Source organism: Bacillus salacetis, from assembly GCF_049177075.1.
GTDB lineage: Bacteria > Bacillota > Bacilli > Bacillales > Bacillaceae_B > Rossellomorea > Rossellomorea salacetis_A.
In genome coordinates this window covers 849,042-906,304 of the sequence record NZ_CP185377.1, presented here as the reverse complement: position 1 = coordinate 906,304, position 57,263 = coordinate 849,042, and the positions used below count along the sequence as shown (strand labels likewise).

Here is a 57,263-nt window from a genome sequence, read left to right as displayed (position 1 = left end):
TCTATTATCAATTGATGAAAATCCACGTAACACAATGAAATCATATGACAGCTGGTATTTTTGTGATAATGAGCCGGATGCCAATGAATTGGCGGAGTTGGTGTTACAAGGTAAAAAAAGGGGAACAGCTTCTCTTTACCAGCTTTTTGGTCTACAAAACGAAGATGTGCCGCAGGAAGGCTGGCTCAGCATTATCACAAATTGGGCTGGGGAAGCTCAGTGTATCATTGAAACCATAAAAGTGGATATTGTACCGTTTAAAGAGGTAACACCTGAGTTCGCAGCGATTGAAGGAGAAGGAGACAAGTCTCTCCAATATTGGAGAGATGCCCATTGGCGGTTCTTCAGCAGGGAATTGGCCGAGAGGGAATTAACACCTTCAGAAGATATGCTTGTGGTTTGTGAACAATTCAGGGTCGTTCATCATTAATATCTGCTTTGCAATAGAAAGCTCAAGCTAATGCTAACGGGTTCTGTTTTCGAGTGAAAACCATTAAAAATCACATAACAAAAGGAGTGCCAAATCGCATCGATTATGTCACTCCTTTTTTATAAACAAACCGGCAATGATTAGATTGGAACGGAAGGTGCGTGACCTCCTGCGGGATTAGCGTGACAGGTGAGACCCCGCAATCCAGCTCCAGCGGCCAACGCCTAGCAGATTTCGGTCTTCCTCCTTGCGATAAGTCGTCATCGAATCGCTAACGCTCTTCGTGATTCCTTTATCTCATGCGGGAGCCCTCCAATCTGTACGGCGCTGAACTGCCGCTTGCGCTTTTTAGTCAGGCGAAGCCGAGGAGGCTCACCGCACGCCCCGCGGAGTCACGCACCTGGAGTGGAAATCAACCTACTTTATTCATAAAGAACCAATCTGAATGATAAGTTCCTTCTTTAAAGGACACCCGAAAACAGCCTTGCAAAAGATTCCTTCGACCTTTCCACTATCCCTCTTTTGTAATACTCAACCGGCCGCACCCTGACACTGTCCTTCATATCTTCTTCATAATGTGCGGACAGATCGCGGATGGAACTGTTACCCATCAGGAAAACATTGACTTCAAAATTCAAGTGGAAACTTCTCATATCCATATTGGCTGTTCCGACCGAAGCAAGATTTCCATCAACTATGATGATTTTTTGATGCATGAACCCTTTTTTGTAAGAGTAAATCTCGACGCCGCAGCGGATCAGCTCCGAGAAATAAGACCTCGTAGCATATTGAGTCAGGAATCCATCATTGATCTCGGGAACCATGATCCTCACTTCAATCCCCTTGGAAGCCGCCACACGAAGAGCGGTTCTAATGGATTCAGTCGGTACAAAATAAGGCGTCGCAATCCAGATTGATTTCGTTGCGGACGCTATCAGGGAGTAGTAAAGATCACTCATGATCCCCAGCTGTGTATCCGGGCCGCTTGCTACCACCTGTACGGCGCCGTCCAATTCCTCAGCTTGAATTTCCGGATGGTCCTGGTATTTTTCCAGAACCATTTCGCCCGATACGTATTCCCAATCGAGCAGGAAAACAGTGTGGAGGGTAAAGACAGATCCTCCCTCAAGCATCATATGAGTGTCGCGCCAAAAACCGAACCTTTCATCTTCGCCCAGATACTCTATCCCAACGTTCAATCCGCCTACAAACCCCACGATACCATCAATGACAATGATTTTCCTGTGATTTCGAAAATTGAATTTCTGATTGAAAAATCCATATTTCAACGGAAGGAATGGCTGAACCTGGATACCAGCTTCCTGCATGGCATGGACATCCTTTGAGGAAAGATGCATACTGCCGACCGCATCAAAGATGAACAAAACCTCCACACCCTCTTCAGCCTTTTCAATCAGGATGCTGATAAGCTCTTTTCCAAGCCGGTCCGACCTGAAGATGTAATATTCCATATGAATATACTTCTTGGCCTTCTTCAGTTTTTCTTTTATCTCTGTAAATGTTTCATCGCCATTCTTTAATATTTTCGTCGTTGAAGAAGTACTGATAGGCGACCAGGCCACTTTATTGGCAAATCTCGCAAAACTCCTCTGATTATCCTGAAGGAAGGATAAATCCGGTGAGTTCTCTCGTTTAAGAAGCTTTTGCCATTCTTCCCTGTCATTTTTCCGCTTACTTTTGAAAAGGTATCCTTTTAAATACAACTGCCCCGAATATAAATAAAAGAAATATCCAAAAACCGGAAAACAGACCAAAACGTATATCCACAGCAATGTGTGCTGGGCAGATCTGTTTTCCAAGATAAGCGAAAAGACGCTGATCAGAATGATAAGGATATATACGGCGGCTGCAGCTGCTTTTATATATGTAGGAAACTCCGTAAAAAGGAAGATATATACACAAGCAATCAGTATGATGACAAATAAAAATTCCAGCCTTCTTTTTTTCATATGACCAGTCCCTCAAGTTTCAGAAGTGCTTACCTAACCTACCCTCTAGTGTTTCACAATTCTTGATAAGTACGCTGAGTAAATATGTTTATGTTGAACAAGAAAGTTTTATAATCTATTCCCCGAAACCTGCAAAGGCTAACCTTTATTTTTTTGTTTAACCCATCCCAAGGAAGGAAAAAGAATAAATAACATGAACGAAAGGGTGATGATTGGATGAGTAAAGATAATGGTATGAAAGATAAGTTAAAAGGTGCAGCTAAAAAAGCTGAGGGAGAAGTAAAAGAAAAAACTGGACGAGCAACTGACAATCCTGAAATGCAGCATGAAGGCAGAAAGGATAGAGGCGAAGGCGAACTTCACGAAACAATCGGGGAAGCGAAGGATGACCACCGCCGATAAGGACAGACCTATCTAGAAAAAGCACCCTGAAATGTTCGGGGTGCTTTTTCTATTGTACCTGCGGACCTATCCCGGCACTTATCAATCTTCTATGATTTTCCCGCCATGCAGACGTTTCTTTGCTGCCTTTAGATTCAACTCGGCGGCCATTTTTTCCAAGAAACTTTCCTCTCTTTTTGTAACAATGGAAAGGACTGTACCTGAAGCTCCCATCCGGCCGGTTCTGCCTGAACGGTGGATATATTGCTTTGTATCCGTTGGAAACTCAAAATGGATGACATGTGTGACCCCGCTGATATCGAGGCCTCTTGCTGCCACGTCAGTGGTGAGCAGCATCGGGACTTTGCCTGCCCTGAATTTATCCAGTGAGTGCTTTCTCTCCATTTTCTTGGATTCTCCTGCAAGAACTTCCAGAGAAGCCTTTTGGTATTTAAGTTTCTCTTCCATTTCCGATAACTTTTCCAGGCTGTTAAAGAAGACCAATGCTTTGATGCCTTCCACGTTTGACAGCTTCCGAAGCACTTCAATCTTATCCCTTTGTTCTGACAACAGATATCCGTGTTCAACCTTCGTTGAGGAAACCTCACCTTGATTGATCCGGATCACTTCATAGTCCTCCATAAGCTCCGATGCCACTTTGTCTGTAACTTCTGAAAGTGTAGCTGAAAAGAACAAGAGCTGCCTATCCGCCATTGTGGATTTAATAATTTGACGGACATTGTTGATATGTTCATTGCCGATCATAAGATCAAACTCATCGACAACGATCGTTTTTACTTCATGCATTTTCAGCTTCTTCATTTTGATTAATTCTGTAATCCGGCCGGTTGTTCCAACAACAATTTTGGGCTTCTTTTTAAGTTTTTCAATCTGATTTTTTACATTCGCCCCGCCGATAAGGGCTATGCTGTTAATTCCCGATCCCTTCGTCCACTTCTGGATTTCCTGATGGATTTGCATGACCAATTCATGGGAAGGGGCAAGGATCAAGACTTGAGCCTGCATTCTCTTTTCATCAATGCTATTAAGGGTCGGCAATAGGTAGGCCAATGTTTTACCTGTTCCGGTAGGAGATTCACAGACAAGGTTCTTCCCTTCTAAAATTTCGGGAATGGATTTTTGCTGCACTTCGGTTAGTTCCTCAAATTCAGCATTTTTCCATGCCTCCTGTAAAAAAGGCTTTAGATTTGATAGATAGCTCATTTGTTAATTCCTCTCTCTATTAAAGATGCTGTAGTTCATTTTACACGAAGTCGGAAAGAAAAACATCAAGACTGCGGCAAGGAAATCGTAACGACGGTACCTTCACCCTTTTCACTTTGATAGGTGATTTCGCCCTGATGGCGTTCTATGATTTTCTTGCAAACGGCAAGCCCGAGACCCGTCCCTTTTTCTTTTGTTGAATAAAACGGCTCGCCAAGATGGTCTATTCTTTCCTGGTCCATCCCAATCCCATTATCTTGTATCGTGATGACAGCCCGGTTTTCATCTTTGAATGTTTCCACTTTTACTGTACCGGAGCCTTCAATGGCTTCCACCGCATTTTTTATCAGGTTGATCAGTACTTGTTTCAATTGGTTTTGATCTGCATTCACATATAATGGCCCCGCTTCAACAGGAATGAATTTTATTTTGACATTATCCAGGTTTGCTTGTGCTTCCATCAGGACAAGGACCTGTTCAATAATATCATTTACCTCTTCCCGGGCGAATGCAATGTCCGGCTGCCTGCCAAGGATGAGCATCTCGCCTGATATCAGATTGATTCTTTCAATCTCAGACAGCATAATGGAAAGATGCTTCTCCTCTACCCTTTTGGTTACCTGCATTAATTGGACAAACCCTTTTAATGACGTGAGCGGATTCCGTATTTCATGGGCGACAGCGGCAGCTAATTGGCCGATGACAGACAATTTCTCAGAGGCTATCATCATTTCTTCATTTTTTCTGTAATGAGTGATATCCCGGGCTATCCCGAATACACCGATGATTTTTCCCTCTACAACAATTGGCAGCAAGGAACATCGAAGCAGCCTGTCCTGGTTGAACTTGGTGCTGATTTTCATCTCAAAGCGTGAAGCATTCCCTTTGAGTGTTTCAATAAACAGCTGCTCTACCTGTTCCCTGTCTTCCGGGTGAATTAGAAATTGAAGAGGCTTCCCATTAAGTTCACGGACAGTATATCCAACCATTTCTTCCCCTCTGGGATTCAGAGCGGATAAGTTCCCTTCTCGTGTCATTTCAAATACGGCATCCGGATTATGATTGAATAATGATTGATAATGCTGGTTGCTCTTCTGAAGCTGCTTTTCTTTATCTTTCAACTTTCCGGTCGTTTCCACCAATTTGGATGCGCGTTGAAAGACAAGCAGATAAATTAAAGCTCCTGTGATCAATATAAAAAACCAGCCTTTGTACTGTTGAAAGAAAATGAATAACCGCATTTCGTCATGGGCCAAGATTAATGACAGCCTGTCTGAAAAGATTACCCACAATGCACCTACTATTACATAAACGACCGCTATTTTCCCTGCAATTTTCCTCGATTCCTTCATATATGAATTCCCCTGCTGTTTCTGTCAATTTACACCTATAATACCTCACTTCAGTCAATTTATGTTAATCTGTTCACTTTTCATAACGTTTCAATTAAAACACCGGCGGATAATTAATGATTAAGAGAGGTGAAAACGATGTGGCAAAAGTATAGGTGCAAGGACTTCAGCAAGACCGGGAACGTAACATTGCCTAATCAATGGAGACAGCAGTTCGGGCTCTTACCGGGGAGACAGGCAGAGATATGTTTCGATCAGGATGCCATCGTCATAAAGAGGCCTGAACAAAACAGCACAAACAATAAGCGGTATATTTCAGAAAAGGGTGCCATCCATATCCCAAAAGAGATCCGGGACATCAGCGGCATTCAACCACATCAGGAATTCTGCCTGTTTGTTGATGAACAGGATAAATGCTTTATTTTAAAAGTCATTTAAACTCACTTTTTTGCATTAGAAGTGCAGCAAAAAAAGTGAAGCTGCAAAATCGCTCCACTTGAACACAGCTATCATACATTTGTTGAAATTTTAATGACCTTTACTCCATGAGCTTCTAATTCATCAATCTGGGCAGCAGTCGTTTCTTCATCCGTTAGAATGATATCGAGCTTTTTAAGAGGGTACATGCTAGTGAATAAATCGACACCCACTTTTGTATGTTCTGCAAGTGTGATGATCCGCCGCGAGTTGTCAAACACTTTTTCATGAAACAGGGCCACTTCAGGAGTCGAAGTGCTCAATCCCTTCCCTGTCAGACCGCCGCCAGTTGCAAAACACAGGTCATAGTTGAAACGATCGGCAAATTGTGCAGCCAGCGGGTCCGTGATATTTCCGGAAGATTTCATTCTTCCGCCAATTAAATACGTGTGGATATTCTCATATTCTCTCAGTTGATAGGCAATCTCAACAGAGTTTGTCACAACTGTAAAAGAAAAGTCCCTTGGCAGGTAAGGAATCATGGCATAATGAATGGATGCCCCTCCAATAAATACAGTCTGGTCAGGGTTGATGTAGGCAGCTGCACGCTCTGCGATCTGTTTCTGATAAGTCGTGCTTTCACCGAATCTTTCTTCATTTTCTCTCGGCATCGACCTGACCGCCGGCAGGGGTATGGCACCTCCATGCGTCCTTTGCAGCAGCTGTTCACCTTCCATGATGGATAAATCCCTGCGTATTGAGTCTATCGAGACATCAAACTGTTCCGCCAGCTCTTTCACAAGGACCCTTCCCTTTTTATCAAGAATTTCATGGATTTTCTTCCTTCTTTCTTCAGAGAACATTCTTTCCCCACCCTTCAAATGCTTACTATATTCCTATTATTGCTGTTTTGTTCTTGTTTTGTCAATTATATTTTCGGTTTTGTTCGTTTTGTTATTTGCAACCTTAAAAAAACCAGCATATCGAATGCTGGTTTTTTAGGTCATATTTCAATCCTGTAAGAACTTCCGACCCGCCTGACCACCCGTGAATCGTTCAATTTGACGAGGATGTCTTCGAAGCTTTTTTGAGAAGCCTTATGGGTGACAAGGACAATTTCCGAGATGCTTCCCCTTTTGGGATTCTGCCAGATCTTTTCTACACTGATGCCCTCTTGAGAGAATAGTGAAGTCACCTCAGCAAGTGTTCCGACCTCATCCTCGACTACAAGTCTGAGGAAGTACTTTTTGAAAACCTCATCCGCTCTTTTCAACTTTTTTGGAAACTGCGGAACAACAGCGCTGTGCCCGTTCACTCCAAGTCTCATGTTTCTCATGACGCCTGCAAGATCAGATACGACCGCAGTGGCTGTAGGGAGGCTGCCTGCTCCAGGTCCGTAGAACATGGTTTCCCCTACCGCATCTCCGTACACATATACCGCATTGTTTTCATTTTTGACTGCGGCAAGCGGATGGGAACTGGATATCAATGCCGGCTGCACAGTGACATCAATGCTATCTCCTTCTCTTTCAGCTGTTCCTATCAGCTTCATCGTATACCCCAGCTGCCTCCCGTACTCTATATCCTCTTGAGAGACACTTGTAATCCCTTTAAATCGGACGTCTCCAAGACCGACATTCATTGAAAACCCCAATGTTGACAGGATTGCCATCTTTCTTGCTGCATCCGTCCCTTCTACATCCGCTTCCGGGTCAGCCTCTGCAAATCCAAGGTCCTGTGCTTCCTTTAGCGCTTCCCCATATGATTTCCCTTCATCACTCATTTTGGTGAGGATATAGTTGGTCGTCCCGTTCACGATCCCGATGATCTTATGAATGCGGTCAGACGCAAAACCATCGACTACACTCCTAAGAATCGGTATTCCTCCCGCAACACTCGCTTCGTAAAACAAGTCGCACCCATTTTTTGAGGCCGCCTCTAAAAGCTCAGGACCGTGAAGAGCCATTAAGTCCTTATTGGCGGTTACAATATGTTTTTTATTTCCCAGCGCTTTCAGCAGAAGTTTTCTTGTCTCTTCGATTCCTCCCATCACTTCCACAATCACATCAATGGTTGGATCATCTATTATTTCTAAAGGATTTGTTGTGATTAAAGTAGTGTCTACTTCGACATCCCTCTCCTTTGAAAGGTCCTGAACCAGTATCTTCTTTATCTGGACAGCACAGCCGACTCCATGCACCAGTTTATCCTGATGGTTCCGTATCACCTTTACAACCCCTGAGCCCACTGTCCCCAAACCTAATAAACCTATTGATATTTTTTCCAATTAACAGCCTCCTGTCCGGTTTCCCTCTTTGATATTTTAAAAATGTATTCACCAAGATTTCATCTATTCCTGCAAGAACTCATATTTATTTTTCTCTTTTTGCATGTTGCAGAAAGATTGATTGTATGATAGATATGTAATGTACGATAATTTCATAATTTTTCACAACACTAGGGGTGCGTTTAAGCTGAGAGAGACATTTCTATGTCTTAACCCTGACTACCTGATCTAGGTAATACTAGCGAAGGGAAGTGGCGGACATATGTATGCAATGGCAGACAGTAGGACACTACTGCCTGTATTTCTCTTTACATATTAGGATTGCACCTGGCCACTTTCTATTTGGAAAGTGGTTTTTTTGTTGTCATTTAAGGGGGGGTCACATTTTAGAATCGCCAAAGGACTTTATTTCACTAATCAGTATTTAAAGGAGGAAGCATGATGCAGTTCACTGACCGTTTATACGAGAAGGTAAGACCGATCTGGCAGAAAAATCACCAGCATCCTTTTGTACAGGGAATTGGCCATGGAACGCTGGACCAGGAAAAATTCCGTTTTTACATGGTACAGGATTATGTCTATTTAATAGATTTTGCCAAACTTTTTGCTTTAGGTGCCGTCAAAGCTAAAGATCCAAAGACAATGGGTGAGTTTGCAAAGCTGCTTGATTCCACACTGAATGAAGAAATGTCACTTCATCGCCAGTATGCTGAGCGGTTCGGTATCTCACCAGATGAATTGGAAAACGCCCACCCTTCTCCTGTGACATTGGCTTATACACATTACATGCTTCATGTCTCAGAAAATGGAACACTAGCAGAATTGGTCTGCGCCCTTCTTCCCTGCATGTGGAGCTATTGGGAAATCGGGAAAGATTTGAGCAGGATAGAAGGATCAATAAGCCATAAGTTCTACGGTGAATGGGTCTCGATGTATTCCTCGGATGAATTCGGTTCCTTATCGAAATGGCTGATTGATTTACTCAATGAGATAACAGCCGGCAAAAGTGAGGAAGAGTTGAAGCGCCTGGAAGAGATTTTCCTGAACACCAGCCGCTTCGAGTATATGTTTTGGGACATGGCCTATCACGAAGAAATGTGGCCGATAGATGAATAGCCTTCTGCTTGAAAATGTATCTTTTTCTTACCAGCAAAGGAAGAGCCAGCAGACCGTTCATGTGCTCAATGGGCTCTCTTTTTCGATTCAACCGGGTGAATTTGTTTCTATCATCGGACCAAGCGGTTCGGGGAAAAGCACATTATTCCGTTTGATAACCGGCCTTGAACAACCTGCGAAGGGCAGGATTCTTTTTAAAGGAAAAGAAATCAGAAATCGACTTGGACATGTTGGATATATGCCCCAGCAGGATCTTTTGATGCCCTGGAGGACCGTTATGGAGAATGCCATCCTTCCCCTTCAGCTGCAAGGAATGAAAAAAGAAAAAGCTGAAGAACAGGTCCGCGGGCTGCTGGAGGAATTTGGCCTGAAAGGATATGAAGATCGATATCCACACAATTTATCCGGAGGTATGCGGCAAAGAGTATCTTTTTTAAGAGCTGTTTCAAGCGGGAATGACCTCTTGGTCCTCGATGAACCTTTCAGTGCATTGGATGCCATTACGAGACTTTCCATGCAGGAATGGCTGCTGGATCAATGGCGGAAGCAAAGAAAGACGATTTTATTCATCACTCATGATGTCGAAGAAGCCTTATTCCTATCTGATCGTATCTTGATGTTCAGCCAAATGCCTGTGTCATCACTGAGGGAAATCACGGTTCCTCTCCCCCGTCCGCGAAAGTTCGAGGATTTGTCAGATTCACAATTACAAAGGATGAAAGCGGAACTGATCTCGGTGTTAAGAAAAATGGTGACGCTCACATGAAGAACTGGACATATTACACCACTTCCAGCCTCGTCGTTTTTTCTTTGATAATTGCATGGCAAATCGGGGCTGGGTTATACAATAAACCCTTCATTCTGCCGACACCCGGAGGTATTCTTTCTGAACTTTGGGAATTAAAAGGGGTTCTGATCACTAAGCATCTGCCTGCCACTCTGCTGATCATATTTATAGGATTAGCTATGTCAATCATCTTGGGAATATTCCTTGCAGTCTCGATGAACTTCAATAAAACCATTGAACGTGCATTTTATCCGATCTTGATTGCATCACAGACCATTCCGATCATCGCGTTGGCACCGATATTTGTCCTGTGGTTTGGCTATTCCATCTGGAGCAAGGTGGTGGTCACGGTCCTTATCACATTCTTCCCGATCACCGTCAGCACCTTTGATGGATTGAAATCGGTCAGCAAGGATCTAAAGGAATTGATGCTGACCATGGGGGCACGGAAATGGCACATCTTCAGGGACTTGAGCATCCCCTCGGCACTTCCCTATTTTTTCTCAGGCCTGAAAGTGGCGGTCACTCTGAGTGTGATTGGAGCAGCTATCGGGGAATGGCTCGGAGCGGAAGCCGGACTGGGTTACTTCAGCCGCAGGATGATGACCCAATTCAATGGTGCAGCTGTGTTTGCACCGATTGTAATGTTATCCATTGCAGGCATTCTATTATTTCTAATTGTTACATGGCTTGAAAATTTATTTTTAAAATGGAGGAAATCCCTATGAAAAAAGCACTTATGCTCTTGGTAAGTCTGTTTCTTATCTTACTGAGCGGCTGTTCTCAAAGTGAAAATGCTTCGGCAACCAAAGAAAAGGAATTAGAAAAAATGACAATCATGCTGGACTGGTACCCCAATGCGGTACACAGCTATCTTTATGCAGCAATAGAAAAAGGGTACTTTAAGGAAGAGGGGCTTGATGTAGAAATCAAATTCCCTGCAAATCCAACTGATCCCATCAATCTCGCAGCTGCCGGCAAGATTGATCTCGGCATCTCTTACCAGCCCGATGTCATTATCGCAAGAGCCAATGAAGGAATTCCTGTCAAATCTGTTGCTGCGATTGTCCGGTCTCCTTTGAACCATGTCGTCTTCTTGGAAGACAGCCCGATACAATCACCTAAGGACCTGGAAGGAAAGAAAGTCGGGTACCCAGGGATTCCGTTGAACGAAGCCCTTCTTGATACAATGGTAAAAGCGGACGGCGGGGATCCTGGCAAAGTGAATACCATTGATGTCGGATTTGAACTTGGTTCCTCCATCGTCAGTAAAAAAGCTGATGCGGTAATCGGAGCCTTTATTAACCATGAAGTTCCTGTTCTTGAACATGAAGGCTATAACACTCGTAATTTTAATCCCGTTGATTATGGCGTTCCTAATTTTTACGAGCTTGTATTCGTTACAAACGATGACACATGGGATAAAAAAGAAAAAAACATCCGTGCGTTCTGGCGAGCGGCTGCAAAGGGCTATGAATTCATGAAGGAAAATCCTGATGAAGCATTGCAGACCCTGATGACAAACCAGGATGAAGCGAACTTCCCTCTTGTCGAAGAAGTGGAAAAACAGAGTATAGAAATCCTTCTGCCGAAAATGGAATCTGAAGGCGAGGCGTTCGGAAGCCAAAGCGAGGAATCCTGGCAGGAGACGATTGACTGGCTGAAAGAAACAGGGTTGATTGAAGAAAAGCCGGTTACGCAAGATATTTTTATTAATATTGTAGAATAGGTAAAAGGACTTCCCCGGCGGAAGTCCTTTTTTTATCAGTCGTCTTGGCTTCTTCGTTTTTAAGTACCTTTAGATTCGTTTGTTAAGCAAATAGGGACACTAGAACCTTTTTAGACGACTTTACGCTCTGGTCCCTCGACCGAAAGGGACTCTAGAACACCTTTAGACGACCTTACGCTTTGGTTGCTCGACCGAAAGGGAGTCTTGAACCCCTCTAGACGACTTTGCGCTTTGGTTCCTCTACTTAAAGGGACTCTAGAACTCTCCTAGACGACCTTACGCTCTGGTCCCTCGACCGAAAGTGACTCTAGAACTCCTCCAAAATTTGTTGCCTTAAGAATTAGGAAGTACGGCTTAAAATTACTTGGATCTGAAATCAAACCCCCCCGACGAAGTTTTGACCCTGATTTTATATTTCCCGTCCCCCATCTTCCCGGAAACTCTGTGATCGGATTTCTCCTCAAATTCAATACCTTTTAACTCCACGTTAGCTTCACCTGAACTACCGGAATAATCAATTGTGAATGATTCTGGTTTTTTATCAAAGAAAAGCATAACATCCCCGCTTGAAGCTTCTGCATCAATATTTCCGGTTAACTCAGGTGCATGCAGATCGATTCCGCCAGAATTGGTTTCAGCCGTAAAATTCCCCGTCCATTTCTTCGCGATGATCCTTCCAGATGAAGCTTTTGCCTGAATTTCTTCAGAAGTAAGGTTTTGGAGGATCAGTGTGCCGCTGTTAGCCTTTGCAAAGATTGCCGGTGCCTCGATTCCATTCAACTGAATACCGCCGCTGCTTGCTTTGCTTTTAAATTCAGTATGCGCTTTTATTCTTGATACATCGACTTCCCCGGAGCTTGCTTTGAATTTTACTTTTTTGCCTTCCAGGTCTTTTCCGTCAATCCCGCCTGATGATGTTTCAACACTGATCTCTTCATATATTTTTTCAGGCACTTCTACATTCAGAGTCAATTTGATGATTTCCATCCCGAAGCTGAAGCTGCTGTTTCGTTCAACTCTTATCTTTACATTTAATGAATGGCCGTCTTGTGTCACTTCCACCTGCACATTCTCTTTCAGTTTGCTGCTGATTTCTCCTTTCAACTCTATTTTTATATCTTCATTTGTACTTGAAGATAAGATGACTTCCGTTGAAGAGGTGTCGATATTCAGCACCTTTATTTCGTTTCCTTGAACTGTTTTATCCCAATAAAATTTTTCTGTTTTCTTAAAACCCAGCATTCTGTCACTCCTTAAAAATTCACATACTAACACTATTCCATGTAGAATCCTGTATTCCTTTTATAACAACCAAAATGGGACTGACCCTATAGTCAAGTCCCACCGGTTCTCCCTTATTCCATCCATGTGTACATATAATTCTTGTCCTCGACGTCATGAGCCTTTTTTACAACTTTCAACGGCCGGAACGTATCAATCATGACAGCCAGTTCCAAGGTTTCTTTCTTCCCGATGCTCTTTTCTGTTGTGCCGGGATGCGGCCCGTGAGGAATTCCGCTTGGGTGAAGGGTGATCGACCCTTCGCTGATTCCCTTTCTGCTCATAAAATTCCCTTCCACATAATAGAGAAGTTCATCACTGTTTACGTTGCTGTGATAATATGGTGCCGGGATGGACTCCGGATGATAATCATATAGGCGCGGCACAAAGGAACAAACGACAAAATTGTGGCCCTCGAAAGTCTGATGGACCGGCGGCGGCTGATGGACACGCCCTGTAATCGGTTCGAAATCCTCAATATTGAAGACCCAAGGATAAAGGTATCCATCCCAGCCCACAACATCAAGCGGATGGTGATTCAGCACATGGGAATTCAGCAGTCCTCTAGATTTGGTGATGACTTCGAACTCCCCTTTTTCACTGTGTGTTTCCAGCTTTTCAGGACCGCGGATATCCCGTTCACAAAAAGGACTGTGCTCCAGCAGCTGTCCATATTCATTGCGGTACCTTCTTGGAGTCGTGATTTGGCTGAAGGATTCAATAAAAAGAATCTTGGTATCTTCTTCAGGAATGACGCGATAAATCGTGCCGATCGGGATGATGACATAATCTCCGGGACGATAAGTCAAAGTACCGAACATCGTTTCTACCGTCCCTTTTCCACGATGGATGTAGAGCATTTCATCACCGTCACCATTACGGTAGTAATTGTTCATCTTTTCAGTAACTAAAACTGTGCCGATCAGCAAGTCAGCGTTCCCGAGCAGATATTCTCTTCCTTTTATAGCGTCACCTGATTTAGATACATTATCAGTCAGCAGGTGACGGTGCTTCAGCTCCTGATTTTCTTCATATTCAGGGAGGTAGGAACCAAGCAGTTCAGCTTTTGCCACCTCTGTCGGCATATGGTGGTGATATAGGATCGATTGGGTGCCTGAGAACCCTTTTGTCCCCATCACCTGTTCACGGAACAGGCTTCCATCCTCTTTCTTGAACATCGTATGTCGTTTATGCGGGATTTTCCCCAAAGTACGGTAATACATTAAAATCCTCCTTCCTTGATCTCATTTCTCAATCTGCCTAACCCGGTAATTTCCAGTTCTACATTGTCACCAGGCTCCAGCCACCGGTGGACATCTGTACCAAGTTCAAGGATGCAGCCTGACCCAACCGTTCCCGAACCAATCACTTCTCCAGGGTATAACGTGACGTCCGCAGATGCCCTTTCAATCATTTCAGCAAAAGTATAATAGATGCTTTTGAAATTGCCCGATGATAATTCTCGTCCATTCACCTTAGCTGTCATTTTTAAATCGTAACGATCCCCTTCACGGTAAGTTTCCAATTCATCCTTCGTCACGATATAAGGACCGATGGATGTGGCAAAATCTTTCCCTTTGGCAGGGCCCAAGCCAACCTTCATTTCTTCCCGCTGCAGATCCCGTGCGCTCCAGTCATTCATAATGCAATAGCCGAATATGTATTCATCAGCATTTTCCTTCCTGATATTCCGGCCTTCTTTACCAATGACACAGGCAATCTCCAATTCATAATCCAGCCACTTGCAGTCAGCCGGACGCTGGATGGCATCACCGTCTCCTTTAACAGCAAGGTGATTAGTAAAATAAAAGACCGGCATCTCATACCATTCAGGGACGACATCCAGCCCTCGATTCCTCCTGGCTGTCTTTACATGTTCTTCAAAAGCGTAAAAATCCCTGATACTGACCGGACGGGGAATCGGTGCTTGTAGCAATACATCATTTAAGAAGTATATGCCTTTATCGCCCGTTTCCATCCCGCTTAGCAGCTTCATATTCTCATCGCTGTTTTCCAAAAAGGACAGGATATTGTCAGGCAGGTCACCGCCGCTTGCTTCATGTACATCCACTAATGTGTTTTCATCCAGAAGGTAACCCAGCTTTATTCTGCCGGCCTTGTTTTGATAACTTATGAACTTCATAGCATCACCTTTTTCTGACCATCTCAAATGTATCCGCCATCGGCTTCGTATACATCTGACCGGCCATTCTTCCGACTGGTTTCAACTTTTCTGTATCGATCCTGCCGTTGTAATAGAGTTCATCAGCCACTCTTACGTATTCGACTTTCCCAATGACCAGACTTCCCGATCCGGCCCCTTCCCCAAAATGCAGGACTTCATGGAGCGAGCATTCCAGCTGGACTTTGCTTTCTTTCACAGCCGGAGGGGCCACCATTACAGACTCCAGCTTGGTCAATCCGGTTTCTTCAAACTCATCAACACCCGCTTCAAATTCAATGGCTGTGTCATTCATCTGTTCCGTAAACTCTTCACTGACGATATTGATCACGAATTCTTTTGTGCCTTCAATATTATTGAGTGTATCTTTCTTGCTGCCGTCCGTTCCCCTTCTCATGGGCGAAAAACAGACAAGCATCGGGTCTGCACTGATGGCTGTAAAAAAACTGAAAGGGGCAAGATTCGCTTTCCCGTTTTCATCTACCGTCGAGACAAATGCGATCGGGCGCGGAACAATCGATCCCACGAGCAGTTTATAGGCATCCTTCCACTCGAGCGTATCCGGTTTAATTTCCATGCGAGCCCTCCTTTTCTTCTGCAATGACCTGTTTCAAGCCTTCGATGAATGTCTGGTTATCTTTTTCCGTACCGATAGTCACCCTCACTGTGGTTGGATATCCAAGCAGCGTACCTGCACGGACAATGATTCCGTGTTTCAGAAGACCTGCCGCGGCGATATCTCCGCGGATGCCGCAGTCCACCATAATGAAATTGGATTGTGACGGAAAGTATGAAAGCCCCATTTTTGCAAATTCAGCTTCAAGATAATTTCGGCCTTGTTCATTCATTTTTGCGCACTGCTCCACAAATTCCTGATCTTCCATTGCCGCAATGGCTGCTCCTTGGGCCAGCCTGCTTACATTGAATACATCTTTCACCTTTGTCAGCTGGGTTGCTATCTCTTCGTTCATGACACCGAAGCCGACGCGGAGTCCCGCCAGCCCGTAAATTTTTGAAAATGTACGCAGCACAATTAAATTATCAAACTGTTGAAGAAGCGGAATGCAATGCAAATAATCATCTGTTGTCACATACTCCACATACGCTTCATCCACAATCACCAGGACGTGGGATGGGACGCTTTCCAAAAACTTCTGAAGTTCCATTTTCCCATTTATCGTTCCTGTCGGATTATTTGGATTGCAGACAAACACCATTCTGGTCTTGTCGGTGATTCCGGCCAGCATTCCTTCTAAGTCATGGACCCCGTCGATGAGAGGGACAATGACCGGTGTCCCTCCTTCCAGGAAGACATTGGTTTGGTACCTCGGAAAAGTGACATCCGCCATGATGGCTTCGTCACCTTCATTGATATAAGCTCTTGTCAGCAGGCGGATGACTTCATCGGAACCGTTCCCAAATACAAGCTGCTCCTGCCTGACATTTAAGAAGTCACTTGTCTTCTTTTTCAGTTCCTGGGCCATTCCGTCCGGATAGAGGTAGATATCGGAACCTCCGGTACTGAGATATGCCTTGACCCTTGGAGAACAGCCATAAATATTTTCATTTTCTGATAGTTTTCGAATTTCAGAGAGTCCGAGTTCTGCTTTTATATCTTCTATGCTTTTCCCAAGGACATAGGGTGCTATCTCTTCGACTCTTTTTCTCGTTTTAAATTTCACGACCACTTTTGACCCCCGCTTTCTCCTTATAACTACCGCTTCCGCTTGATCAGCTCCTGCTACAATAAAAGGGAGGTCCCTCAAGGTCCCACTCCTCTTCTGGAAGATTTCAGTGTGATACCGTCCTTGTATGGGACTTCCCTTTATTGGGAGGCGCCAATTCTGCATGAATATGGCGCCTCTGGCTATTTTTATAGGTTACCGCGGCGTTCCTGCTCGCGTTCGATCGATTCAAACAATGCTTTGAAGTTCCCATCGCCAAAGCCTCTTGCGCCTTTACGCTGGATCACTTCTATGAAGAAGGTAGGTCTGTCGACTACAGGTTTTGTGAAAATCTGCAGCAGGTATCCTTCGTCATCTCTGTCTACCAAAATCTTTAACTCTTTGATCTTAGAAATCTCTTCATCAATTTCACCAACGCGGTCCGACAGCATGTCATAGTATGTGTCAGGGGTATCAAGGAACTCTACGCCGTTTTCTTTAAGGGCCGCAACCGTCTGGACGATATCCTCAGTAAGGATGGCGATATGCTGAACGCCAGGTCCGTTATAGAATTCAAGGTATTCTTCGATTTGTGATTTTCTCTTTCCTTCTGCTGGTTCATTGATCGGGAATTTAACTCTTCCCCCATTGTGCATAACTTTAGACATCAACGCGGAATATTCTGTATTGATATCATCATTTGTGAAGTGTCTCATTTCTTTGAAGCCCATGACCTTTTCATAGTAGGAAACCCATTCTTCCATTCTTTCAACGTTTCCAACTACATGGTCTACTGCAATGATTCCCGCACCCTTATGAGGGATAGTCGATTCCATCGCCTCGAATCCAGGCATGAACACACCTTTATAGTCTTTGCGCTCTACTAACGTATGGATGGCATCGCCGTATGTACCGATAATCGCTTTTTTGATTGTTCCGTTGTCATCGGACAAAGTCATTGGAGGCGCAATCTCAATGGCACCGCGGGAAACAGCTTCACTGTAAGCCTTTTCAACATCATCCACAGCAAGGGCGATATCTTTGATTCCATCTCCATGCTTTTTCACAAAGGATGCGACACGAGTGCTTTCAGAAAGCGAACCAGTGATTACCATGCGGACTTTATTCTGCTGCAATACGTAAGAAACGGTTTCGCGGTTTCCTGTTTCAAGCCCGGAATAAGCAACGATCTTGAATCCGAATGCAGTGCAGAAATAATGAGCTGACTGCTTTGCATTGCCAGTATAGTATTCCAAATAGTCTACATCTCTTACCGGAAAGAAATCTTCTACTTGTTGGTTTTGATTTGCTTCAGCCATTTTACCTTGCATTTTAACAACCTCCAATAATTTTATTTACTATTCTAAATATTATAATAGTTTCTGGATTAGCTTTTCTCAAGAGCGGGGATTAAAGCGGAAACGCATCACCGCGGTAAAGGATTTCACACTTTCGCAAGCTCTTTTTGCTTTGCAGGCGGAAGGTGTACGGCCTTTCCCTTCAGCGCTTCCATTGCTTCCTGCAGGCTCTCGCTGGTGTTCGGATGCGGGTAATAAGGGTAGGAGAAATCTTCATCCCTTCCCGCCATTTCCATTCCCACTGCTGAGCCTGAAATCATTTCCACTGCTCCGCTTCCGATCATGTGAATGCCCAAAATCAAATCGCTTTCACTATCGGCAACTACTTTTATTAATCCTTCTTTTTCACCAGTCAGCTGGGCAAATCCATTACCGCCCAACGGATAGGTGCTTACAGACACTTTATAATCCTGAACTGCTTCCTTTTCAGTCAATCCAATCGAAGCAACAGGCGGAATAGTTTGTGCGATTTCAGGCAGGAGCATATCATCATATTCCGAAGAAACGCCTGCTGCATTTTCGGCTGCAACCTTGCCCTGCCTGATTGCTTTGACTGCAAGGGAGGCTCCTTTTGTAACATCCCCAACAGCATAAATGCCTTCTATCGAAGTCCTGCAGGCTTCATCGATGGCGATGAAATCATCCTCTGTAAGCTCCATTTTGAGGCGGTCAATCCCTAAGCCATCGATATTGGCCCTTAAGTCGTTTGCTGCAAAGAAATACGGTGTCTCAAGGGTCACAGAATCACTGTCCTGTTTCGTAAAAGTAACTGAAACTGTTTCGTTTGATTCTGCTGTTTCTTCAGGCTGGAAGCCGGTCAACAGCTTCACCTTCATTTTTTTCAAAACTCTGGTCAGCTCTTTATTGATGGAATCGTCGAATGGAAGCTCTCCACTTAGAACAAGGGTCACTTTTGTCCCTAATGCAGCAAAGCTCGAGGCGGCTTCCAGTTCAATATAGCTGTTTCCATAGACAATTAATTCCTCAGGGAGTTCATTCAGCTCATAAATGGAGAATTCATTAAGAATCCGGCTGCTTTTCCCTGAAAGAAAGGAAGGAGTCACTCTCTTGGCACCGGTGGCAATGATGGCAGACTGGAATCGATAAACCGTAAATTGATGCCCATTTTCCACTCCAATTTTATTTTCCGATAGAAATGCAGCCGATCCTTTTACGACTTCCACTTTATTGGCTTTGCAAAGGGAATCCACTCCCTTTTTCAGTTGTGCTATCAAACTCGTTTTATAGTCTTGAAGTTTTGAGAGATTCACCGATACAGAACCGGAATCAAGCCCCATTTTCTGATAATGGCCCATCTCTTTATGCTTTTTGGCTAATTGTGTAAATATCTTCGATGGGATGCACCCCTTATTCAGGCATACGCCGCCAAGATCTTCTTTTTCAACTAGAAGTACGGATAACCCTACCTGAGCCGCTCTAATGGCAGCATGATAACCGCCAGGACCTCCGCCGATAATGACCAGCTCACGTTCTTCTGCTAATTCACCCACTACCATTTACATCAACTCCACAATCATGAGATTTGGATTTTCGATCAGCTCGGCAAAGCGGTTGGTGAACGCCACGGCTGTTGCTCCATCAGCGGCGCGGTGATCAAATGACATGGAAATATTCATCATGGAGCGGATGACGATTTCATCCTTCTCATTGACCATCGGCCTTTTCTTCGTTTTATGGAAGGAAACCAAGGCGACCTCCGGGTAATTGATGATCGGTGTTGCACCGATCGAACCACCCATAGGACCAACATTCGAAATCGTGAATGTTCCGCCTGTTACATCCTTAGAGACGAGTTTGTTTTCCCTTGCCCTCAATGTGAAGTCTTTCATTTCAGAATGAATGGTCTTCAGCGACTTCATCTCGACGTTCTTGACAACCGGCACTATCAGACCGTCTTCAGTATCGGTCGCAATTCCGATATGATGTTCCTTGATAAACGTAATCTGCTCTTTCTCTTCATCTACTCTGCTATTAAAGATCGGAAAGTCTTTGAGGGCGATGGAAAGTGCCTTTACAAAAAATGCAGAAGCAGAGATATTTGTATCAGCTTGCTTGAGTTGAGACCTCAATTCCATCAAGTTCGTCACATCGATTTCTTCAAAGTGAGTACAGTGAGGAATCGTCATAAGTGATGACTTCATCTTCATGCCGATTTGTTTCCTTCTGCCCCTGAATGGGATGCTTCCGCTTTCTTGATAGCTTGGTGCGGTTGCCGGTTTTGTTTCTGGCAGCGAAACTTCTTTTACTGGTTCTGCCGCTTCCGGCTGGACTGTTTTTCCTGCGGCTATGAATCTAGTAACATCTTCATCTGTAATCCTTCCGGCTGCCCCTGTCCCTTCAATCTCAGTAATATCGATGTCATTCTCCCTTGCAATTTTTCTCGTATACGGTGATGCGAGGATTCTTTTCCTGTTGCGCGGAGCCCCAGGAGAAGATGATACAGACGCTGCTGCCGGTTCCGGCTGAGCGGTCTTTTCTACAGATTTACCGCTTCCGGCTGTTTCCATGACCAGCACGACCGTCCCCACTTCAATGGTTGTTCCTTCTGAAACAAGGATCTCCTTAATCTTCCCTGCAGAAGGAGAAGGGATTTCAGCGGTCACTTTATCCGTCTGCACCTCCACCAAAGGCTGGTCGGCCTTTACCGAATCACCAGCCTTGACAAAGAAATGGCTGACATGTGCTTCCGTCATCCCTTCACCGATATCATGCAGTTTAACTTCCATCCTCTTCACCCCCTAAAAATTCGCTGCCTTTTCTACTGCCTTCAATACTCTTTCTGTGGTCGGAAGATAGTAATCTTCAAAACCGAAATAAGGAACAGGTGTATCAAATCCTGTAACCCTCTCCACCGGGGCTTTCTGATACAGGAATGAAGTGTCATTGATGATGGCCAGGACATCATTCCCCACCCCTCCGGTTGCATGGGCTTCATGAACAATGACGGTTCTGCCTGTTTTTTGGACAGATTCGGCGATAATGTCCTTATCTATTGGATATAGGGTTCTCAGGTCGATTACTTCACAGCTGATCCCTTTGCTTTCAGCTTCTTTTGCCGCTTGGGATGCTACTGATACCATCGCTCCCCAGGCAATGATGGTGACATCTTCACCTTCCTGGACGACCTTCCCTTTTCCTAGCTCGATTGAATATTTTTCTTCCGGAACATCTTGTTTTGCAGCACGGTAAATCCGCATCGGTTCCAGGAAGAGGACTGGATCCGGATCTTCAATGGAAGCAATAAGCAGCCCTTTAGCATCGTATGGGTTGGAAGGGCAGACAACCTTCAGACCCGGCATATGCGTAAAAATGGCTTCAGTACTGTCAGAATGGATCTCAGGTGCCCGGACTCCCGCACCATACGGCGCACGGACTACAAGCGGACAAGTGAAGTGGCCTAGTGTTCTCGCCCTCAAGCGTGAGGCATGTGTCATCAACTGCTCATATGCAGGATAAATAAATCCGAGGAACTGAATTTCAGCTACAGGGATAAAACCGTTTGCCGCCATCCCGATTGCAGCTCCGATAAACCCAGCTTCACTTAATGGCGTGTCCATGACCCGGTCTTCACCAAATTCTTCCTGAAGACCATCCGTAGCACGGAAGACGCCCCCGTTTTTCCCGATGTCTTCCCCAAGAAGGAGAACATTTTCTTTTTCCTTCAGCATGACCCGCATGGCGTCCGTTATGGCTCCGACCATTGTCAGCTTATTTGTTTTCACCGCCGTCTTCATCATCCTTCACCCCTTAACTGCTGAAGCAGCAGGTCTTTCTGTTCAGAGATTGTCCATGTCGGCTCTTCAAAAACATAATCGAAAATGACACTTGGATCTGCTTCCGGGTAGCTTTCCAATTCCTCCACAGCCTGATCCACTTCCGCTGTATATTCTTTTGCTGCTGAATCAGCCCACTCCTGATCCCACCAGCCTTGCTTCTCCATGAAGCGCTTCAAGCGGGCGATCGGATCACCAAGTTTCCTTCGTTCATCGCTTTCTGACTGATCCCTGTATTTCGTCGGATCGTCTGCAGTCGTATGAGCACCGTATCTCCAGGTTACTGATTCAATCAGTGTCGGCCCTTCACCATTTCTGGCCCTCTCCAGTGCTTTTGAAGTTTCAAAATAAACCGCAAAAATATCATTCCCGTCAATACGCACACCAGGAATATCATACGCCAGTGCCTTTTGGGCAATGGTTTTGGTTTTCATCTGTTTTTTAACGGGTACTGAGATAGCAAATCCATTATTTTGATTAAAAAAGACAACCGGGGCGTTGAGGACACTTGCAACATTCAGGCCTTCATGAAAGTCTCCTTCTGAAGTTGCCCCGTCACCAAAATAGACGATGGCTGCATTCTTCGTTCCTTTTCGCATCTCTGCATACGCGGCTCCGGCTGCATGAGGTAGCTGCGTAGCGATTGGAATGCCCGGCGGAAAGATTTTTTTGCCTTCCGGCGGGACGCATCCTTCATTTCTTCCCTTCCAAAATAAAAGAATGTTTCTCAAAGAGTGGCCAAAGGTCATTGCAGCCCCATGGTCCCTGTAAGAAGGGAATAACCAGTCCTCATCTTTCAGTGCAGCGGAACTGCCGACCTGTGAGGCCTCCTGTCCCTCATAAGGTGCATAGGTTCCTATCCTCCCTTGCCTTTGTAAGCTGATGGATTTCTTGTCGAAAGTCCGGATCCTGACCATATGACGGTAAAATTCCTTCGCAAGTGATTCTGTAATGCGGGAATCTTTTTCTTCCAGAAGATTTCCATCATTATCAATTACCCTGTAGATTGGAAACTGTTCTTCCATTTCTTCACCTCTATCTCTATAGTGGAAACACTGATTAAGTTCGTACTGACCACTTTGGTCTCTTCATATGAGAGAAAAAGCTGTTCCTGCGGGAGCGCGTCTGGATCAGATTTTCACAGTAGCGGTTCGCTGCCTCTTCTGATGTGATGCCTTCCCTTTCTGCCTGTGCATAAATTCTCTGCAGCGAGTTGTAGATTGTACGCGTCTTCTGAAGGACACGTTCCTTGTTTGGTTCATACAGTTCATCCGCCACCTGGATAAGGCCGCCGGCATTCACGATATAGTCAGGAGCATAAAGGATGCCTCGCTCATGAAGCCTTTTGCCATGCTTTGTATCCAGCAGCTGATTGTTAGCTGATCCCACGACCGCTTTCACTTTCAGCTGTTCAACTGTGTCATCATTGATGATTCCACCGATGGCACAAGGAACAAAAACATCTGCATCAACTGAATAGATTTCCTCTCCGGATACTACTTTGATTGCGACACCTTTCTCATTTGCCCTTGAAACAAGATCATCAATAGCATGCTGGTTGATATCAGTGATATACAACTCTGCTCCCTCATCCATCAAGCGTTCAGCTACCTTTACACCGACTTTTCCAAGTCCCTGGATGGCGTAGCTTCTTGCTCCAAGGTCTTCCGTTCCCCAGACTGTCTTGTTAGTGATTTGCAGCCCGTAAATGACGCCCATTGCCGTCGGGACGGAAGAATCACCGCTGCCGCCGTATTCCTCATCTACACCGACAATGCAGTTCGTCTCTTTCAATGCATAGATAAAATCATCCGGCGTTGTCCCCATGTCCGTTCCTGTATAGAATCTCCCATTCAATGATTCTACGAATTGACCGAAGGCACGGAATAATTCAGGGTTTTTATCTTTTTGCGGATCACCGATGATTACCGCTTTTCCTCCGCCAAAATCCACGTCTGCCGCAGCACATTTATATGTCATGCCTCTCGATAATCTCAAAACATCTTCCAGGGCTTCATCCACTGATTTGTACGGCCTCATTCTGCAGCCGCCCAATGCGGGGCCAAGCGTTGTATTATGTATGGCTATGATAGCCTTTAAACCGGTCTCTTCATCATTACAGAAAACCACTTGTTCATGCTCACGAATCTTTTCAAACATATCCATGAAATCATCTCCTAATCCCCTTTATTTGAAACCGCTTACAAATTCCGACAAAACATATCGGAATCATTCTCCCTTTTCTCCCATAGATTTAATTTTCTCTTTCGGGAGGATGACCTGCTTTACTTCCCCTATTCCAATCAGGCCCTTCTCATTCCTTGCTTCTACTTTTGTTATGACAACATTTGACCTCAGTTCCGTCAAGGTAGCTGTAACGGTCACCGTTGTACCTTCACTGCTGGGAGCGATATGCTTCATGGAAACAGCTCCTCCCATTCCCTCTTCTCCTTCTTCCAAAAAGGGCAGGATTATCTTTCTTGAAGCCCATTCCATATGATAGACCATTGATACAGTCGAGTAGACCGGGTGAACAACTTCCCCGTTGAATTGGGCAAACATATCAGGAGTCACCGTGGCGGTAACGGATGCTGTCTGTCCCACCATCATGCCAGACTTCATATGCCCCCTCCTTTTTCTTAAGCAAAAACATATAACGTTAATTCAACGATATAATAACATTTTGTATAATAAATAGTCAATAAATTGTAAAAATTAAAAACATTAATAATTTTCTCCTCGGAAACATATACTAGGAGATTTGGGTTTTTCCCTTCTGCTATTTGGATCATTTCAGTTTGATAGTTTTGTTTTTTTGATGGCTGGGTACATGAATTCGGCTTAGAGTCGGAATCCATGTACTCTGATTGACAAACTGACTACATGGGTTGGAGCTGATGACGGAATCCATGTATCCAAATCGACAAACTAACTACATGGGTTGGGGCCGGGAACGGAATCCATGTATCCAGATCGACAAACTAACTACATGGTTAGGCTGCGGACGTGAAGATATGCTGCTCTCCTGGACAGCCTTAACAAAAATCCCCAAAATAAAAAAGGATGGGGCCTCCATCCTTTTTTTATCAGGCAAGTATCGCTTTGTCGCTCGCCATTTGTTCGCCTCTGATTCGCTGGAACTCTTTTAAAAGTCCTTCCACTGTCAAATCTTTTTTCTGCTCTTCATTAACTTCGAGAATGATCTCGCCTTTGTCCATCATGATCAGTCTGTTGCCGAGGTCGATGGCCTGCTGCATGTTGTGCGTGACCATTAGTGTCGTCAGATTATACTTGGCTACGATTTCTTTGGTCAGATTGGTAATCAGCGCTGCACGGGAGGGATCCAGTGCTGCGGTATGTTCATCCAGCAGCAGGATGGACGGTTCAGTGAACGTCGCCATCAGCAGGGACAGCGCCTGCCTCTCTCCTCCAGACAGAAGGCCGACTTTGGCATTCAGCCGGTTCTCCAGATTAAGGTGCAGGGATTCAAGGACTTCCTTGAAGTGCTCCCTTCGTTTCTTGGTGACTCCGCTTCTGAGTGTCCTTTTCTTGTTCCGTGCATATGCCATTGCCAGATTTTCTTCAATAGTCATAGTCGGTGCAGTACCTGCCATTGGATCTTGAAAGACCCTTCCAATCAGTTTCGAACGTTTGAATTCCGATACCCGGGTTACGTCATTGTCATCAATGATGACTTCACCCGTGTCAGGGATGAGCACTCCGGAAATCATGTTCATCAGCGTGGATTTCCCAGCACCATTACTTCCGATGACCGTTACGAAATCACCTGGATTCATTGTCAGGCTTACGTCACCAAGTGCGACTTTTTCATCAGGTGTGCCTTCGTTGAAAATTTTATGGATCCTATTTAATTGTAACACTGCGATCATCCTTCCCTTCTGGAGTTAGAGCGAGCTCCTGAAGCCGCTGGGCCTGCTTTGCAGCCTTACGTTTCTTTTCTTTGTAGTGGTCCATAATCTTAGGCAATACCAGAGCCAGGATGACAATTGTCGCCGTGATCAGTTTCATATCGCCTGTTTCCAAAAACTCCACTCTCAGGGCCATACTGACGACAATACGGTAAATGATCGCACCGCCGATAACAGCAAGCGTCGTTCTGACAATCGTTTTTGTACCGAATAAGGCTTCACCGATAATTACAGAAGCCAAACCGATGATGATCATCCCGATCCCCATTCCGACATCAGCAAATCCGCTGTACTGGGCAATCAACGCCCCTGAAAGCGCTACCATAGCATTTGAAATACCAAGCCCTAGAATGATCAGCGTGTTGGTATTGGCGGAAAAACTTCTGATCATCCTCTGGTTATCCCCGGTTGCCCGGAGTGCCAGCCCTATCTCGGTTCTAAGGAATCTGTCTGCCAGGAATTTAATCAGGAATGTCACAAGGATCATGAAGAACAGAATCCCCCATGTACCCGGTACAAATTCTCCTAACCCCACAGCTGTCAGCATATTTTCAATGGCTGAATCGATTCCAAGCTTAGCCCAGAAACTTTCAACATGTGTAAAAGAAGTCTCCTGATTCAGCAGCGGTACATTTGATTTCCCCATGATCCTCAAGTTGATTGAGTAAAGGGCAATCATCATTAATATCCCGGATAAAAGGGCATTGATTTTTCCAAACGTATGAATAATTCCGGTTATACATCCGGCAGCAAAACCAGCCAGAATAGATACCAGTGTCGCCACAAAAGGATTCACTCCGCTTACAACAAGGGTGGCAGCAACTGCCGCCCCTGTTACAAAGCTCCCATCAACAGTCAAGTCTGGAAAGTCCAGTATCCGGAAAGATAGATATACCCCAAGCGCCATAATGGCGTAAATGATTCCCGATTCAACGGAACCAAAAATTGCCGTAAACATGATGCATCACCCTTCCTATTCTAAAAACTCTACCAGGTCAGCCCACTCATCCTTGATTTCTACCCCTTGTTCCTCTGCTGCAGCCTTGTTTAGTGTCAAGACAGCATTTTCTGGTGTTTCCACATCGATTTCTGATGGTTTTTTATCACCATTCAGAATCTTAACTGCCATAAGTCCGGTTTGGTAACCAAGGTCTTCATAGCTGAAACCGCTCGCAGCAACCCCTCCGCGCTTCAAGGAATCCAATTCACCGACAAATAGCGGGATGTCTTTCTCGTTGGCAACGGAAATGACAGATTCAAGGGCCGATACAACTGTATTGTCCTTAGGAACATAAATGGCATCCACTCGCCCTACAAGAGACTCAGCAGCCTGCTTAACTTCCGCGGAAGTGGAAATGGATACTTCTACGACCTCGGCACCTTTCTCTTTCGCGATTTCGTTTACTTGCTTAACTTGTACTTCTGAATTCTGCTCACCTGAGTTATAAATGACCCCGATTGTCTCAGCGCCGACTTCATCAATCATAAAACCGACAGTCTGCGGAATGGCATCCGGGTTTGTATCGGTCGTACCAGTAATGTTATCGCCAGGCTTATCAAAGGCTTCAACCAGTCCGGCACCAACCGGGTCTGTTACTGATGTGAACACGATTGGTATTTCCTTTGTTTCATTCAGGACATGCAGCGCACTCGGTGTCGAGTTTGCGAAGATCAAGTCCACTTTGTCGCCAACAAGCTTCTTGGCGATACTCTGGGAGTTGCTTTGATCATTTTGCGCATTCTGAACATCAAACTTTACGTTTTTCCCCTCTTCGTAACCATTTTCAGCCAAGGCCTTTTTGAACCCTTCATAAGCGGCATCCAATGATGGATGTTCAACAATCTGTGTCACGCCAATCGTATACGTTTCGTCTCCTGATGCAGCATCCTTGTCACCTGAACAGCCTGCAAGCATCAATGACCCTGCTAAAACAGAACTTAATAACAGCAAACTCTTTCTCAACTGAAATCCCCCTTTGTTCTATCAAAAAATATTTATATACAGGGGCATGTACCCCTCTATATCAAAAAAAGGTCCTGAAAAGACGAATCGTTGATTGATAATAGATTTTGCTTTTCCCTATCGCCGGAATTCCAGACTGCAGTGCTTTAGTGTGATGAAAAACATACCCTGCGTAATTACAACGTTATAGTATCACCGAAGTTATAAGAAAGTCAATAATATTCGGAAAATTAAAAAATTAGTATTATTATATAATGTTTCGCAGGTGTTTACTATGACTTTTACAATTTTTTTGCTTTTATCTATAAAATAATGCTGATTGAACTGGCTTTATTCTGGAGAAAGAAAATAAAAGGAGAGGATGTACTGCGGGATTAATAGGATTAGAGCAGACAAAAAGACGGGCACAAGGACCCGTCTTTCAGCTTAATATTTCTGCTCCGGAAGCTAAGCACTCTTTCGCTTCCGCTATCATTCTCTCAAATAACTCTTTTACAGTTGGTATATCAGCCACTAGGCTGCTCACCTGTCCGCCATTGATAAAGCCTTCATCAAGTCTGCCTTCGAGGGCTCCTTTTCTATGGAAATCCTCAGAGGTGATCCTTGCAAAGTCTTCCGGCTTCATCCCTTCCCTTTCATGCATCAAAAGTGTTTCAGCATAAGGGGTTTTCATGATCCGGCGGACACGGCCGACGGATCTTCCGACAATGACCGTACCCTTATCGTCAGCTTCTAATAACGTGTTTTTATAGTTTGCGTGGAAGGGAGCTTCTTTCGTCGCTATGAGCCTGGTGCCCATCTGTACCCCTGCTGCACCGAGGGCAAGCATGGCTGCCAGTCCCCTTCCATCCCCTATACCTCCTGCTGCTACAACCGGTACGTTGACAGCATCAAGAATCTGCGGAATCAACGTAAGCGTGGTCGTTTCCAGACTGGAGTTGATTCCGGCTGCTTCATAGCCTTCCGCTGCAATAATGTCAGCTCCTGCTTTTTCAGCTTTTAGGGCTTGCTTGGCAGAAGCGACTACACAGATGACCTTAATCCCTTTTTCTTTAAAGACAGGAATAAGCGGTGCAGGATTCCCTGCTGATAGAGAAACAGCTGCCAAGTCATGCTTCAATACAAGTTCAACCATTTCTTTCAAATGGCCAGTCACCGAAATGGGAATATTGAGCGCAATCGGTTTCTCTGTCAGATTTTTTGTCTCAAGGATGATGTCTTCCACTTCTTCTGCAGTCATAGTCCCGGCCCCGATCGTTCCAAGACCTCCTGCTTCCGAGACAGCGGATGTCAGCTGGGCATTGCTGATATTCCCCATCCCTCCTTGAAGAATCGGATACTGGATACCAAGAATTCCGGTTATGTTTTTCATTCCACTTGCCCCCTTTTAATCTAGTATCAACGGGTGGTCAAACATGTTGTAGGATTGATCTTTATTTGTGAGCTCATTTCCTTCTTGATACACTTCTTCAAAAAATTGTGACGCGGGTCTTGCCAGTACTTTGTAATAGTCACTGAAAAGGGACGCTGCGTGTCCGCCCAGCCACTTTTCCGGCAGCAGCTCTTCAGGCAGACCGGGATCCACGAAAAGGAATTTCCGGTATTCATGCACAAGCTTCGTTCTTTCGACAAAACATTCAGCTTCTGACATTTCCCCTTTTTCAATCTTATTTTTATCAATGATATATTTTTGGCTGTAATCCGAAATGAAGTCTGAATAACGCTCATTGATTTCCTGGAGATCCCAGCTTTTACTGATGAGACGCTGGTCTTCATTCGGGCCATCATATTTGGCGATAAAGAAATCGACATATTGTTTAATATCATACTTATCTATAAGATCATATACCTGTTTTTCCAGGTTGTTGGGTGAAATCCAGCAGCTGTTGGAAAGAGTGCCGAAACCGCTCCATACCAGTTCTTTCCGGAGTTCATCCCTTACATTGCGGATTTCCTCCGGTATCGTGTACATAAGGATTCTCCACTGTCCATCCCACGTTTCAGTTTGCAATTTAAAGATACGCTGAGCTGCTTCTTCCATACGTTTCAGTCCGCGTTCTGTCAATGAATAATAGCTCTTGTTTCCCTGCTTTTCAGATTGGACCCAGCCCTGCTTATTCATCCTGGAAATTGCAGCCCTGACTGCCTGGTCATTATGGCCAAACTCCCTTAAAAGTTTGATCAGGCTCCCAATCCATATCTTATTGCCGTAATGGCGGATGTAATCTCCATATAAAGTGAAAATCATTGATCTTGTGTTCAACCCGTTCGCCTCTTTCTTACTCCTAACAAGACATTTTGTTAAAATAATATATTTGTGACGTCATTTTTACGTTAACCCTAATCTTATCATAGAATAATATAAATTTTAAGTAAAAGTATGACTTTTATCACTTTTATGAAAACTCCATCCTACGAATAGCCCAAGCGATATTATATTGAAAAAATTCCATAAAGACATACGTCTCTATGGAATAGAGTCCACCGATTATTCAACCCGCTCCACAATCGTGGCAATTCCCTGCCCTACGCCAATGCACATGGTTGCGAGGCCATGTTTAACTTCCCTTCGCTTCATTTCATACAGAAGGGTGGTCAATATCCTGGCTCCGCTTGCTCCCAGTGGATGACCGAAAGCGATGGCTCCTCCGTTGACATTAACGCGTGCTGAATCAAGCCCAAGCTCCCTGATACACGCAAGTGATTGAGAGGCAAACGCTTCGTTTAATTCAATCAAGCCCAAGTCTTCCTTATCCAGGTTTGCCCTGTTCAAAGCCTTCCTGGTTGCATAGATCGGCCCGAGGCCCATGACGGAAGGTTGGAGTCCAGCCGTTGCTGAAACGACATACTTAGCCAGAGGTTTCAAACCAAGTTCTTCTGCCTTTTCCGCAGTCATTAACAGCAGGGCTGATGCACCGTCATTGACTCCGGATGCATTCCCGGCGGTTACGGTACCATTTTCAAATAACGGCTTCAGTTTGGAGAGCTTCTCCATACTGGATTCCGGACGGGGATGCTCATCCTGGTCCACGGTGATTTCATTGCCTTTGCGGTCCTTATATACAACCGGAACGATTTCCTCATGGAAGACGCCTGATTCCATTGCTTCCTTCGCCTTCAGCTGGCTGTGGAGAGCGAACTCATCCTGGTCCTCCCTCGAGATGCCGAACTGCTTTGCGACATTCTCTGCAGTCTCCGGCATGCTGTCCGTTCCGTATCTTTGTGCAAGCCGGGGATTGATGAATCTCCAGCCGATGGTGGTGTCGAACATTTCCATATTGCCTCTTGGAAACTCCTTTTCAGGCTTCGCCATGACAAATGGAGCTCTCGTCATGCTTTCAGTTCCGCCTGCAATGAAAATATCCCCTTCCCCTGCCATGATGGCCCTTGCTGCATAGTTTACAGCATCCAATCCCGAGCCGCATAAGCGATTGATTGTGGTAGCGCTAGTTTCCACCGGCATACCTGCCAGCAAGGCTGACATCCTTGCCACATTGCGGTTGTCTTCACCCGCCCCATTTGCATTTCCAAGAACGACTTCTTCAACCTGCTCTGCGGGCATCCCCGGGTTTCTATCAAACAGCGCTTTAATGACGACCGCTCCCAGGTCATCAGGTCGAACAGTCTTCAAAGCACCTTTGTATTTTCCGATTGGGGTACGGACAGCATCGACAATTACTACTTCTCTCATCGCGGCTCCTCCTTTTTACTTCGTGTAGTCATAGACTCCGCGTCCTGATTTCCTGCCGAGTCTTCCTGCTTTTACGTATTTCTCAAGCAATGGGGCCGGACGGTATTTCTCCCCGAGCTTTTCATGAAGATATTTCAGGTTATTGAGCCTTGCGTCCAGACCAACAAGATCTCCTAATTCGAATGGTCCCATTGGATAATTCAGGCCCAACTTGATCGCCTTATCGATTTCTTCAGGTGTCCCAAGTCCTTCCTGAAGCATATAGAAAGCTTCGTTTCCAACAAGTGCGGATATCCGGCTTGTTACAAAACCAGGGAACTCATTGATGACGACCGTCTCCTTGCCCATCTGTTTTGCGGCGTTTTCTACAAGCTGAACGGTCTCATCACTTGTTTCCAAGCCCCGGACAATCTCAACAAGCGGCATTTTATGTACAGGATTGAAGAAGTGCATGGCAATTACTTTTTCGGGGCGCTTTGTAAACGAAGCAATTTCTGTTGGACTCATAGTCGATGTATTGGTTGCAAAGTGACAAGAGTCATTTGCATACTCATCAATTTTCTCGAATACAGCTTTTTTGATCTCCGTCTTTTCAGGAACAGCCTCAATGACAAGGTCTGCGTCTTTAACCGCATCCGCCATATCTGTTGAAAACGACAATCTATCTTGAGCTGCAGCACTGTCTTCTTTGGAAAGTTTGCCGCGGTCCACTCCCTTTTGAAAAATAGAAGAAAGTTCTCCCTGCGCGCTGTCCAGCTGTCTTTGCTCAATATCAAAAAGGGTTGTTTGGAAACCGCCGACTGCACTTACATAGGCAATCCCTCTTCCCATTACACCGGATCCAATCACTACCAGTTTATTCATCGTCCTGCCTCCTTTAGGTCGAGTTTCTTCATTAATATACGCATCAAGGGACTGGTGCCTATCCGGATAACCGGATGGACCCGCAGTCCCGAGCATGCTGATTTATTTTATAAACCGAATGGATTCAATGGACGGCTGCCGAAGTAAGAGATGATGCTCTTTGTTTCTGTATATAGATCAAGCGTTTCGATACAAAGCTCTCTTCCGAATCCGGACTGTTTATAGCCTCCGAACGGAGTGCCCGGGAATGCGGAGAATGGGCAGTTGACCATGACAATTCCAGCCTGGATTGCTTTAGAAACCCTTGTTGCTTTTGCATGATCTTTTGTCCACAATGCAGAGCCAAGGCCATATAGCGTATCGTTGGCTAATTTAATCGCCTCTTTTTCATCACTGAATTTCATCACTACAACAACCGGCCCAAAGATTTCTTCTCTTACAGCTTTCATTTCATGGTTTACATCTGTAATGATTGTCGGCTCATACCAATGGCCGTTTTCAAAGCCCTTCACTGTTGCCGGTTTACCGCCTGCAAGGATTGTAGCTCCCTCTTCTTTCGCGGATTGGACATAACCATCGATTGTCTTAACTTGGTTTTCATCGATGATTGCACCGATGTGAGTTCCTTTATCAAACGGATCACCAAGGGAAAGCTGTTTTGTTTTGGCAACGAATTTCTCCATGAACTCATCATAAATGTCTTCATGAACATACAATCTTGAACGCGCTTCACAAGATTGGCCCGTATTATAGAAGATTCCGAACAGGGAACCGTCTACTGCTGCGTCGACATCCGCATCTTCGAATACGATGTTCGGGGATTTGCCGCCAAGCTCCAGTGTCACTCTCTTCAATGTTTGAGAAGCTCTCTCCATGATATTCTTACCGATTGGAGTGGAACCTGTGAAGGCGACTTTATCCACTTGATCATGCTCTACAAGATAGTTTCCGATTGTAGAACCTGATCCAGGGATTACGTTGACAACCCCTTGAGGAACACCTGCTTCTATGCAGATTTCTCCAAGCACGATGGCTGTCAGCGGCGTAAGGGATGCCGGCTTTACAACAACGGAACACCCAACAGCGATTGCCGGTGCGATTTTCCAAGCTGCCATCATCAGTGGATAATTCCAAGGAATGATTTGTGCACAGACACCGACAGGCTCTTTTTCCGCCACGTTCTGGAACTGACCTGGCACATTGTTCACTGTACCGCGGTGGCCGACAATGGCACCTGCATAGAATTCAAAGTCTTCGATTGCCTGCATAACCTGGCCTTGAGCAGCTGATAATGACTTACCGCTGTCCAGGATTTCCAAAGAAACTAACTCATTAAAACGAGATCTCATGATTCCGGCAATTTTCATCATCACTCTTTGGCGTTTGTTTACCGGGAACTTCTTCCACTTCCCTTTATCAAATGCGTCCCTTGCTGCCTGAACGGCACGTTCTGCATCTTCTGTTGTCGCTTTGGCAACAGTGGCAAGGGCTTCGCCTGTCGCCGGGTTGTATGTAGTGAAGGTTTCTCCTGATGAACTATCTGTTCTTTCACCATTGATAATCATTCCATAGTGTTCACGCTTTGTTTCAAGGACTTCGAAATTTTGTTCTTTTACAGTTGACATATTCTCATCTCCTCAAATTTTATTTTCCTTGGAATACTGGCTTCCTTTTCTCCATGAACGCCGTTACACCTTCACGGTGGTCGCTGCTCTGGCCTGCAATACGCTGGCCGTAAGCTTCTTTTTCCAAGTATTCTTCTAAACTGGAATTATAGCTTTCATTCAAATATCTTTTGATCAGGCCGATCGCCTTGGTTGGCATACTGGCAAGTTTTTCAGCGTAGGCTTTCACTTCAGCTTCCCAATCATCAAGACCAATCACTTTATTGGCAAGCCCCAGTTGTTCTGCTTTTTCGGCTGTGATTTTCTCACCGAAAACAGCCAGCTCCAATGCTTTAGCGTGACCGACAAGACGGGTCAGATAATACAGGTTTCCTGAATCGGGCACGAGGCCGACATGAATGAAGGCTTCTACGAAACTTGCTTTCTCTGATAACAATCGAAAATCACAGGCGAGTGCCAGGCTCATACCCGCTCCTGCCGCCACCCCATTGACCGCGGCAATAACCGGCTTTTCACATGCCGCCAATTCTTTTACCATTGGTCCATAATGATTTCGCAGCACCTCACCGTGGTCCATATCTTCCGTGACTTCACTTAAATCCTGTCCCGAACAGAACGCTCTGCCTTCTCCTGTGATCACGACGGCACGGACAGCTTCATCCCTGGAAGACTGTTTCAGTGCTTTGGCAATCTCCGCATTCATCTGTGCGATGAAGGCATTGAGTTTGTCAGGTCTGTTCATCCTGATCCAGGCCACTCCATTGCTGACTTCATAGAGGATCGTCTCAAACATATTGATGCCTCCTTTATTTCCCTTTATAGTTCGGTCTTCTCTTTTCGATGAACGCTTTCATACCTTCCTTTTGATCCTCGGAAGCGAAAAGCAAAGAAAAGTTCTTGCGTTCATACTGCATCCCTTCATATAGCGAGTAATCCACTGCCTTATGAACAGACTCTTTTATGAGACGAAGTGACAGCGGCGGCTGTTTGGCAAGCTTGGCAGCAAATCTCTTCGTTTCTTCCATTAAAATTTCCCTTGCTACGACACGGTTGATGATTCCCAAACGATGGGCCTCTTCTGCAGACATCCTGTCTCCTGTCATCAGCCATTCCATTGCGCGGGTCTTGCCGATCAGCTTCGTCAATCTCTGGGTCCCGCCGGCCCCCGGCATCACTGCCAGATTCACTTCCGGGAATCCAAATTCTGCATCATCGGCAGCAAACAGCATGTCACAGCACAATGCCATTTCAAAGCCGCCGCCTAAAGCAAAACCTTGAACCGCCCCGATAATCGGTTTTTTGATGACAGCAATCCGATCCCAGTCGGTAAATTGGTTAAGAAGTTCAAAATCAATCGCACTGTCATTGGCCATTTCATCGATATCGGCTCCTGCAGCAAATGCCCTTCCTTTTCCAGAAAGAAGGATGACCTTCACTTCCGGATCACGGTCGAACTGTTCAAATGCAGAGAGGATCTCGGAAACCATCTGCCTGTTGATGGCATTAAGGACTTTCGGACGGTTCAGTTCTACTGAACCAATCCCATCCTCCACACCGGCATGGATATATTCATAGTTATTATTCATTTACTTCTTCACCGATCATCAATGTAACGAGATCGCCGGCAAAAGACATAAGATCCTTTCCAGAAGCTTTACCTTCATCAGTTCTCAGAGCTGTTTTCAATGCATCATGGCTGTCATAGAACATTTCACACATCAGGTAGTATTTGCCTTCGCCGCCCATTGGGGAGCCTACGATTTTTGTAACTTTCATTTCTCTTAATCCCGGGATTTTTGCAGTGATCGGTGCATGTGTATTGAAGTAGTGCTCGTCGAATTGTTCCTTGTTTTCAGGATGCTTATAAAGTGCGATTAGTTTTACCATTTAAAATCTCTCCTTTTTCTACTTCTATTAAATAGTCGTTGATCTCCACTCCAGGTGTCGACTCAGCGGGGCGGGCGTTGAGCCTCCTCGGCTTCGCCTGCGGGGTCTCACCTGTCCCGCTAGTCCCGCAGGAGGTCGAACACCTTCCGTTTCGATCAACTAATAGTAAATAACGAAACTTCAGCTATCTTTAAACATCGAATTTTTAAAACCAACTTCTAATTCACATAATAGTAGATATTGGTTTCATTGCTTCGAACGGGTTCTTGCATTGTTTGCAGTACAGGATGCTTCTGCAGGCGGTGGGACCGAAGATGTTATCCAATGTTGTGTAGGGAGAATCACAGTAAGGGCAGTTGACCTTCCAGCCTCCGTCGTCCTCCAGTTTCTCCGGCGGCGGTGCGATGCCGAATTCCTTGAGCTTCTCCCTGCCGATTTCGGATACCCGGTCAGATGTCCATGGCGGACTGAATAAGAAATCCACGTCCGTTTCTGATATCGCAGAATCCGCCAGCAGGGCCTTTTCCACATTGCCCTTGATGATTTCCAATGCAGGACAGCCCATGAAAGTCGGCAGCAGCCTTACTTTTGCCATGCCGTTATGAAATTCAGCTTGTTCCACCATCCCCAGTTCGACAATGCTGATTGAATCAATCTCAGGGTCCTTTACCTGCTGAAGTATATTCACTATGCGTTCATCTTTTACTATCAATTGACTCATTCCCTTTTACCAGGCTGCCGCCGGGTCCGTGTTGTAGACTTCGCTCAAGGTGCCAATCGCCTGTTCAAGATCCGGTGTATGGACCTTGTTCCGGCCGTTCCCCCTCTTCATTTCCAATTGGGGAAGTGAAAGATTGGAAGATTCAAAGATTGGTTTCACAGCATTTTTCCAGCGCATGATGAGCATTTCCTCGCCCTCTATCAATCCTGCTTTCGCCATCTCTTCTCCCTGGTCTCCCAAGGAAAGGACTCCCGCGAAATCCGCTGCTGTCTTTTCAACTGCATTCATCATGCGTTTTCTTGCTTCTTCGTTAGAATTCATCAGCTGGGAGAACCATGTCTTCCAGTGCAGAAGGTGATAATAAAGTTCCATGTTCACCTTTACTGCCGCCTCTGCCAATGGCTGATAGGAGGAGTTCTTCAATGAGTCGATTTTGATCTTTTTCGCCTGAGCATAGAAATAGTTCCTGACAACAGCGAATGCCCAGTCATAATCAGGCTCCACCAGGTAAGTCCCTGAACCGTTGACTTCTTCCAGAATAATGGCATTCCGGCGTTCTTCTGCTCCTCTGGCATGAGCCAGGCTGTTCATCTCGCCCTCACCCAGATCCTCAAGGAGCCTGTAGAACATCGCCGCATGGCCCATCGTATCCTGGTTAATTGAAGAGAAAGCCACATCCTCTTCTATATGAGGTGCGAGGCCAAGCCATTCCGATCCTCTGTAGGCAATGATGAAGTCGTCATCCGCCAGCTGATACAGAAGCTCAACCAGAGCCGTTTTATATTTTTCATCTTTTATTTCTGCTGCACTGCCCACAGTCATGACTTTTTCACCTTCCCTTCCCATGACAGGATCTCTTTCTCATCCAGCATTTCCTGTTCATATTGGCGCCATTTTTTCTTTAGATAACCATAGCCCTTGGCATTCCGGTAATCCTTGTTATCCAGGCGTTGAAGAGATTCTTTTTCCTCTTGATTCATTTTGCGGATATCAGATCTCTTAACCACCCAAATATCTGTTGCAGGCTCCCTTCTCATGAAGTTTTCCTGTGCCATCACAAGCGCAATTTCCTGATTGGGTGCCAGCAGGCTGAACTGATGCTGCATCGGGGCATTATCTGTTCTTCTGCTGAATACTTCATACTCCTGGTAAAAATTCCTGCTCTTATCAGACATGTACACCGTCCCCCTTTTATCCTGCCGCTGTATCCCCGCTCAGTGCTTCACGGACCCAGGCGTTATTTTCATAAGAAATCCTTCTAAGATTCAATCTTTCTTTTGATTTTGGACCATTGTTCTTCACGATCTCTTTAAATTTGCTCCAATCCGGCTGCTGATAGATCCACTCTTCCTTTTCCTGATCAAAGTACATTGTTTCATCAGGCAGTTTCAATCCCAGCGAAAGGATTCTCGGCACGTATTTTGAAAAGAAATCCTGTCTCAGTTCTTCATTCGTTTTAGTCCGGATACCATACTTGATCGTAATATCCTGTTTGGAAGACCCAGTCGTAGAGGCACTCCCCGGACCGAAGAACATCAGAAGGGATTCCCACCAGCGGTCAACAGCTTCCTGGACCAAGGCCTTCTGCTCCGGTGTACCTTCTGCCAATGCCATGATGATCGCTTCCCCGTGCTGTGCATGGAAAACCTCTTCTGCACAGATACGCTTTAAAGCTCTTGCATATGGCCCGTAAGATGCACCCAGCATATTCGTTTGTGTAATAATCGCAGCACCGTCGACCAGCCAGCCGATCAACCCTGCGTCACCCCATGTCGGCGCTTCCATATGGAAGACATTATGAAACTTCAAATCTCCTGAAAATAAATCCTGCATGATCTCTTCCCGTGTTTTTCCATACGGTTTCATCAAGTCCTCCGCTACACGAAGAAGCAGTTGTCCATGCCCCATTTCATCCTGTACCTTCGCCATGATGCCGAGCTTTCTCCCAAGCGTAGGGGCTTTCGGAACCCACTCTTTTTCTGGAAGCGCTCCCATTATTTCGCTGATTCCATGCATGGAAATCAATTTGATCAGTGTTTTCCTGTACTCATCCGGCATCCAGTCATCAGCTTCAATTTTCTCTCCTGCTTCAATCCGCTTCATAAAATGCGCCAGCTTTTCTTCTTCAGACAAAGCCGTAAATGATGCTGTATCACTCATGTAAAACCCTCCTTAGATAACGTATTTCTTACGTTGTCCGAATATGTTGTTATACTATTTGAGACCAAATTTTTTTATACTTATACTTCTATTCCGCTTTCCCTCTTATCCAGCACCCGGACAGCTTTTCCTTCCGATCTTGGGAGGGATTTTGGACCATTCACCTTCACGTCCATCGAAACAAGACAGCTGCTCTTCATAATGTGCTGGATCTTCTTAGTCAGGAGATAGATGGTTTCGTGTTCCAGGTTCTGTTCAAGTCCCATGAATACTTCCTCTTTTATCTCCACATGAAGTTCGATTGAATCCAATGTACCTTTTCTTGTAAGGTGCAGCTGGTAATGAGGAGACAACTCTTCAACCGTAAGCAGGTAATGTTCCACCTCTGAAGGATAAACATTAACCCCCCGAATGATGAGCATGTCATCAACACGGCCCTTTACACGCGACATTTTCACCGTCGTCCGGCCGCATGTACATTTCCCATAAGATAATGATGCTATATCCCCCGTCCTGTAACGGATGATTGGAAAAGCTTCTTTCGTCAATGAAGTAAAAACAAGTTCTCCTTCTTCACCCGGCGGTAAAGCTTCCAGTGTGACAGGATTGATGATTTCCGGAAAGAAGTGATCTTCTGCAATATGAAGGCCTGCTTGAGCTTCGTGGCATTCCATTGCGACACCAGGACCGATGACTTCACTTAATCCGTAAATATCACAGGCTTTCAAGTTCCATTTCTCTTCGATTTTCTGCCTCATTTTTTCCGACCAGGGCTCGGCCCCGAAGATTCCATACTTTACTGAAGTCTGTGCAGGGTCCTTTCCCTGTTCCTCCATCTTTTCCGCGATACTCAGAATATAGGATGGCGTGCCGCAAATGACCGCTGGCTTAAAGTCCTCAATCAGTGTAATCTGCCTTTCAGCATTTCCACCTGATACTGGGACTGTCACCAATCCAAGCCTTTCACTTCCGTAGTGGAGCCCCAGTCCGCCGGTGAACAATCCATACCCATACGCATTATGCAGAAAGTCCCCGGGCTTCCCGCCGCCTGCCGCTATCGCACGGGCAACAATCTCGCTCCACATATCGATGTCCTTCCCGGTATAGCCGACAACAGTCGGTTTACCACTTGTTCCTGAGGAAGCGTGAACTCTCACCAGTTCATTCTGAGGGACTGCAAAGAGTCCGAACGGATAATGGCTTCGCAGGTCTGCTTTTCTGGTGAAAGGCAGAAGCTCTATATCATTCAGAGAGTGAATATCCTCCGGCCTTATACCCCTTTGATCAAACTTTTCTTTGTAAAACGGAACCTTGGAATATACATTGCGAACGGTTTCCTGAAGGCGTTCCAGCTGAATTTTTTCAAGTTCCTGCCTATCAGTCGTTTCAATTTCATGTAAAATCACCCGGTATTTCCCCCTTTATTCGACCATGACCCTCTCCCAGTAAATCTTCTCTATTTTTATATAACGCTTTTTAACCGTAATATATTTATTTTGTTATACATCTACATCAAAAAGATATCGTGAAACCTTTAAAAAGTCAATATATTTTCTGAAAATTTATATTTTTTCACTAACTTTTTGTAGAATCAACAACAAAAAGACCAGACGCTTAATAACGTCCGGCCCTGCTTATTTCCTTTTAAACCAAATCCGGTAAAAATCAATCCAGCCCTGTGAATTAATCAATGCCTGCTGGATGGTCTCATCACTTTCGAGCTCTGACATATTCTTATACAGCGGAAGAACCTGGCAGGATTTCAGCAATCTTTCTTCTATTATATATAGCTTTTTCATCCTGTCTTCTGAATCGGGCAAGCCTTTCAACTCTTTGACTTCATTTGTAATGGTTTCTTTTAAGTCTACTGATAGATGATGCCAAATCGGACTCGTTTCAGCAAGGATCAGCTGCAGGAAGCTGAATTCCTCCTGTTCAGTAATGGTGGCACTGTCGTGGATGATATCCGCTTGTTCCATTGTTTCCTTTCTTAGCAGCTCCTCCGCTGGAAAGAAAACATTTTTAACAGCGATCCCAAATTGACTGCACCTGTGCTTCAACCATTCAGAATCCTCTACATGATCCCTGTCCTGAAAAGTATAGAGCAGAAGCTCCTCTCCATTGTAATTACTTTTATTGAGGAGTTCCTTTATCATCAGGGTTTCAGGCTCTCTGATTCTGTTTAAAAACCCATCCGCGGCCTCCTGTCGAAATTCACCCAATTCCTCTACAAACAAAGAGGGATCAGCAATGACTTTCAAAGCCTGTCGGAGAAAAGGATAACGCATCGGTCCTTCCTTCCAGCTGTTCAACGAAAGAAACTGCACATTTTTCTCCAACCGTTCGACTCTTTTCCGGCCATTGCCTTCCTGATCTTTTTCACGATAATACCCAAATTCGACTTCCGTTTTCCCTGGGGTCCGGTCTTTACGCTCATCCGGTACGTTCCAGAACTCAACGGCATCCAAAAACGGACGTTCCCTGAAGTAGTGGTCATTTGCTTCCATTATGAGCATTGAGCCATCATTTTTCACAAGTCGGAAGGGACCTGTTCCAACCAGGGATTCAAGAAAGACTTCCTCCTGCGCGTTTTTGCTTACGATTGATAAATGCTCATCACTCAAAACATGAAGAAGCAGGAAATTAGGACATTTAAGCTTCAGCCTGATGGTATATGCATCAACGATGATGGTTTCTTCCAAATCCTCGAGCATCCATCTATAAGGATTTTGATTAAACGATTGAAAACGCTGAAGACTGAATTGAACGTCCTCTGAAGTCATTCGCCCTCCGTCATGAAACTTCACACCCTTGCGGATATAAAACGTCCATTCATCTCCCGCCTCATTTTGTTCCCAATGAAAGGCAAGGCGGGGCTCAAAGATCCCTTTTTCTTCATTATAAAAAACCAATGTATCACAAACATGCTTAAGGATATGGCATTCAGAACGAAGACTTGCAAGCATGGGGTCCAGCGGGGAAAACGGCTGTTTGCCATACTTCATCCTTAAGACATCACGTAATTTATCATTCTCTGATTCTGCATTGTAACCAAACAGGGTATCCATCCAGAGATCAAACTTCCCACTCAAAATCGGAAACTCTCCGCTGTATTCCTCAATCATGTCTTGAGCTGCGGTGAGCTTTCCTTTTTTCACAAGCTTTTTACTTTCGCTGAATAAAAGCTCTCCCGGCTCTTTCAAGAATGTCAGGGTCGATTTATTTCCTCTCCCCCTTCCAGGTGCCCACTTCGCCCACCCTTCAAGTACCCACTTCTGGATGGTCAACTTACTGTTGCGGTTCGTGCAATACAGCACATCTGAAATAGAGGAGAGAGAGATCTCATGTTCTTTTTCGATTTCTTTATTTAATGCTAAAAATATGCGTACATAGTGTTCTAATGTGATCATCGTCATTTCCTTTCAAAAAAGGTGAAGTATATTATCTTGTATTTCTACCCTTTTTCACCTTTTTCCTTCTTTATAAAATAAATACACAAGAAAGGACTGGTGAAGATGATAGGAAATCTTTTAAACCGCTATCCAGGACTGGTGTGGATTCGGGTCTTTGGAGAAATGCTGACGAGTGTAACGGGTTCCATGCTCGCTCCGTTTCTAATTATTTACCTCTATGATAAGCTTGACGGCAATGTGCTATTACCGATGATAATAGTCGGCCTGCAGCCGCTGTCTGAGATTATTATCACTTTTCTCGGAGGCGGCCTTACCGACCGTCTGGGAAGAAAGAAAATCATTGTGGCAGGGCTGCTTTTGCAGGCTGGGGCTATGGCTGGTTTTATTTTTGCTGAATCAGTCTGGCTGTTCGCCCTGTTATATATCCTCAACGGTGCCGGCCGTTCGGTATATATTCCGGCACAGCGGGCTCAGATAGCAGACTCCATTGATGACAGTATACGTGCTGAGGTCTTTGCCTTGCTCAATACTGTAGGGGCAGCCGGAATGGCACTCGGACCGGTCATCGGGTATTTCGTTTTCACACAGGATCCCGGCATCATTTTTGGAATGCAGGCAGCGGCTCTTATGGTTTACCTGGCTGTCGTCTATTTCAAGCTTCCTGAAACGATACCGGTTGATAGCGGGGAGAAAGGTGTTGCCATGAATGAAAGTTTCAAGCTGAAATCATTCTTATCAAACCACTCCTATGTATTGGGCTTGATGCTATTCAGTCTGCCGATCAGCTTTTTCTATGCCCAGGCAGAAACAAACTACCGGATTTATCTCGAAGACATATTTCCTGATTTCCTCGTAGTCCTGACCACTCTTGCCTCCATTAAAGCTGTCATGAGTATCTTGCTCGAAATTCCGCTTGTGAGGTGGAGCAACAAGCTCTCGTTTGAAAAAATCCTGATTATATCCTACAGTCTGTATTTTATCGCTGCACTGTCATATGGTTTCTCAACTTCCTTACTGCTTCTCATCCTCACACAATTGATTTTGACAGTTGCCGAGAGCTTAGGGCTAAACAGGCTTCTCAACCATATATCACATATAGCTCCTTCCAATAAACGAGGGCTCTATTTCTCAATCTATGGGACACACTGGGATCTATCCCGCATGGCAGGACCTTATCTTGGAGGGAAGATCATGTTGGAATGGGGCGGCAGCACACTGTTTTTACTATCAGCCTCTTTGCTCCTCCTTGGAGTGTTGTGCCAGGTTCTGCTGCACAAATCGGTCACAGAATCTTCAATGATGTTTCGAAGGAAATTAATGTTAAAATCAGAAGATGGATGAAATTATCGAATTGGCGGGTAAAAAGATAAAAGCTTGAGACCCTGGTCTCAAGCTTTTTCTATGCAGACTGTCTGCTCTGCTGCTCTTTTTCTCTTTTAAAAAGAGTTCTCGCTTTATCAAATGCGGGTTTCAATTTCTTCAGTTTCGAATCCCTTTCCAATCCCAACTGTTTATTCAACACATAATATATGACTTCCTCGATCACTGCCAGAAGGACTAACGCACCTACAGCTATCCATATCCACATCGCCATCAATCAACAGACCCCTTTCTAATACCCGTACTATTACAATTTCTATTCTTCTAAGTACCACAAAATGACAGAAGGTTAAACCTGAAATTTTCTTGTTGGGCGGGGTGGCGGGTGGGGTGCTGAGGCGTTTATCGGCGATTTTGGGGATTTATCAGCGATTTTCAATATTTATCGGCGATTCTACAGTTTTATCGACGATTCTTAAAATTTATCGGCGATTACATAAAATTTACTCGATTAGTCCTGTCAAAAAGTAAGTTCGGGACTTCTTGTCGCCTTCGTATCTGGAAGAAGCTGCTCCCAATAGTCGTTTTGTAACTGAACTAGATTCAATCCTTAGAAACTTACAAGCTTGTGCATTCGTAATTTTTGTATCTATTAAAAGTGCGTAGTCTTTTAAAGCTTTTAGATGGGCATTTTTAGAAACTGCTGAACATCTAGGACACGTCCACCTTCCTTTCCTTCTTTTCATAGGAAGATATCTGCATTCCGGACAATGAACACCGGTCAACAGATCAATTTGAGATAAATCATAATTTTTAAGAATGTCAGGATTATGAGGTGAATGGTTTTGCAAGATAAGGTGGGAGAGGATAGTGTGTTCTGAAGAGCTTATTACATTTTCAAGGTATTGTTTTTCCAGCTTCTTTATTTTAAAAGGGAAAAATTCCTTATGGATTACTTTTTCCGGGACAGTTTTATTCCCTTGGGTAGTCTGCAAAACCGCTTTATTAGAGGTGCTTATAACGAGGCTTTCTATTGGGAGGTTGGATAACTTAGAATTCCGGCGTAACCACTTATTCAACTGGAACTTTTGTCTTTCTGCTTGAAGAATTGGATCAGCGTAGGGTTCCATGACATTTTCTTCGGTTATTCTTGTAAATTGATTAAATTCTGGTTCGAATTTTAGTATTCCCGCCATTCTTTTAATTTCGGAAATAATAATTAGTTTTCGAGAAATTAAAAGTGTGTCAATTTGAAAGTAATTGGTTCCATCAAATAACCTTATTCCATGAAAAATATGATAATCAGGCTCTTCTAGAAAACTTAGGAAATAATCTAGACTTTGTTCTCCCTTATACCCTGTCAGTCTATTTATAAGGTGCTGGTTTATCATCTGCTTTTTTTCGTGGTTGGCCGCAAGGCGGTCGTTTAGTGCTTCTAGTTTTGTGATATAAATAGGTTTTTCTCTTGCTTTTATAATCATTGCTTCACTCCTTTTGGTTAGTTGTTTATATATTCTCTACTTGGTCGATAAATCCTTTTAAAGTTGACTGAAGATAATCTGTTATCGGCGATTTTTGAGGTTTATCAACAATTCTACAGGTTTATCAGCGATTCCGAAGATTTATCGGCGGTTATTTGATTTTATCGGCGGAAATCACTCGTTTATCGGCCAACCGACACATTTCGACACACACACTCCCACACCATCCCCAGCCAACCACCCAAACAACAAAAAAAACCCCCAGGCAAAAGCCTGGGGGCAGCAAACCAATCACTTATCCAGTTTCAATTTAGCAAGCGCGTCCGCCAATGCGGTGTTGACCGGAGCATCATCCTGCTTTTTCATGTACTTATTCACATCACGCTTGGAAACTTTGTTGTTCTTCTCTTTCTTCCTTCTTTCATTAAAGGTGGAAAGCTTTTCCCTGTGGCCGCAGACACAAGTGAACATCTGGCCTTCACCTTCTCCGCGCAGGTCCAATCGTTTGTGGCAGTTCGGGCAGCGCGCGTTGGTTTTCTTGCTGACGTTCTTGCGGTATCCACACTCACGGTCTTTACACACGAGTTTCTTACCGTGTTTGTTTTTGACTTCAAGCATAAGATTTCCGCAGTCCGGGCATTTTGTTCCCGTAATGTTGTCATGCGCGAACTTTTTATTACTGTTTTTGATTTCATGTACTGATTGTTTGGTATAGTCTTTAATTTCACTGATGAAGGCATTTTTGTTCAATCTGCCTTTTGAAATGGCTTCGAGTTTTTGCTCCCATTCAGCAGTCAAATCAGGAGACTTCAGCTCATCAGGAGCCAAATCCAAGAGCTGCTTTCCTTTGGAAGTGATCATGATCGACTTCCCTTTATTCTCAATCAGACCGGAATTGAACAATTTTTCGATAATATCGGCACGGGTGGCGACGGTTCCCAGTCCCCCGGCGGAACTGATGGTCTTGATCAGTTCTTTATCCTCACCAGCCATATATTTCTTTGGATTTTCCATGGCGGAAAGAAGAGTTCCCTCATTAAATCGGCTTGGAGGCTGCGTTTCACCTGTCGTTCTTTCAATAGAAGAAACAGATAAGACATCCGCCTTCTCAATCTTTGGCAGCCTTTGATCAGCCAGCCCGTCCCCTGCGTCTTCTCCAGAACCAGAACGGTCAAAGATTTCTTTCCAGCCCTGTTCTATGATGCGTTTTCCTTTGGCAACAAATCTCTCACCGGCGATTTCTGCTTCAATGGTAGTTTGTTCATATTGGAACGGCGGTAAAAACATCGCGAGGAATCGCTTTACAACCAGGTCATAAATCTTCCGTTCTTTATCGCTCAGTGAATTCAAGAATGCTGTCTGCTCAGTCGGAATGATGGCATGGTGATCGGAAACCTTGCTGTCATCGACAAATGCTTTCCCAAGTTTTCCGGAACTCTTCATCGCTTTTGCCGCAAGCTGATTGTATGGTTTGATGGAGACAGCTTGAATCCGATCCTTTAGTGTATCGACAATATCACTGGAAAGGTGGCGCGAATCCGTCCGCGGATAGGTCAAAAGCTTATGCTGTTCATACAATTTCTGCATGATGGACAAAGTCTCTTTTGCCGAGTAACCGAAAATCTTATGGGCATCACGCTGAAGTTCAGTGAGATCATACAGTTGAGGAGAATAGCTTTTCTTCAGACTTTTATCAACAGACGTCACGCTGGCTTTTTTCTCGCCTTTCAGTTTTCCGGACACTTTTTCGATAAAGTCTTTTGAAAAAGTACGATATTCTTTTGTTTTGCTATCCTGCCATGTCAGTGTGAAGTCCCGACTCTTTGCTTTTAATCCGAAGAACGGTTTCGGTTTGAAGTTTTTGATTTCTTCTTCTCTTTGAGCAATGATTCCCAGCGTCGGCGTCTGCACCCGTCCGCATGATAACTGGGCGTTGTGTTTCACTGTCAGCGCACGGGTGGCGTTCATTCCGACATACCAGTCCGCTTCAGAACGAGCCTGTGCAGCGGCATACAGATTTTCATACTCCTTGCCGCTTTTCAAATTCCGGAATCCTTCCTTGATCGCCTTGTCGGTTACAGATGAAATCCACAAGCGTTTGATCGGCTTGTTCACTCGTGCTTTTTCAATGATCCAGCGGGCAACAAGCTCCCCTTCCCGGCCGGCATCCGTTGCGATTACAATCTCTTTTACATCCTGACGGGTCATTTGACTTTTAACAGCATTGAACTGTCTGCCCGTCTTCTTGATGACAACCAATTTTAATTTATCCGGCATCATAGGGAGATCTTCAATTCTCCACGTCTGGTATTTGCTATCATAGGCATCCGGTTCAGCGAGGGTGACCAGGTGACCCAGCGCCCATGTAACAATATATTTGTCTCCTTCAATGAATCCATTTCCTTTTTTATGGCAATTCAGTACAGCGGCAATATCCCTGCCGACTGAAGGTTTCTCAGCGAGCACTAACGTTTTACTCAATCTAAACAAATCCTTTCCTTTGCGCGCGAACGCATAGTACTTCTATTATACAGGATTCCCTTCCACAGTTTAAGGACGGACTTCCGCCCTAAAAAATAGGCTATCCTTGACATTTCTTTAGAATAGAATATAATTAACCTTTGTATTCCGACTTGTTTTATATGAATTATAAGAATAGGTGATTAATATGTTTATTAATATAGAAAACCTCAATAAATACTTTAACGATAAGGATGGCCAGCCGGTTACGGTTCTGAAGGACATCGACCTGACCATTGAAAAAGGGGAATTTGTCTCAATCCTCGGGCCTTCCGGATGTGGTAAATCCACCCTTTTGAACATTGTTGCCGGGCTTACTTCCGCATCTTCAGGTGTGGTCGAGGCAGCAGGCCATTCCATCAAGAAGCCGGGAAAAGACAGGGGCATGGTCTTTCAGCAGGCGGCATTGTTCCCTTGGCTCAACGTCCTGGATAATGTCATGTTTCCTTTAAAAAAGGAAATGTCCAAAAAAGATGCCGCTGAACAGGCAAAGAAATATTTGAAAATGGTTCAGTTGAGCAATTACCTTCATCATTTTCCTCATGAACTTTCCGGCGGGATGCAGCAGCGTGTAGCGATTGCCCGCGCACTGGCAATGAATCCGGAAATTCTCCTGATGGATGAACCATTCGGAGCTCTTGATGAACAGACGCGGTCACGCCTCCACCAGCAGCTTGAACAAATCTGGGTGGATACCAAGAAAACCGTGATGTTCGTAACACACAGCATTTCTGAATCCATCAAGCTTTCAGACCGGATTATCGTTATGGGAACACGCCCCGGAACCATCATAGCGGATATTAAAGTGAATATCCCGCGGCCGCGTGAAGAGCACAAAGAAGAGATGATCGCAATTGAAGAAGAGATCATGGTTCATCTCAAGAAAGAAATCGATAAAGTAGTCAGCGAGGAATTAGCTTATGAAGCCAATAGTTAAAAAGTTAATATTTTTTGCAGTAGTCCTTCTGCTTTGGGAAGGCGGAGCACGGCTGGGATTATGGCCGAAGATCATCCTTCCCGCACCTACGGATGTCTATCAGGCGTTAAAAATCGGCTTCTCCGACATGACCCTTGTCTATGACCTGATTGCCAGCTTCAGACGCTTGTTTATCGGTCTCGGGATCGCTCTTTTGATTGGAACCTCTATCGGTGTCCTGCTAGCCAAATCCAAAACAGCAGATGAGACACTCGGTTCCCTGCTTCTCGCATTCCAAAGCGTGCCAAGTATCGTGTGGCTTCCTTTGGCCATTATGTGGTTTGGGATGAATGAAACAGCCGTGATTTTTGTTGTCGTACTTGGCGGAACTTTCGTCATGGCCCTCAACATCCGTACAGGGATCAAAAATGTGTCGCCATTGTTTACACGGGCAGCACAGACAATGGGATCTAAAGGCGTTGACTTATTTATCAGAGTCACTCTCCCTGCTTCCGTCCCTTACGCAGTCACAGGTGCAAGGCTCGCCTGGGCATTTGCCTGGAGAGCACTGATGGCCGGTGAATTGCTAAGCACAGGACCTGGTCTTGGATATACACTCCGTTACGCTTCAGATTTTGGAGACATGTCACTCGTCATCGGCGTCATGATCATCATCGGTGTCATCGGTGCCATCGTCGACCAGCTGATCTTCTCAAGAATTGAAAAATCCGTACTGAGACGCTGGGGATTACAAACATAAAAACTTAATTTTAAAATAATCAGGAGGTACAACTATGAAAAAAGCACTCGTATTTTTAACGGTACTACTAACATTTGCCGGGCTTCTTGCCGGATGCGGTACAGCTTCAAACTCCGCCGGCGGTTCAGGTGAATCAGGCGGAGGAGAAACCGTGACAATCGGTTACTTCCCTAATATCAACCACGTTCCTGCAATGGTTGCGAAGAATCAAGGGTACTATGAAGAACAACTAGGTGATGGAACAACTGTTGAGTATAAGACATTCCCTGATGGAGCATCCTTCATGACAGCTCTTAAAACTGGAGAAATCGATGCGGGTCTTGTCGGACCGGGACCTGCTATGAACAACTACTCCACTGGTGCTGACGTAAAAATCATCGCCGGAGGTTCTACTGGCGGAACTGTCGTCCTTGCCCGCGCTGACAGCGGAATTGAATCTGTAGAGGATTTCCCTGGCAAGACATTCATCACTCCGCGTGTAGGATGTACACATGACGTTCAGGTTGAAACATTCCTTAAAGATATGGGCATCACTTCTGAAAGAATCGGCGGTACAATGAAACATATCACTGGTAACCCTGCACAATATCAGGCTATGTTCGAAACTGGCAAAGTCGATATCGCTGTTGCACCAGAACCTTGGGCAGCTGTCCTTGAGCAGGAAACCGGCGCGAAGGTAATCATCAATGCAGATGAAATTTCTTTCGGTGAAACACTTCCAGCTTCTGTATTGGTAGCTTCAGGTGAAATGATTGAGAACAATCCTGAGCGTATCCAGAATATTGTCGACGCTCATAAAAAAGCAACAGAATTCATCAAGGAAAACCCAGAAGAAGCAAAAGAAATCACAATCAACGATGTAAAAGAAGTAACGAACCAGGAATTGAGCAAAGAAGTGGTAGACAATGCTTGGGAAAGAATCGGCTTTACGTACGAAGTGGATTCAGATGCAGTCCAGGCGTTCGCAGATTCTTCCTATGAATTGAAATTCCTAAAAGAAAAACCAGACTTCTCTGATTTGATCGATAAGCAATTCATTCAATAATTTTCAACGGCTGATCCATATTTCGGATCAGCCGTTTTTAAGGAGGGACAACATATGAAATGGATGAAAATCGGGCTCCTCATAGTGGCGGGCCTATTGATCACCGCCTGCACAAGCCAGGAAGATATTGAGCAATCCTTTCCAATGAGTATGGAGGTTGAGGAGTTTTCAGCAGTCAATCAAGATGGTGAAGCTGTTACATTAGAAGATATTGAAGGGGATATCTGGATTGCTGATTTCATTTTCACCAATTGTGATACTGTGTGCCTTCCCATGACAGCCAACATGTCACAACTCCAAAAAAAGCTGAAAGACAGCGGTCTTGAGAAAGAAGTCAAACTCATTTCATTCAGTATAGACCCTGAACATGATACACCTGAAGCTCTGACAGAATACAGCCAGCGTTATGATGCTGATTTAAATCAATGGTCATTCCTTACCGGCTACTCTCAAGAGGAAATCGAACTCTTTGCCAACCGCTCGTTCAATACACCTGCAGCTAAAGCCGAAGGTTCGAATCAATTTGTACACGGCACTTCCTTTTACTTGGTTAGTGAGAACGGGACGGTCCTTAAGCAATATGAAGGTGTAAGTGACCCGCCATTTGAAGAAATCATTTCTGACATAAAGAAATTGAACTAATTTCCACTGACTTCTGATACGATACTAATGTATGATTTTAATAAGAACTTAAGTGCAAAGCAGCATAGAGGAGCAGTGAATAAATTGCAGTACGTTTTTAAAAATAAACTTGCAGCCCGCCTTCCAAACTGGGGCAGCGGGGTTCTTTTGTTACTGATCATAGCTGGGGCAGCCAGGTTTCTCGGCACCCTCTTCCCTCTTATGGGAAGTATATTATTTGCAATCATGATCGGAATTGTCATCAATAATACAATCGGGGTTCACGAGGTATTCCAGCCCGGACTATCATTGACTTTGAAAAAACTTTTAAAGGCGGCAGTTGTCATGCTTGGTGTCAGCCTGAGTTTTGCTGACATCCTGCTCATTGGACGGCAGTCGCTGCTGGTTATCCTCGTCTCTGTCATATTGGGGATTGTGATTACAATATGGGTTGGAAGATTGTTGAATATGGACAGGAAACTTGCACTGTTAATCGGGGTTGGAACAAGTATTTGCGGGGCAACGGCCATTTCTGCTGTAAAAGGGGTAATAGACTCCGATGATAACGAAACAGCCTATGCGATTTCCATCATAGTGTTTTTCAATCTCATCGCCTTTTTCCTTTATCCAATCATCGGGCATGTCCTTGACTTGACTGCCACTTCATTTGGGATTTGGGCAGGGACCGCCGTTCATGACACATCTTCATCCATTGCTGTCGGGTATGTATATGGAAATGAAGCCGGCCAAGTAGCTACCACAGTCAAACTGGCGAGAACATTATTCTTGCTTCCATTGATCCTGATTCTGCCGCTGCTGTTAAGAAAAGATCGGCAGAATGGTTCACAAGCGGCAAAGAAGGCCTTCCCCTGGTTCGTCCTGTGGTTCTTGGCGGTCAGTGTCATCAACTCATTCGGAATCATCCCTGCTGTTGCAGAAGAGACCGTAACAGACATCGCCAAGTTCATTATCATCATGGTAATGGGGGCTGTAGGTCTGCAGGTAAACCTGAAACAGTTTGCCAAACTTGGATTCAAACCTCTGATTGCAGGTCTTGCAGCTTCTGTGACTGTTTCGGTGATCAGTTTGTTGATGATTTTGTTTTTACTTTAAGCTCAGACTTGCTCTGGGCTTTTTCTGTTTTAAGGAACCACCGTAAAGGATTGTGGTCATCTTACTTTAAACACTTTTAGGATCAGATAAGATAACAACACTGCCAAGAGAATAATAATAATCGTTGAAAATCCCATTCCTCCGCCAAATGCCGCTTCATTTGACAGGATGGTACTTGTCTCCCAAGCCTTTTCTATATCCGGATTGTATAATAATGTAAGCAGCAGCCCTGTAGCCCATTGCAGAGCAAATAATAGTACGATGAAACTGAACAGGAAGACAATCAATTTTTTCATAGTCTTCTCCTTTCTCCTTATAGTCCCTGCTTATACGTACGGATAGGATGGGTGAAAGTTTCAAATCGAATAAGAAAAAAGAGTACAACATCTGCTGTACTCTTTAAAATTATTGATATTTCATTATCAAACCGCATGCCAGCCTTTTCCCTGCGTCACCAGCCGGCTGTGTCCGATAGTCATCCGGGTTTTGGTGAATGATGACTGCTTTGCCCACCACATCTTTTGGGTTGAATTTGTTCGTAAAGAACGTCATCCTTGCATACCCGTTATTTGAAAACAGAACCGGAAAATCCCCTGCATGGTTTCCATGAGGCTGATTCGTCGGATTCCAATGTCCCCCGGCTGCCTTGAAAGGTTCTTTTTCATCCCCTATTTCACAGCTTCCATTTTCGTGAAGATGAAAACCGTGAGGCCCGATTGGATCTCGATCTCCTTTGCCCTCCTTGAACTCCGGAAGGCCATTTACCTCTACATGAACCTCCGTCCCATTCGGAACCTCCCTGAAGAACACAAACCCTTTCAGATTGGGCGCAAGTGGCCCGCCCTCAATTTGTGCATAAGAGATAGAAGGAACATTCCTGTACGCCGGATAACCATAATAGTAACCCTGCTGTGCACCATAATAATAATTCATTTTATATCAGTCCTCCACTTGGGTTTCTGCCAACTATCATATGTAGCCCGCCCAGATACGTGAATGCTTACTTCTATCGATGATTTAGCCTATAATAGAGAAAACAGATGAAGGAGACAAGTTCATGTCATCAACAGAGAAAAAGAAAATCAACCTTGCGCAGGCAATGAAAGAAAAGCTTGCCCAGCAGAAACAGCAGCAGTCCAAAGGAAAACAGAACGGCATTGTGAAATCAACGCAGCCCCTTAAAAGCCAGCTTACAAAAAAACCGAACAACCAAAAGAAAAGGACGGGGATTTAATTGAACGGCCAGCAGCGCAGCAGCATCTCATCCGGAATTGAAGTGGATATCGTATTGAAAAAAGACCAAAGAACTGGAAAATTGACCAGAGGTACGGTAAAGGATATCCTCACCAACTCTGCAACACACCCGCATGGAATCAAGGTCCGCCTTACCGACGGACAAGTGGGCAGAGTGAAGAATATTATAAAATAATTCATCTCTGATATTACTTTTTAACTTTTTCGCTTTACAAATAACCTCGAAAAGTTCTGCCAAAATGCGGTGATTGGAGCGGAAGGTGAGCGACCTCCTGCGGAATCAGCGGGCAGTTGAGACCCCACAGGCGCAGCCGAGGAGGCTCAACGTCCGCCCCGCGGAGTCGCACACCTGGAGCGGAAATCAATATTCATTTTCAGCACATCCCAATGTTTATGGAGTCACTTTGAAAGGAACTAATACAAGTGAATCCATATCAAAAGGAGATGAGATTTTGTCACAAACTGATGTAAAGCAAGAAGTCCTAAATGTCCTTGAAAACAGCATGGTAGGAACACTCGCTACTGTTGTGGAGAACAAACCTCATTCCCGTTACATGACTTTCTTCAATGATGACCTGACTCTTTATACACCGACAAGCAGCGAAACACACAAAGCGGATGAAATCGAAAAGAATCCAAATGTGCATGTCCTATTGGGATATGAAGGTGAAGGATATGGAGATTCTTATGTAGAAGTGGAAGGTAAAGTGGAAATAAGCAAAGATGACAGCTTAAAAGAAAAACTTTGGAATGATGAAATGAAGAAGTGGTTCAATGGTCCGGACGATCCTGACCTGGTCATCCTTGAAGTTCATCCTTCCCAATACCGTTTGATGAATAAAAATGGTGAAGAACCAAAAGTTCTCGACCTGTAAATGGGAAAAGGTAAGCACGCCTCTCGGCCTGCTTACCTTTTTTAACGTTCTCCTCTTAGGTCCACAAAAAAATACATAAACCTATCCGTTTTTTTTACAAGGTTGGAAGGTAATATGGAAGTAGATGGATAATAGTTTAATAAGATGAGATTTTCGAATGATTGATTTTCTATGGAGTTGTCAGCAGGTTGGTATCTTTCAAAATGTAAAAGTGGAGCTGATTATAGTGAAATTAAAATGGATAGGAATCGCCTCAATCTTACTCGTGACAGGGGTGCTTGGATTTATTTTCTGGTACGAAGTCTCCCAATCAACATCTGAAGAAGCAGAGGATGAAACAGAATACTATGAAGCTGGTTCAGATCAGGCAAACACAGACAGCATGAGTGAAAGTGAGATACCAAACACTTTAAGTGAAGCCGATCTGCAACAGAAGATCCATGATATGAGCCATCAAAAAGTCAAGGCAGCTCAAAAGTGGGGCAGCTTGGAAATCACCCCTGAACGGATCGATCACTTGATTAAGGTGGTAGAGAATGGAAATTACAAGCATTCGCATGTGTATCTTGATATTTTATACGGCTGGAAAGATGGCGATTTTTCAGAGGCTGATAAAGACCATAATACAGTTTGGCGCCTGCAGGGAGGAACAATCGGCAAGGCAACCGGCGTGCTTTCAGTTGCAGAAGAACAGAAATATATAGAAAAGCATTTCCGATAAAAACATCTCCATCATGAAAAAAACGCCTTCCCTTATATGGGAAAGGCGTTTTAGTTTGCAGGTTTCATTGGTGGAGTTACTCTCCTAAGTCAACGTTATGGTAGACCTGCTGGACATCTTCAAGATCCTCAATTGCATCAATCAGTTTCTCGAAATCCTCCTGCACATCTTCCGGCAGGCTGATATCGCTCTGGGCAAGCATCGTCAATTCTGCTACTGTGAAGTCTGTTACACCCGCATTTCTGAATGCTTCCTGGACGGCATGGAACTGATCAGGTTCAGCATAGATGATCACGGCCTCATCTTCTTCAAGAATGTCTCTCGCGTCCACATCTGCTTCCATCAGGATTTCCAGCGCTTCTTCAGCGCTTTTCCCTTCGATCCCGACCACAGCCGTAGAATCGAACATGTAGGCTACAGATCCACTGACACCCATATTACCACCGTTTTTGCCGAAAGCCGCACGAACTTCAGATGCGGTGCGGTTAACGTTATTTGTCAACGCATCGACGATAATCATTGAACCATTAGGACCAAAGCCTTCATAGCGCAGATTATCGAAGCTCTCTTCAGTACCGCCCTTTGCTTTTTCGATCGCACGGTCAATGATATTTCTTGGTACATTATATGTTTTGGCACGTTCAAGAACAAACTTCAAAGCCTGATTGGATTCCGGATCCGGCTCACCCTGTTTGGCGACGACATAGATTTCCTTTGCAAACTTAGAATAGATACGACTCGTATTTGCATCTTTTGAAGCTTTTTTTTCCTTGATATTATTCCATTTACGACCCATATTTTCCACTCTCTTTCAAATAGTAGCTAGTCTTCCTTTCTATTATACCGCAAGACCCCGCCATGTTACGAGATTAATTCCTAAGTTATAGTGAAACTCTGGATGGGGCCATTCTAAAAAATTGGGTCAATGTGGAAAAACAAGACTTTTATCTCTTTTAACCTGTCCATTTCTATGTTATATTTTCAGAAAGTTCAGTTTTTATTACGACTTTAGGAGGAATGCTTATGAATGGCTCAGTAAGATTAATTCCTTATGTCAAAGAAGAAATTATGGAAACTGTTTCGGAGATGCCTGCTGGCGTGGATATGGTCCAAGCCCCTCAGCTTTGGAAGGCGGGAGTGAAAGGAAACGGTGTTACAATTGCTGTCCTTGATACCGGGTGCGACCTCAATCATGAAGAGCTGCAGGGAAGAGTTGTAGGGAAACGCAATTTTACCGATGACGACGATAGCGATGAAGAAAATGTAACAGACTACAATGGTCACGGCACCCATGTTGCAGGAACAATCGCTGCCAACGAGAACGGCCAGGGGGTAATTGGTGTCGCACCGGAAGCCAGCCTGCTGATCATCAAAGTGCTTGCCGGCGAGCAGGGCAGCGGAAGATATGACTGGATAGTTGACGGGATTCAATATGCCATTGATCAGGGAGTAGATGTCATTTCAATGTCCCTTGGCGGGCCAGCCGATTATCCACCGCTTCAAAAGGTCATCAAGCAGGCGGTTGATAAAAACATTTCGGTTGTATGTGCAGCTGGAAATGAAGGGGACGAGGATGCAGACACCGATGAATTTTCCTATCCTGCCTGTTATAATGAAGTTATTTCAGTAGGGGCCATCGACTTTGATAGAAAGTCTTCTTACTTTACCAACTCCAATAATGAAGTCGATCTCGTTGCGCCGGGGGAAAAAATACTTTCTACAATCCCGGGTGGAAAATATGCTAAATTCAGCGGCACCTCCATGGCTGCCCCGCATGTCTCAGGAGCCTTGGCATTAGTGAAGCTATTAGAAGAATCCAACTTTGATCGGAAATTATCCGAATGTGAACTATATGCACAGCTTGTAAGACGGACCATCCCTCTCAGTTATCCAAAGTCTCTGGAAGGCAATGGCCTATTATACCTTACAGCACCTGACCTTTTGATGGAATACCTGCAGCAGAAGCAGCTGTCGCTTTCGGTTTGATAGATTAAATTCATTTATTACCGGGCCAGGTCAGGCACAATTAAAAAAGCGAAATCAAAGGTTATGTAGTCATGCCTTTGATTTCGCTTTTTAATTAATCCAGCTCCAGCGGCCAGCGCCTAGCAGATTTCGGTCTCTCTCCTTGCGAATCCAGCTGCAAGGCCCCAACGGCTATCGAACTTCAGTCTTCCTTATTGCGATAAGTCAACATCAACTCACTACGTTCGTTGTGTTTCCTTTATCTCAAGCGGAATCCTTCCAGTTCGTACGCCGCTGAGCGGGGCCTTTCCGCTTTTTAGAGATAAGTCATCATCGAATCGCTGTCGCTCTTCGTGATTCCTTTATCTCATGCGAGAGCCCTCCAATCTGTACGGCGCTGATCGGCCGCTTTCGCTTTTTATTTTATTTTAGTTTACTTTCTACCTG

General features: G+C 44.7%; 59 protein-coding genes and 1 riboswitch (2 of these 60 cut by a window edge). Of the genes, 18 read left to right on the top strand and 41 right to left on the bottom strand.

Features of this window, described 5'->3' with window-relative positions; translation table 11 throughout:
- Nucleotides 1-430, top strand: partial view of an ASCH domain-containing protein gene (locus ACOJQI_RS04540; protein WP_421383855.1) — the 3' portion only. Its footprint begins 44 nt before the window's first position; the window shows 430 of its 474 coding nt (coding positions 45-474); the start codon falls outside the window, past its left edge; it ends in the stop codon at nucleotides 428-430.
- A 461-nt stretch (nucleotides 431-891) separates the two neighbouring features.
- Here ACOJQI_RS04540 and cls read toward each other — a convergent pair whose 3' ends face one another.
- The gene (gene cls / locus ACOJQI_RS04535; protein WP_421383854.1) at nucleotides 892-2,400 is read right to left on the bottom strand and encodes a cardiolipin synthase; all 1,509 of its coding nucleotides are present in this window, start codon (nucleotides 2,398-2,400) and stop codon (nucleotides 892-894) included.
- Nucleotides 2,401-2,616: 216 nt separating this feature from the next.
- Between cls and ACOJQI_RS04530 the strand changes: the two genes are divergently transcribed.
- Nucleotides 2,617-2,802 carry a CsbD family protein gene (locus tag ACOJQI_RS04530; protein ID WP_421383853.1) on the top strand — a complete coding sequence of 62 codons (186 nt, stop codon included), beginning with the start codon at nucleotides 2,617-2,619 and terminating at the stop codon, nucleotides 2,800-2,802.
- Nucleotides 2,803-2,883: 81 nt separating this feature from the next.
- Here ACOJQI_RS04530 and ACOJQI_RS04525 read toward each other — a convergent pair whose 3' ends face one another.
- Nucleotides 2,884-4,005 (bottom strand): DEAD/DEAH box helicase, encoded by a 1,122-nt coding sequence (locus tag ACOJQI_RS04525; protein ID WP_421383852.1) that lies wholly within the window; start codon nucleotides 4,003-4,005, stop codon nucleotides 2,884-2,886.
- A 65-nt stretch (nucleotides 4,006-4,070) separates the two neighbouring features.
- Nucleotides 4,071-5,357, bottom strand: a complete 1,287-nt coding sequence (locus tag ACOJQI_RS04520; protein WP_421383851.1) for an ATP-binding protein — start codon at nucleotides 5,355-5,357, stop codon at nucleotides 4,071-4,073.
- Nucleotides 5,358-5,495: 138 nt separating this feature from the next.
- Here ACOJQI_RS04520 and ACOJQI_RS04515 point away from each other — a divergent pair, with 138 nt between their 5' ends.
- Nucleotides 5,496-5,795, top strand: a complete 300-nt coding sequence (locus ACOJQI_RS04515) for a hypothetical protein (RefSeq protein ID WP_421383850.1) — start codon at nucleotides 5,496-5,498, stop codon at nucleotides 5,793-5,795.
- Nucleotides 5,796-5,866: 71 nt separating this feature from the next.
- Here ACOJQI_RS04515 and ACOJQI_RS04510 read toward each other — a convergent pair whose 3' ends face one another.
- Entirely contained in the window at nucleotides 5,867-6,637 is a 771-nt protein-coding gene (locus ACOJQI_RS04510; RefSeq protein WP_421383849.1) for a DeoR/GlpR family DNA-binding transcription regulator, read from the bottom strand.
- A gap of 140 nt (nucleotides 6,638-6,777) precedes the next feature.
- Nucleotides 6,778-8,061 carry a homoserine dehydrogenase gene (locus tag ACOJQI_RS04505; RefSeq protein ID WP_421383848.1) on the bottom strand — a complete coding sequence of 428 codons (1,284 nt, stop codon included), beginning with the start codon at nucleotides 8,059-8,061 and terminating at the stop codon, nucleotides 6,778-6,780.
- A 162-nt stretch (nucleotides 8,062-8,223) separates the two neighbouring features.
- Nucleotides 8,224-8,328: riboswitch (TPP riboswitch) on the top strand.
- Nucleotides 8,329-8,502: 174 nt separating this feature from the next.
- Here ACOJQI_RS04505 and tenA point away from each other — a divergent pair.
- From tenA to ACOJQI_RS04485, 4 genes are read left to right on the top strand one after another with little or no spacing between them, the layout of a single operon-like run.
- The gene (tenA, locus tag ACOJQI_RS04500) at nucleotides 8,503-9,177 is read left to right on the top strand and encodes a thiaminase II (RefSeq protein WP_421385389.1); all 675 of its coding nucleotides are present in this window, start codon (nucleotides 8,503-8,505) and stop codon (nucleotides 9,175-9,177) included.
- Nucleotides 9,170-9,943, top strand: a complete 774-nt coding sequence (locus ACOJQI_RS04495; RefSeq protein WP_421383847.1) for an ABC transporter ATP-binding protein — start codon at nucleotides 9,170-9,172, stop codon at nucleotides 9,941-9,943. Before tenA ends, ACOJQI_RS04495 begins: the two co-directional genes overlap by 8 nt.
- Nucleotides 9,940-10,692 (top strand): ABC transporter permease, encoded by a 753-nt coding sequence (locus ACOJQI_RS04490; RefSeq protein ID WP_421383846.1) that lies wholly within the window; start codon nucleotides 9,940-9,942, stop codon nucleotides 10,690-10,692. Before ACOJQI_RS04495 ends, ACOJQI_RS04490 begins: the two co-directional genes overlap by 4 nt.
- On the top strand, nucleotides 10,689-11,693 hold the full coding sequence (locus tag ACOJQI_RS04485; protein ID WP_421383845.1) for an ABC transporter substrate-binding protein: 1,005 nt from the start codon (nucleotides 10,689-10,691) through the stop codon (nucleotides 11,691-11,693). Before ACOJQI_RS04490 ends, ACOJQI_RS04485 begins: the two co-directional genes overlap by 4 nt.
- 360 nt (nucleotides 11,694-12,053) lie before the next feature.
- Here the strand turns inward: ACOJQI_RS04485 and ACOJQI_RS04480 are convergent, their stop codons facing one another.
- From ACOJQI_RS04480 to ACOJQI_RS04340, 29 genes are all read right to left on the bottom strand, one after another.
- On the bottom strand, nucleotides 12,054-12,935 hold the full coding sequence (locus ACOJQI_RS04480) for a DUF4097 family beta strand repeat-containing protein (RefSeq protein ID WP_421383844.1): 882 nt from the start codon (nucleotides 12,933-12,935) through the stop codon (nucleotides 12,054-12,056).
- Nucleotides 12,936-13,048: 113 nt separating this feature from the next.
- Nucleotides 13,049-14,203, bottom strand: coding sequence for a homogentisate 1,2-dioxygenase (locus ACOJQI_RS04475; protein ID WP_421385388.1), 1,155 nt, complete (start codon nucleotides 14,201-14,203; stop codon nucleotides 13,049-13,051).
- A complete protein-coding gene (locus ACOJQI_RS04470) occupies nucleotides 14,197-15,117 on the bottom strand; it encodes a fumarylacetoacetate hydrolase family protein (RefSeq protein WP_421383843.1) in 921 nt (306 codons plus the stop codon). Before ACOJQI_RS04470 ends, ACOJQI_RS04475 begins: the two co-directional genes overlap by 7 nt.
- A 4-nt stretch (nucleotides 15,118-15,121) precedes the next feature.
- Nucleotides 15,122-15,733, bottom strand: coding sequence for a flavin reductase family protein (locus ACOJQI_RS04465; RefSeq protein WP_421383842.1), 612 nt, complete (start codon nucleotides 15,731-15,733; stop codon nucleotides 15,122-15,124).
- Nucleotides 15,723-16,844 (bottom strand): histidinol-phosphate transaminase, encoded by a 1,122-nt coding sequence (hisC, locus tag ACOJQI_RS04460; protein ID WP_421383841.1) that lies wholly within the window; start codon nucleotides 16,842-16,844, stop codon nucleotides 15,723-15,725. Before hisC ends, ACOJQI_RS04465 begins: the two co-directional genes overlap by 11 nt.
- 185 nt (nucleotides 16,845-17,029) lie before the next feature.
- Nucleotides 17,030-18,151, bottom strand: coding sequence for a 4-hydroxyphenylpyruvate dioxygenase (gene hppD, locus ACOJQI_RS04455; protein WP_421383840.1), 1,122 nt, complete (start codon nucleotides 18,149-18,151; stop codon nucleotides 17,030-17,032).
- A 113-nt stretch (nucleotides 18,152-18,264) separates the two neighbouring features.
- The gene (locus ACOJQI_RS04450) at nucleotides 18,265-19,695 is read right to left on the bottom strand and encodes a dihydrolipoyl dehydrogenase family protein (protein WP_421383839.1); all 1,431 of its coding nucleotides are present in this window, start codon (nucleotides 19,693-19,695) and stop codon (nucleotides 18,265-18,267) included.
- Nucleotides 19,696-20,925, bottom strand: a complete 1,230-nt coding sequence (locus ACOJQI_RS04445; protein WP_421383838.1) for a dihydrolipoamide acetyltransferase family protein — start codon at nucleotides 20,923-20,925, stop codon at nucleotides 19,696-19,698. It lies immediately after the preceding gene.
- 12 nt (nucleotides 20,926-20,937) lie between these two features.
- Nucleotides 20,938-21,933, bottom strand: coding sequence for an alpha-ketoacid dehydrogenase subunit beta (locus ACOJQI_RS04440; RefSeq protein WP_421385387.1), 996 nt, complete (start codon nucleotides 21,931-21,933; stop codon nucleotides 20,938-20,940).
- A complete protein-coding gene (pdhA, locus tag ACOJQI_RS04435) occupies nucleotides 21,933-22,997 on the bottom strand; it encodes a pyruvate dehydrogenase (acetyl-transferring) E1 component subunit alpha (RefSeq protein WP_421383837.1) in 1,065 nt (354 codons plus the stop codon). The genes ACOJQI_RS04440 and pdhA overlap by 1 nt, the downstream gene beginning before the upstream one ends.
- 34 nt (nucleotides 22,998-23,031) lie before the next feature.
- Nucleotides 23,032-24,138, bottom strand: coding sequence for a Leu/Phe/Val dehydrogenase (locus ACOJQI_RS04430; protein ID WP_421383836.1), 1,107 nt, complete (start codon nucleotides 24,136-24,138; stop codon nucleotides 23,032-23,034).
- A 63-nt stretch (nucleotides 24,139-24,201) separates the two neighbouring features.
- A complete protein-coding gene (locus ACOJQI_RS04425; protein ID WP_421383835.1) occupies nucleotides 24,202-24,594 on the bottom strand; it encodes a thioesterase family protein in 393 nt (130 codons plus the stop codon).
- Between the two features lie 464 nt (nucleotides 24,595-25,058).
- The gene (locus tag ACOJQI_RS04420) at nucleotides 25,059-25,853 is read right to left on the bottom strand and encodes an ABC transporter ATP-binding protein (RefSeq protein WP_421383834.1); all 795 of its coding nucleotides are present in this window, start codon (nucleotides 25,851-25,853) and stop codon (nucleotides 25,059-25,061) included.
- The gene (locus ACOJQI_RS04415) at nucleotides 25,837-26,859 is read right to left on the bottom strand and encodes an ABC transporter permease (RefSeq protein ID WP_421383833.1); all 1,023 of its coding nucleotides are present in this window, start codon (nucleotides 26,857-26,859) and stop codon (nucleotides 25,837-25,839) included. The genes ACOJQI_RS04420 and ACOJQI_RS04415 overlap by 17 nt, the downstream gene beginning before the upstream one ends.
- 15 nt (nucleotides 26,860-26,874) lie before the next feature.
- The gene (locus tag ACOJQI_RS04410; protein ID WP_421383832.1) at nucleotides 26,875-27,864 is read right to left on the bottom strand and encodes an ABC transporter substrate-binding protein; all 990 of its coding nucleotides are present in this window, start codon (nucleotides 27,862-27,864) and stop codon (nucleotides 26,875-26,877) included.
- 421 nt (nucleotides 27,865-28,285) lie between these two features.
- Nucleotides 28,286-29,236 carry an NAD(P)H-dependent flavin oxidoreductase gene (locus ACOJQI_RS04405; protein WP_421383831.1) on the bottom strand — a complete coding sequence of 317 codons (951 nt, stop codon included), beginning with the start codon at nucleotides 29,234-29,236 and terminating at the stop codon, nucleotides 28,286-28,288.
- A 15-nt stretch (nucleotides 29,237-29,251) separates the two neighbouring features.
- Nucleotides 29,252-30,127, bottom strand: a complete 876-nt coding sequence (gene paaX / locus ACOJQI_RS04400; RefSeq protein ID WP_421383830.1) for a phenylacetic acid degradation operon negative regulatory protein PaaX — start codon at nucleotides 30,125-30,127, stop codon at nucleotides 29,252-29,254.
- A 225-nt stretch (nucleotides 30,128-30,352) separates the two neighbouring features.
- Nucleotides 30,353-31,555, bottom strand: coding sequence for a 3-oxoadipyl-CoA thiolase (locus tag ACOJQI_RS04395; RefSeq protein WP_421383829.1), 1,203 nt, complete (start codon nucleotides 31,553-31,555; stop codon nucleotides 30,353-30,355).
- Nucleotides 31,556-31,570: 15 nt separating this feature from the next.
- Complete coding sequence (locus tag ACOJQI_RS04390) at nucleotides 31,571-32,419, bottom strand: 3-hydroxyacyl-CoA dehydrogenase (RefSeq protein WP_421383828.1); 849 nt, start codon at nucleotides 32,417-32,419, stop codon at nucleotides 31,571-31,573.
- A gap of 107 nt (nucleotides 32,420-32,526) precedes the next feature.
- Nucleotides 32,527-34,044: an aldehyde dehydrogenase family protein gene (locus ACOJQI_RS04385; protein ID WP_421383827.1), complete on the bottom strand. Its 1,518-nt coding sequence runs from the start codon at nucleotides 34,042-34,044 to the stop codon at nucleotides 32,527-32,529.
- Nucleotides 34,045-34,063: 19 nt separating this feature from the next.
- Nucleotides 34,064-34,837, bottom strand: coding sequence for an enoyl-CoA hydratase-related protein (locus tag ACOJQI_RS04380; RefSeq protein ID WP_421383826.1), 774 nt, complete (start codon nucleotides 34,835-34,837; stop codon nucleotides 34,064-34,066).
- A gap of 13 nt (nucleotides 34,838-34,850) precedes the next feature.
- Nucleotides 34,851-35,630 carry an enoyl-CoA hydratase/isomerase family protein gene (locus tag ACOJQI_RS04375; RefSeq protein WP_421383825.1) on the bottom strand — a complete coding sequence of 260 codons (780 nt, stop codon included), beginning with the start codon at nucleotides 35,628-35,630 and terminating at the stop codon, nucleotides 34,851-34,853.
- Nucleotides 35,623-35,931: an EthD family reductase gene (locus ACOJQI_RS04370; protein WP_421383824.1), complete on the bottom strand. Its 309-nt coding sequence runs from the start codon at nucleotides 35,929-35,931 to the stop codon at nucleotides 35,623-35,625. The genes ACOJQI_RS04375 and ACOJQI_RS04370 overlap by 8 nt, the downstream gene beginning before the upstream one ends.
- 223 nt (nucleotides 35,932-36,154) lie before the next feature.
- Complete coding sequence (paaD, locus tag ACOJQI_RS04365) at nucleotides 36,155-36,652, bottom strand: 1,2-phenylacetyl-CoA epoxidase subunit PaaD (RefSeq protein WP_421383823.1); 498 nt, start codon at nucleotides 36,650-36,652, stop codon at nucleotides 36,155-36,157.
- A 6-nt stretch (nucleotides 36,653-36,658) separates the two neighbouring features.
- Entirely contained in the window at nucleotides 36,659-37,474 is an 816-nt protein-coding gene (gene paaC, locus ACOJQI_RS04360) for a 1,2-phenylacetyl-CoA epoxidase subunit PaaC (RefSeq protein WP_421385386.1), read from the bottom strand.
- Entirely contained in the window at nucleotides 37,471-37,827 is a 357-nt protein-coding gene (paaB, locus tag ACOJQI_RS04355) for a 1,2-phenylacetyl-CoA epoxidase subunit PaaB (RefSeq protein ID WP_421383822.1), read from the bottom strand. The genes paaC and paaB overlap by 4 nt, the downstream gene beginning before the upstream one ends.
- A gap of 16 nt (nucleotides 37,828-37,843) precedes the next feature.
- Nucleotides 37,844-38,812, bottom strand: a complete 969-nt coding sequence (gene paaA, locus ACOJQI_RS04350; RefSeq protein WP_421383821.1) for a 1,2-phenylacetyl-CoA epoxidase subunit PaaA — start codon at nucleotides 38,810-38,812, stop codon at nucleotides 37,844-37,846.
- Nucleotides 38,813-38,892: 80 nt separating this feature from the next.
- Nucleotides 38,893-40,218: a phenylacetate--CoA ligase PaaK gene (gene paaK, locus ACOJQI_RS04345; protein ID WP_421383820.1), complete on the bottom strand. Its 1,326-nt coding sequence runs from the start codon at nucleotides 40,216-40,218 to the stop codon at nucleotides 38,893-38,895.
- A gap of 228 nt (nucleotides 40,219-40,446) precedes the next feature.
- Nucleotides 40,447-42,222, bottom strand: a complete 1,776-nt coding sequence (locus ACOJQI_RS04340) for an ABC transporter substrate-binding protein (protein WP_421383819.1) — start codon at nucleotides 42,220-42,222, stop codon at nucleotides 40,447-40,449.
- A 108-nt stretch (nucleotides 42,223-42,330) separates the two neighbouring features.
- Between ACOJQI_RS04340 and ACOJQI_RS04335 the strand changes: the two genes are divergently transcribed.
- Nucleotides 42,331-43,566 (top strand): MDR family MFS transporter, encoded by a 1,236-nt coding sequence (locus ACOJQI_RS04335; protein ID WP_421385385.1) that lies wholly within the window; start codon nucleotides 42,331-42,333, stop codon nucleotides 43,564-43,566.
- Nucleotides 43,567-43,624: 58 nt separating this feature from the next.
- On the opposite strand, the gene ACOJQI_RS04330 is transcribed toward ACOJQI_RS04335, so the two are convergent.
- The 3 genes from ACOJQI_RS04330 to ACOJQI_RS04320 form a co-directional block, all read right to left on the bottom strand.
- A complete protein-coding gene (locus tag ACOJQI_RS04330) occupies nucleotides 43,625-43,819 on the bottom strand; it encodes a hypothetical protein (RefSeq protein WP_421383818.1) in 195 nt (64 codons plus the stop codon).
- 229 nt (nucleotides 43,820-44,048) lie between these two features.
- Complete coding sequence (locus ACOJQI_RS04325; RefSeq protein ID WP_421383817.1) at nucleotides 44,049-45,026, bottom strand: nuclease-related domain-containing protein; 978 nt, start codon at nucleotides 45,024-45,026, stop codon at nucleotides 44,049-44,051.
- 291 nt (nucleotides 45,027-45,317) lie between these two features.
- Nucleotides 45,318-47,507: a DNA topoisomerase III gene (locus ACOJQI_RS04320; RefSeq protein WP_421383816.1), complete on the bottom strand. Its 2,190-nt coding sequence runs from the start codon at nucleotides 47,505-47,507 to the stop codon at nucleotides 45,318-45,320.
- A gap of 187 nt (nucleotides 47,508-47,694) precedes the next feature.
- Here ACOJQI_RS04320 and ACOJQI_RS04315 point away from each other — a divergent pair, with 187 nt between their 5' ends.
- From ACOJQI_RS04315 to ACOJQI_RS04295, 5 genes are all read left to right on the top strand, one after another.
- Nucleotides 47,695-48,483 carry an ABC transporter ATP-binding protein gene (locus ACOJQI_RS04315; RefSeq protein WP_421383815.1) on the top strand — a complete coding sequence of 263 codons (789 nt, stop codon included), beginning with the start codon at nucleotides 47,695-47,697 and terminating at the stop codon, nucleotides 48,481-48,483.
- Nucleotides 48,467-49,222 carry an ABC transporter permease gene (locus tag ACOJQI_RS04310; RefSeq protein ID WP_421383814.1) on the top strand — a complete coding sequence of 252 codons (756 nt, stop codon included), beginning with the start codon at nucleotides 48,467-48,469 and terminating at the stop codon, nucleotides 49,220-49,222. Before ACOJQI_RS04315 ends, ACOJQI_RS04310 begins: the two co-directional genes overlap by 17 nt.
- Before the next feature lie 34 nt (nucleotides 49,223-49,256).
- Nucleotides 49,257-50,267 carry an aliphatic sulfonate ABC transporter substrate-binding protein gene (locus ACOJQI_RS04305; protein WP_421383813.1) on the top strand — a complete coding sequence of 337 codons (1,011 nt, stop codon included), beginning with the start codon at nucleotides 49,257-49,259 and terminating at the stop codon, nucleotides 50,265-50,267.
- A gap of 54 nt (nucleotides 50,268-50,321) precedes the next feature.
- A complete protein-coding gene (locus tag ACOJQI_RS04300; RefSeq protein WP_421383812.1) occupies nucleotides 50,322-50,909 on the top strand; it encodes an SCO family protein in 588 nt (195 codons plus the stop codon).
- 75 nt (nucleotides 50,910-50,984) lie between these two features.
- Nucleotides 50,985-52,001 (top strand): YeiH family protein, encoded by a 1,017-nt coding sequence (locus ACOJQI_RS04295; RefSeq protein ID WP_421383811.1) that lies wholly within the window; start codon nucleotides 50,985-50,987, stop codon nucleotides 51,999-52,001.
- A gap of 56 nt (nucleotides 52,002-52,057) precedes the next feature.
- Here ACOJQI_RS04295 and ACOJQI_RS04290 read toward each other — a convergent pair whose 3' ends face one another.
- A complete protein-coding gene (locus ACOJQI_RS04290; protein WP_421383810.1) occupies nucleotides 52,058-52,297 on the bottom strand; it encodes a hypothetical protein in 240 nt (79 codons plus the stop codon).
- A gap of 109 nt (nucleotides 52,298-52,406) precedes the next feature.
- Nucleotides 52,407-52,934, bottom strand: a complete 528-nt coding sequence (locus ACOJQI_RS04285) for a superoxide dismutase family protein (RefSeq protein WP_421383809.1) — start codon at nucleotides 52,932-52,934, stop codon at nucleotides 52,407-52,409.
- A gap of 124 nt (nucleotides 52,935-53,058) precedes the next feature.
- Between ACOJQI_RS04285 and ACOJQI_RS04280 the strand changes: the two genes are divergently transcribed.
- From ACOJQI_RS04280 to ACOJQI_RS04265, 4 genes are all read left to right on the top strand, one after another.
- Entirely contained in the window at nucleotides 53,059-53,235 is a 177-nt protein-coding gene (locus tag ACOJQI_RS04280) for a hypothetical protein (protein ID WP_421383808.1), read from the top strand.
- Entirely contained in the window at nucleotides 53,236-53,430 is a 195-nt protein-coding gene (locus ACOJQI_RS04275; RefSeq protein WP_421383807.1) for a YwbE family protein, read from the top strand.
- Nucleotides 53,431-53,707: 277 nt separating this feature from the next.
- Nucleotides 53,708-54,130: a pyridoxamine 5'-phosphate oxidase family protein gene (locus ACOJQI_RS04270; protein WP_421383806.1), complete on the top strand. Its 423-nt coding sequence runs from the start codon at nucleotides 53,708-53,710 to the stop codon at nucleotides 54,128-54,130.
- A 157-nt stretch (nucleotides 54,131-54,287) separates the two neighbouring features.
- Nucleotides 54,288-54,851, top strand: a complete 564-nt coding sequence (locus ACOJQI_RS04265) for a DUF6241 domain-containing protein (RefSeq protein ID WP_421383805.1) — start codon at nucleotides 54,288-54,290, stop codon at nucleotides 54,849-54,851.
- Between the two features lie 76 nt (nucleotides 54,852-54,927).
- Here the strand turns inward: ACOJQI_RS04265 and ACOJQI_RS04260 are convergent, their stop codons facing one another.
- Entirely contained in the window at nucleotides 54,928-55,647 is a 720-nt protein-coding gene (locus tag ACOJQI_RS04260) for a YebC/PmpR family DNA-binding transcriptional regulator (protein ID WP_421383804.1), read from the bottom strand.
- A gap of 227 nt (nucleotides 55,648-55,874) precedes the next feature.
- Here ACOJQI_RS04260 and ACOJQI_RS04255 point away from each other — a divergent pair, with 227 nt between their 5' ends.
- The gene (locus ACOJQI_RS04255; RefSeq protein WP_421383803.1) at nucleotides 55,875-56,837 is read left to right on the top strand and encodes a S8 family peptidase; all 963 of its coding nucleotides are present in this window, start codon (nucleotides 55,875-55,877) and stop codon (nucleotides 56,835-56,837) included.
- Between the two features lie 402 nt (nucleotides 56,838-57,239).
- Here the strand turns inward: ACOJQI_RS04255 and ACOJQI_RS04250 are convergent, their stop codons facing one another.
- Nucleotides 57,240-57,263, bottom strand: the final stretch of a protein-coding gene (locus tag ACOJQI_RS04250; RefSeq protein WP_421383802.1) for a YkuS family protein. It continues 219 nt past the right edge of the window; 24 of the gene's 243 nt are visible here — the last part of the coding sequence; its start codon lies beyond the right edge, outside the window; its stop codon occupies nucleotides 57,240-57,242.

Coding starts and splice junctions, on each gene's coding strand:
- cls (WP_421383854.1), bottom strand. CDS start 2,400: ATGAAAAAAAGAAGGCTGGAATTTTTATTTGTCATCATACTGATTGCT.
- ACOJQI_RS04530 (WP_421383853.1), top strand. CDS start 2,617: ATGAGTAAAGATAATGGTATGAAAGATAAGTTAAAAGGTGCAGCTAAA.
- ACOJQI_RS04525 (WP_421383852.1), bottom strand. CDS start 4,005: ATGAGCTATCTATCAAATCTAAAGCCTTTTTTACAGGAGGCATGGAAA.
- ACOJQI_RS04520 (WP_421383851.1), bottom strand. CDS start 5,357: ATGAAGGAATCGAGGAAAATTGCAGGGAAAATAGCGGTCGTTTATGTA.
- ACOJQI_RS04515 (WP_421383850.1), top strand. CDS start 5,496: ATGTGGCAAAAGTATAGGTGCAAGGACTTCAGCAAGACCGGGAACGTA.
- ACOJQI_RS04510 (WP_421383849.1), bottom strand. CDS start 6,637: ATGTTCTCTGAAGAAAGAAGGAAGAAAATCCATGAAATTCTTGATAAA.
- tenA (WP_421385389.1), top strand. CDS start 8,503: ATGCAGTTCACTGACCGTTTATACGAGAAGGTAAGACCGATCTGGCAG.
- ACOJQI_RS04495 (WP_421383847.1), top strand. CDS start 9,170: ATGAATAGCCTTCTGCTTGAAAATGTATCTTTTTCTTACCAGCAAAGG.
- ACOJQI_RS04490 (WP_421383846.1), top strand. CDS start 9,940: ATGAAGAACTGGACATATTACACCACTTCCAGCCTCGTCGTTTTTTCT.
- ACOJQI_RS04485 (WP_421383845.1), top strand. CDS start 10,689: ATGAAAAAAGCACTTATGCTCTTGGTAAGTCTGTTTCTTATCTTACTG.
- ACOJQI_RS04480 (WP_421383844.1), bottom strand. CDS start 12,935: ATGCTGGGTTTTAAGAAAACAGAAAAATTTTATTGGGATAAAACAGTT.
- ACOJQI_RS04470 (WP_421383843.1), bottom strand. CDS start 15,117: ATGAAGTTCATAAGTTATCAAAACAAGGCCGGCAGAATAAAGCTGGGT.
- ACOJQI_RS04465 (WP_421383842.1), bottom strand. CDS start 15,733: ATGGAAATTAAACCGGATACGCTCGAGTGGAAGGATGCCTATAAACTG.
- hppD (WP_421383840.1), bottom strand. CDS start 18,151: ATGCAAGGTAAAATGGCTGAAGCAAATCAAAACCAACAAGTAGAAGAT.
- ACOJQI_RS04450 (WP_421383839.1), bottom strand. CDS start 19,695: ATGGTAGTGGGTGAATTAGCAGAAGAACGTGAGCTGGTCATTATCGGC.
- ACOJQI_RS04445 (WP_421383838.1), bottom strand. CDS start 20,925: ATGGAAGTTAAACTGCATGATATCGGTGAAGGGATGACGGAAGCACAT.
- ACOJQI_RS04440 (WP_421385387.1), bottom strand. CDS start 21,933: ATGAAGACGGCGGTGAAAACAAATAAGCTGACAATGGTCGGAGCCATA.
- pdhA (WP_421383837.1), bottom strand. CDS start 22,997: ATGGAAGAACAGTTTCCAATCTACAGGGTAATTGATAATGATGGAAAT.
- ACOJQI_RS04430 (WP_421383836.1), bottom strand. CDS start 24,138: ATGGATATGTTTGAAAAGATTCGTGAGCATGAACAAGTGGTTTTCTGT.
- ACOJQI_RS04425 (WP_421383835.1), bottom strand. CDS start 24,594: ATGAAGTCTGGCATGATGGTGGGACAGACAGCATCCGTTACCGCCACG.
- ACOJQI_RS04415 (WP_421383833.1), bottom strand. CDS start 26,859: ATGTTTACGGCAATTTTTGGTTCCGTTGAATCGGGAATCATTTACGCC.
- ACOJQI_RS04405 (WP_421383831.1), bottom strand. CDS start 29,236: ATGAAAAACATAACCGGAATTCTTGGTATCCAGTATCCGATTCTTCAA.
- ACOJQI_RS04395 (WP_421383829.1), bottom strand. CDS start 31,555: ATGAGAGAAGTAGTAATTGTCGATGCTGTCCGTACCCCAATCGGAAAA.
- ACOJQI_RS04390 (WP_421383828.1), bottom strand. CDS start 32,419: ATGAATAAACTGGTAGTGATTGGATCCGGTGTAATGGGAAGAGGGATT.
- ACOJQI_RS04385 (WP_421383827.1), bottom strand. CDS start 34,044: ATGTCAACTGTAAAAGAACAAAATTTCGAAGTCCTTGAAACAAAGCGT.
- ACOJQI_RS04380 (WP_421383826.1), bottom strand. CDS start 34,837: ATGTTTGAGACGATCCTCTATGAAGTCAGCAATGGAGTGGCCTGGATC.
- ACOJQI_RS04375 (WP_421383825.1), bottom strand. CDS start 35,630: ATGAATAATAACTATGAATATATCCATGCCGGTGTGGAGGATGGGATT.
- ACOJQI_RS04370 (WP_421383824.1), bottom strand. CDS start 35,931: ATGGTAAAACTAATCGCACTTTATAAGCATCCTGAAAACAAGGAACAA.
- paaD (WP_421383823.1), bottom strand. CDS start 36,652: ATGAGTCAATTGATAGTAAAAGATGAACGCATAGTGAATATACTTCAG.
- paaC (WP_421385386.1), bottom strand. CDS start 37,474: ATGACTGTGGGCAGTGCAGCAGAAATAAAAGATGAAAAATATAAAACG.
- paaB (WP_421383822.1), bottom strand. CDS start 37,827: ATGTCTGATAAGAGCAGGAATTTTTACCAGGAGTATGAAGTATTCAGC.
- paaA (WP_421383821.1), bottom strand. CDS start 38,812: ATGAGTGATACAGCATCATTTACGGCTTTGTCTGAAGAAGAAAAGCTG.
- ACOJQI_RS04340 (WP_421383819.1), bottom strand. CDS start 42,222: ATGATCACATTAGAACACTATGTACGCATATTTTTAGCATTAAATAAA.
- ACOJQI_RS04330 (WP_421383818.1), bottom strand. CDS start 43,819: ATGGCGATGTGGATATGGATAGCTGTAGGTGCGTTAGTCCTTCTGGCA.
- ACOJQI_RS04325 (WP_421383817.1), bottom strand. CDS start 45,026: ATGATTATAAAAGCAAGAGAAAAACCTATTTATATCACAAAACTAGAA.
- ACOJQI_RS04315 (WP_421383815.1), top strand. CDS start 47,695: ATGTTTATTAATATAGAAAACCTCAATAAATACTTTAACGATAAGGAT.
- ACOJQI_RS04310 (WP_421383814.1), top strand. CDS start 48,467: ATGAAGCCAATAGTTAAAAAGTTAATATTTTTTGCAGTAGTCCTTCTG.
- ACOJQI_RS04305 (WP_421383813.1), top strand. CDS start 49,257: ATGAAAAAAGCACTCGTATTTTTAACGGTACTACTAACATTTGCCGGG.
- ACOJQI_RS04300 (WP_421383812.1), top strand. CDS start 50,322: ATGAAATGGATGAAAATCGGGCTCCTCATAGTGGCGGGCCTATTGATC.
- ACOJQI_RS04290 (WP_421383810.1), bottom strand. CDS start 52,297: ATGAAAAAATTGATTGTCTTCCTGTTCAGTTTCATCGTACTATTATTT.
- ACOJQI_RS04285 (WP_421383809.1), bottom strand. CDS start 52,934: ATGAATTATTATTATGGTGCACAGCAGGGTTACTATTATGGTTATCCG.
- ACOJQI_RS04280 (WP_421383808.1), top strand. CDS start 53,059: ATGTCATCAACAGAGAAAAAGAAAATCAACCTTGCGCAGGCAATGAAA.
- ACOJQI_RS04265 (WP_421383805.1), top strand. CDS start 54,288: ATGATTGATTTTCTATGGAGTTGTCAGCAGGTTGGTATCTTTCAAAAT.
- ACOJQI_RS04260 (WP_421383804.1), bottom strand. CDS start 55,647: ATGGGTCGTAAATGGAATAATATCAAGGAAAAAAAAGCTTCAAAAGAT.
- ACOJQI_RS04255 (WP_421383803.1), top strand. CDS start 55,875: ATGAATGGCTCAGTAAGATTAATTCCTTATGTCAAAGAAGAAATTATG.